At 73.2% G+C, this 55662-nt stretch carries 55 protein-coding genes (1 of these 55 running past the window's edge); 34 read left to right on the top strand and 21 right to left on the bottom strand.

What is annotated here, in order from left to right:
• Positions 1-21: 21 nt before the first annotated feature.
• Positions 22-438, bottom strand: coding sequence for a cupin domain-containing protein (locus tag ACIP4P_RS08270; RefSeq protein WP_400915965.1), 417 nt, complete (start codon positions 436-438; stop codon positions 22-24).
• 44 nt (positions 439-482) lie between these two features.
• Positions 483-1499 carry a zinc-dependent alcohol dehydrogenase family protein gene (locus ACIP4P_RS08275; protein WP_400915967.1) on the bottom strand — a complete coding sequence of 339 codons (1017 nt, stop codon included), beginning with the start codon at positions 1497-1499 and terminating at the stop codon, positions 483-485.
• Positions 1500-1670: 171 nt separating this feature from the next.
• On the opposite strand from ACIP4P_RS08275, the gene ACIP4P_RS08280 reads away from it, so the two are divergent.
• Both ACIP4P_RS08280 and ACIP4P_RS08285 read left to right on the top strand, forming a co-directional pair.
• Complete coding sequence (locus ACIP4P_RS08280; protein WP_400915969.1) at positions 1671-1973, top strand: ArsR/SmtB family transcription factor; 303 nt, start codon at positions 1671-1673, stop codon at positions 1971-1973.
• Positions 1970-2362, top strand: coding sequence for a VOC family protein (locus ACIP4P_RS08285; protein WP_400915971.1), 393 nt, complete (start codon positions 1970-1972; stop codon positions 2360-2362). The genes ACIP4P_RS08280 and ACIP4P_RS08285 overlap by 4 nt, the downstream gene beginning before the upstream one ends.
• Positions 2363-2397: 35 nt before the next feature.
• Here ACIP4P_RS08285 and rph read toward each other — a convergent pair whose 3' ends face one another.
• Positions 2398-5064 carry a rifamycin-inactivating phosphotransferase gene (rph, locus tag ACIP4P_RS08290; protein ID WP_400916407.1) on the bottom strand — a complete coding sequence of 889 codons (2667 nt, stop codon included), beginning with the start codon at positions 5062-5064 and terminating at the stop codon, positions 2398-2400.
• 384 nt (positions 5065-5448) lie between these two features.
• Here rph and ACIP4P_RS08295 point away from each other — a divergent pair, with 384 nt between their 5' ends.
• The gene (locus ACIP4P_RS08295; protein WP_400915973.1) at positions 5449-6168 is read left to right on the top strand and encodes a DUF6193 family natural product biosynthesis protein; all 720 of its coding nucleotides are present in this window, start codon (positions 5449-5451) and stop codon (positions 6166-6168) included.
• A gap of 34 nt (positions 6169-6202) precedes the next feature.
• On the opposite strand, the gene ACIP4P_RS08300 is transcribed toward ACIP4P_RS08295, so the two are convergent.
• Positions 6203-7408, bottom strand: a complete 1206-nt coding sequence (locus tag ACIP4P_RS08300) for a hypothetical protein (RefSeq protein WP_400915974.1) — start codon at positions 7406-7408, stop codon at positions 6203-6205.
• Between the two features lie 344 nt (positions 7409-7752).
• Between ACIP4P_RS08300 and ACIP4P_RS08305 the strand changes: the two genes are divergently transcribed.
• Complete coding sequence (locus tag ACIP4P_RS08305) at positions 7753-8193, top strand: helix-turn-helix transcriptional regulator (protein ID WP_400915976.1); 441 nt, start codon at positions 7753-7755, stop codon at positions 8191-8193.
• Positions 8194-8291: 98 nt separating this feature from the next.
• Here the strand turns inward: ACIP4P_RS08305 and ACIP4P_RS08310 are convergent, their stop codons facing one another.
• The 3 genes from ACIP4P_RS08310 to ACIP4P_RS08320 all read right to left on the bottom strand — a co-directional run bounded on the left by ACIP4P_RS08310 (position 8292) and on the right by ACIP4P_RS08320 (position 9256).
• Entirely contained in the window at positions 8292-8456 is a 165-nt protein-coding gene (locus ACIP4P_RS08310) for a hypothetical protein (RefSeq protein ID WP_400915977.1), read from the bottom strand.
• Positions 8453-8824, bottom strand: coding sequence for a hypothetical protein (locus ACIP4P_RS08315; RefSeq protein ID WP_400915979.1), 372 nt, complete (start codon positions 8822-8824; stop codon positions 8453-8455). The genes ACIP4P_RS08310 and ACIP4P_RS08315 overlap by 4 nt, the downstream gene beginning before the upstream one ends.
• A 246-nt stretch (positions 8825-9070) precedes the next feature.
• Positions 9071-9256, bottom strand: a complete 186-nt coding sequence (locus tag ACIP4P_RS08320) for a SecY-interacting protein Syd (protein ID WP_400915980.1) — start codon at positions 9254-9256, stop codon at positions 9071-9073.
• A 343-nt stretch (positions 9257-9599) separates the two neighbouring features.
• Between ACIP4P_RS08320 and ACIP4P_RS08325 the strand changes: the two genes are divergently transcribed.
• Complete coding sequence (locus ACIP4P_RS08325; RefSeq protein ID WP_400915982.1) at positions 9600-11438, top strand: serine/threonine-protein kinase; 1839 nt, start codon at positions 9600-9602, stop codon at positions 11436-11438.
• A 9-nt stretch (positions 11439-11447) separates the two neighbouring features.
• On the opposite strand, the gene ACIP4P_RS08330 is transcribed toward ACIP4P_RS08325, so the two are convergent.
• From ACIP4P_RS08330 to ACIP4P_RS08340, 3 genes are all read right to left on the bottom strand, one after another.
• Complete coding sequence (locus tag ACIP4P_RS08330) at positions 11448-11669, bottom strand: hypothetical protein (RefSeq protein WP_400915983.1); 222 nt, start codon at positions 11667-11669, stop codon at positions 11448-11450.
• 291 nt (positions 11670-11960) lie between these two features.
• On the bottom strand, positions 11961-12611 hold the full coding sequence (locus tag ACIP4P_RS08335; RefSeq protein WP_400915984.1) for a response regulator: 651 nt from the start codon (positions 12609-12611) through the stop codon (positions 11961-11963).
• Positions 12608-13759, bottom strand: a complete 1152-nt coding sequence (locus ACIP4P_RS08340) for a sensor histidine kinase (RefSeq protein WP_400916409.1) — start codon at positions 13757-13759, stop codon at positions 12608-12610. Before ACIP4P_RS08340 ends, ACIP4P_RS08335 begins: the two co-directional genes overlap by 4 nt.
• A 134-nt stretch (positions 13760-13893) precedes the next feature.
• On the opposite strand from ACIP4P_RS08340, the gene ACIP4P_RS08345 reads away from it, so the two are divergent.
• Positions 13894-14631 (top strand): class I SAM-dependent methyltransferase, encoded by a 738-nt coding sequence (locus ACIP4P_RS08345; RefSeq protein WP_400915986.1) that lies wholly within the window; start codon positions 13894-13896, stop codon positions 14629-14631.
• 193 nt (positions 14632-14824) lie between these two features.
• Positions 14825-15274 carry a DedA family protein gene (locus ACIP4P_RS08350; RefSeq protein ID WP_400915988.1) on the top strand — a complete coding sequence of 150 codons (450 nt, stop codon included), beginning with the start codon at positions 14825-14827 and terminating at the stop codon, positions 15272-15274.
• Between the two features lie 179 nt (positions 15275-15453).
• Here ACIP4P_RS08350 and ACIP4P_RS08355 read toward each other — a convergent pair whose 3' ends face one another.
• Complete coding sequence (locus ACIP4P_RS08355; RefSeq protein WP_400916411.1) at positions 15454-15888, bottom strand: Lrp/AsnC family transcriptional regulator; 435 nt, start codon at positions 15886-15888, stop codon at positions 15454-15456.
• Between the two features lie 195 nt (positions 15889-16083).
• Between ACIP4P_RS08355 and ACIP4P_RS08360 the strand changes: the two genes are divergently transcribed.
• Positions 16084-16728: an AzlC family ABC transporter permease gene (locus tag ACIP4P_RS08360; RefSeq protein ID WP_400915990.1), complete on the top strand. Its 645-nt coding sequence runs from the start codon at positions 16084-16086 to the stop codon at positions 16726-16728.
• Positions 16721-17050: a branched-chain amino acid transporter permease gene (locus ACIP4P_RS08365; protein ID WP_400915992.1), complete on the top strand. Its 330-nt coding sequence runs from the start codon at positions 16721-16723 to the stop codon at positions 17048-17050. Before ACIP4P_RS08360 ends, ACIP4P_RS08365 begins: the two co-directional genes overlap by 8 nt.
• A gap of 269 nt (positions 17051-17319) precedes the next feature.
• Here ACIP4P_RS08365 and ACIP4P_RS08370 read toward each other — a convergent pair whose 3' ends face one another.
• Positions 17320-18279, bottom strand: a complete 960-nt coding sequence (locus ACIP4P_RS08370) for an acyl-ACP desaturase (protein ID WP_400915993.1) — start codon at positions 18277-18279, stop codon at positions 17320-17322.
• A gap of 238 nt (positions 18280-18517) precedes the next feature.
• Between ACIP4P_RS08370 and ACIP4P_RS08375 the strand changes: the two genes are divergently transcribed.
• The 3 genes from ACIP4P_RS08375 (at position 18518) to ACIP4P_RS08385 (ending at position 22277) form a co-directional block, all read left to right on the top strand.
• Entirely contained in the window at positions 18518-19285 is a 768-nt protein-coding gene (locus tag ACIP4P_RS08375) for a flavoprotein (RefSeq protein WP_400915995.1), read from the top strand.
• Positions 19282-20961: a 5-guanidino-2-oxopentanoate decarboxylase gene (locus tag ACIP4P_RS08380; protein ID WP_400915997.1), complete on the top strand. Its 1680-nt coding sequence runs from the start codon at positions 19282-19284 to the stop codon at positions 20959-20961. Before ACIP4P_RS08375 ends, ACIP4P_RS08380 begins: the two co-directional genes overlap by 4 nt.
• A 179-nt stretch (positions 20962-21140) precedes the next feature.
• On the top strand, positions 21141-22277 hold the full coding sequence (locus tag ACIP4P_RS08385) for a Glu/Leu/Phe/Val dehydrogenase dimerization domain-containing protein (RefSeq protein ID WP_400916412.1): 1137 nt from the start codon (positions 21141-21143) through the stop codon (positions 22275-22277).
• 157 nt (positions 22278-22434) lie between these two features.
• Here ACIP4P_RS08385 and ACIP4P_RS08390 read toward each other — a convergent pair whose 3' ends face one another.
• Positions 22435-22725, bottom strand: a complete 291-nt coding sequence (locus tag ACIP4P_RS08390; RefSeq protein WP_350516976.1) for an acyl carrier protein — start codon at positions 22723-22725, stop codon at positions 22435-22437.
• Entirely contained in the window at positions 22722-23420 is a 699-nt protein-coding gene (locus ACIP4P_RS08395; RefSeq protein ID WP_400915999.1) for a LuxR C-terminal-related transcriptional regulator, read from the bottom strand. The genes ACIP4P_RS08390 and ACIP4P_RS08395 overlap by 4 nt, the downstream gene beginning before the upstream one ends.
• A gap of 277 nt (positions 23421-23697) precedes the next feature.
• Here ACIP4P_RS08395 and lanKC point away from each other — a divergent pair, with 277 nt between their 5' ends.
• The 7 genes from lanKC to ACIP4P_RS08430 all read left to right on the top strand — a co-directional run bounded on the left by lanKC (position 23698) and on the right by ACIP4P_RS08430 (position 32342).
• Positions 23698-26325, top strand: coding sequence for a class III lanthionine synthetase LanKC (gene lanKC / locus ACIP4P_RS08400; protein WP_400916001.1), 2628 nt, complete (start codon positions 23698-23700; stop codon positions 26323-26325).
• Positions 26326-26407: 82 nt separating this feature from the next.
• Positions 26408-26500 (top strand): class III lanthipeptide, encoded by a 93-nt coding sequence (locus ACIP4P_RS08405; RefSeq protein WP_197972667.1) that lies wholly within the window; start codon positions 26408-26410, stop codon positions 26498-26500.
• A gap of 214 nt (positions 26501-26714) precedes the next feature.
• Entirely contained in the window at positions 26715-26807 is a 93-nt protein-coding gene (locus ACIP4P_RS08410; protein WP_197972667.1) for a class III lanthipeptide, read from the top strand.
• 202 nt (positions 26808-27009) lie between these two features.
• Positions 27010-28437 (top strand): class I adenylate-forming enzyme family protein, encoded by a 1428-nt coding sequence (locus ACIP4P_RS08415; RefSeq protein WP_400916003.1) that lies wholly within the window; start codon positions 27010-27012, stop codon positions 28435-28437.
• Between the two features lie 99 nt (positions 28438-28536).
• Complete coding sequence (gene fabF / locus ACIP4P_RS08420; RefSeq protein WP_400916005.1) at positions 28537-29799, top strand: beta-ketoacyl-ACP synthase II; 1263 nt, start codon at positions 28537-28539, stop codon at positions 29797-29799.
• Positions 29799-30437, top strand: coding sequence for a GNAT family N-acetyltransferase (locus tag ACIP4P_RS08425; RefSeq protein ID WP_400916007.1), 639 nt, complete (start codon positions 29799-29801; stop codon positions 30435-30437). Before fabF ends, ACIP4P_RS08425 begins: the two co-directional genes overlap by 1 nt.
• Positions 30438-30527: 90 nt before the next feature.
• Complete coding sequence (locus ACIP4P_RS08430; protein ID WP_400916009.1) at positions 30528-32342, top strand: fatty acyl-AMP ligase; 1815 nt, start codon at positions 30528-30530, stop codon at positions 32340-32342.
• A gap of 13 nt (positions 32343-32355) precedes the next feature.
• Here the strand turns inward: ACIP4P_RS08430 and ACIP4P_RS08435 are convergent, their stop codons facing one another.
• Positions 32356-33609 carry an RNA-guided endonuclease InsQ/TnpB family protein gene (locus tag ACIP4P_RS08435; protein WP_400916011.1) on the bottom strand — a complete coding sequence of 418 codons (1254 nt, stop codon included), beginning with the start codon at positions 33607-33609 and terminating at the stop codon, positions 32356-32358.
• Between the two features lie 134 nt (positions 33610-33743).
• Between ACIP4P_RS08435 and ACIP4P_RS08440 the strand changes: the two genes are divergently transcribed.
• From ACIP4P_RS08440 to ACIP4P_RS08490, 11 genes are all read left to right on the top strand, one after another.
• Complete coding sequence (locus ACIP4P_RS08440; protein ID WP_400916013.1) at positions 33744-39458, top strand: SDR family NAD(P)-dependent oxidoreductase; 5715 nt, start codon at positions 33744-33746, stop codon at positions 39456-39458.
• 60 nt (positions 39459-39518) lie between these two features.
• Positions 39519-40004 (top strand): SET domain-containing protein-lysine N-methyltransferase, encoded by a 486-nt coding sequence (locus ACIP4P_RS08445; protein ID WP_400916015.1) that lies wholly within the window; start codon positions 39519-39521, stop codon positions 40002-40004.
• The gene (fabG, locus tag ACIP4P_RS08450) at positions 40004-40720 is read left to right on the top strand and encodes a 3-oxoacyl-ACP reductase FabG (protein WP_400916017.1); all 717 of its coding nucleotides are present in this window, start codon (positions 40004-40006) and stop codon (positions 40718-40720) included. Before ACIP4P_RS08445 ends, fabG begins: the two co-directional genes overlap by 1 nt.
• Before the next feature lie 84 nt (positions 40721-40804).
• On the top strand, positions 40805-41563 hold the full coding sequence (fabI, locus tag ACIP4P_RS08455) for an enoyl-ACP reductase FabI (RefSeq protein ID WP_400916018.1): 759 nt from the start codon (positions 40805-40807) through the stop codon (positions 41561-41563).
• 5 nt (positions 41564-41568) lie between these two features.
• Positions 41569-42021 (top strand): MaoC family dehydratase N-terminal domain-containing protein, encoded by a 453-nt coding sequence (locus ACIP4P_RS08460; RefSeq protein WP_400916020.1) that lies wholly within the window; start codon positions 41569-41571, stop codon positions 42019-42021.
• A gap of 112 nt (positions 42022-42133) precedes the next feature.
• Positions 42134-42658 (top strand): hypothetical protein, encoded by a 525-nt coding sequence (locus tag ACIP4P_RS08465; protein WP_400916022.1) that lies wholly within the window; start codon positions 42134-42136, stop codon positions 42656-42658.
• 283 nt (positions 42659-42941) lie between these two features.
• Positions 42942-43208: a hypothetical protein gene (locus ACIP4P_RS08470; protein WP_400916024.1), complete on the top strand. Its 267-nt coding sequence runs from the start codon at positions 42942-42944 to the stop codon at positions 43206-43208.
• A gap of 8 nt (positions 43209-43216) precedes the next feature.
• The gene (locus ACIP4P_RS08475) at positions 43217-43729 is read left to right on the top strand and encodes a DUF6879 family protein (RefSeq protein WP_400916026.1); all 513 of its coding nucleotides are present in this window, start codon (positions 43217-43219) and stop codon (positions 43727-43729) included.
• Positions 43730-43738: 9 nt separating this feature from the next.
• Positions 43739-44587, top strand: a complete 849-nt coding sequence (locus ACIP4P_RS08480) for a helix-turn-helix domain-containing protein (protein ID WP_400916027.1) — start codon at positions 43739-43741, stop codon at positions 44585-44587.
• Between the two features lie 540 nt (positions 44588-45127).
• Positions 45128-45274: a hypothetical protein gene (locus ACIP4P_RS08485; protein ID WP_350516995.1), complete on the top strand. Its 147-nt coding sequence runs from the start codon at positions 45128-45130 to the stop codon at positions 45272-45274.
• Positions 45271-46449 carry a methyltransferase domain-containing protein gene (locus ACIP4P_RS08490; protein ID WP_400916029.1) on the top strand — a complete coding sequence of 393 codons (1179 nt, stop codon included), beginning with the start codon at positions 45271-45273 and terminating at the stop codon, positions 46447-46449. Before ACIP4P_RS08485 ends, ACIP4P_RS08490 begins: the two co-directional genes overlap by 4 nt.
• Before the next feature lie 49 nt (positions 46450-46498).
• On the opposite strand, the gene ACIP4P_RS08495 is transcribed toward ACIP4P_RS08490, so the two are convergent.
• The 3 genes from ACIP4P_RS08495 to ACIP4P_RS08505 form a co-directional block, all read right to left on the bottom strand.
• A complete protein-coding gene (locus ACIP4P_RS08495; RefSeq protein ID WP_400916030.1) occupies positions 46499-46744 on the bottom strand; it encodes a hypothetical protein in 246 nt (81 codons plus the stop codon).
• Positions 46745-46898: 154 nt separating this feature from the next.
• Complete coding sequence (locus ACIP4P_RS08500; RefSeq protein WP_400916032.1) at positions 46899-48293, bottom strand: DEAD/DEAH box helicase; 1395 nt, start codon at positions 48291-48293, stop codon at positions 46899-46901.
• 222 nt (positions 48294-48515) lie between these two features.
• Positions 48516-48719 carry a cold-shock protein gene (locus tag ACIP4P_RS08505; protein WP_030916923.1) on the bottom strand — a complete coding sequence of 68 codons (204 nt, stop codon included), beginning with the start codon at positions 48717-48719 and terminating at the stop codon, positions 48516-48518.
• Between the two features lie 485 nt (positions 48720-49204).
• Here ACIP4P_RS08505 and ACIP4P_RS08510 point away from each other — a divergent pair, with 485 nt between their 5' ends.
• Positions 49205-49426, top strand: a complete 222-nt coding sequence (locus ACIP4P_RS08510; protein WP_400916033.1) for a hypothetical protein — start codon at positions 49205-49207, stop codon at positions 49424-49426.
• 175 nt (positions 49427-49601) lie between these two features.
• Here the strand turns inward: ACIP4P_RS08510 and ACIP4P_RS08515 are convergent, their stop codons facing one another.
• The gene (locus ACIP4P_RS08515) at positions 49602-51128 is read right to left on the bottom strand and encodes an SMI1/KNR4 family protein (RefSeq protein WP_400916034.1); all 1527 of its coding nucleotides are present in this window, start codon (positions 51126-51128) and stop codon (positions 49602-49604) included.
• Between the two features lie 120 nt (positions 51129-51248).
• On the opposite strand from ACIP4P_RS08515, the gene ACIP4P_RS08520 reads away from it, so the two are divergent.
• The 3 genes from ACIP4P_RS08520 to ACIP4P_RS08530 all read left to right on the top strand — a co-directional run bounded on the left by ACIP4P_RS08520 (position 51249) and on the right by ACIP4P_RS08530 (position 53058).
• On the top strand, positions 51249-52304 hold the full coding sequence (locus ACIP4P_RS08520; protein ID WP_400916035.1) for a HEAT repeat domain-containing protein: 1056 nt from the start codon (positions 51249-51251) through the stop codon (positions 52302-52304).
• Positions 52305-52591: 287 nt separating this feature from the next.
• Positions 52592-52801: a cold-shock protein gene (locus ACIP4P_RS08525; RefSeq protein WP_400916037.1), complete on the top strand. Its 210-nt coding sequence runs from the start codon at positions 52592-52594 to the stop codon at positions 52799-52801.
• Positions 52802-52839: 38 nt separating this feature from the next.
• Positions 52840-53058 (top strand): hypothetical protein, encoded by a 219-nt coding sequence (locus tag ACIP4P_RS08530; protein WP_400916039.1) that lies wholly within the window; start codon positions 52840-52842, stop codon positions 53056-53058.
• Between the two features lie 72 nt (positions 53059-53130).
• On the opposite strand, the gene ACIP4P_RS08535 is transcribed toward ACIP4P_RS08530, so the two are convergent.
• On the bottom strand, positions 53131-55389 hold the full coding sequence (locus ACIP4P_RS08535; protein WP_400916040.1) for a multicopper oxidase family protein: 2259 nt from the start codon (positions 55387-55389) through the stop codon (positions 53131-53133).
• Positions 55390-55581: 192 nt separating this feature from the next.
• A protein-coding gene (locus ACIP4P_RS08540; protein ID WP_400916042.1) for a GrpB family protein crosses the window boundary here: on the bottom strand, positions 55582-55662 show its final stretch. The gene runs 498 nt beyond the window's last position; only the last 81 of its 579 coding nucleotides appear in the window; its start codon lies beyond the right edge, outside the window — the gene reads right to left on this strand; its stop codon occupies positions 55582-55584.

Below are 55662 nucleotides of genomic sequence, written 5' to 3' on the forward strand. Positions count from 1 at the left end.
TGCCCCCGGCTGCCGGACCGGTCACTGCCAGTCGGCGGCGGGTGCGGTGGTGTACTCCTCGTCGGTGACGGGGGTCAGCCAGTGGACGACGTCGTGGTCGGCGTCGCCCTCGTTGATGGCCAGGTGGACCATCAGGCGGTTCGGCGCGGCGCCGTGCCAGTGCTCCTCGTCGGCTTCGAACAGGACGCGGTCGCCGGGGCGGATGACCTCGACGGGGCCGCCTCGGCGCTGGCACAGGCCGACGCCTTCGGTGACGAAGACGGTCTGGCCGAGCGGGTGGCGGTGCCAGTGGGTGCGGGCGCCGGGCATGAAGTGCACCAGGTTGGCGGTGACCCGGGAGGGCGCGAGGGCGGCGGCGACGGCGTCGAGGTAGACGTCGCCGGTGAACCAGTCGGCCGGGCCCTTGCGGGTGTCGATCGAGCTGCGGGTGATCTGCACGGGGTGTCCGTCCTCGGGGTGGGTGCGGGGTCGATGGGGTCAGGTCAGGGCTTGAGCAGGGCCTTGATCGCGCGGCGCTCGTCCATAGCGCGGTAGCCGTCGGCGACCCGCTCCAGGGGCAGGGTGAGGTCGAAGACCTTGCCGGGGTCGATCCGGCCGGTCAGCACGCGGTCGATCAGGTCGGGCAGGTAGCGGCGGACGGGGGCGGGCCCGCCGCGCAGGCCGACGTGGGAGTGGAACAGCTCCTGGCCGTCGATCGCGACCTCGTGGGGCACGCCGACGAAGCCCACGCTGCCGCCGGGCCGGGCCGAGTGCAGGGCCTGCCGCATGGACTGGGCGGTGCCGACGCACTCCAGCACGCTGTCGGCGCCGATGCCGCCGGTCAGCTCCTTGATCCGGGCGACGCCCTCCTCGCCGCGCTCGCCGACGATGTCGGTGGCGCCGAATTCGAGGGCGAGCTTCTGCCGGCTCTCGTGGCGCGACATGGCGATGATCCGCTCCGCGCCCTGTTCCTTCGCGGCGATCACCGCGCACAGGCCGACCGCGCCGTCGCCGACGACCACGGCGGTGGAGCCGGGGCGGACCTGGGCCGCGTCGGCGGCGTACCAGCCGGTGCCCAGCACGTCGGAGACGGTCAGCAGGCCCGGCCAGAACTCCTCGTCCGGCACGCCGTCGGTGGCGACCAGGGTGCCGGCGGCGTTCGGGATCCGTACGTACTCGGCCTGGCAGGTGGACATGAACTCGCGCTCCAGGCAGTTCGACTGCCAGCCGTTGCGGCAGTTGGCGCAGGTGTTGTCCGAGGTCGCGAACGAGCCGACGACGAACTGGCCGGGCCGCAGGCCGGTGACCGCGGAACCGACCTCCTCGACGAAGCCGACGTACTCGTGGCCCATCGGGTGGGCCGCGTCGGTCGCGTCCAGGCCGCGCCAGGGCCACAGGTCGGAGCCGCAGACGCAGGTGACCGCCGTGCGGATGATCGCATCGGTGGGAGCGAGGACCCTCGGGTCGTCCAGGGTCTCGAAGCGCACATCGCCAGGGGCGTGGATCACTGCTCCGCGCATGGGAACGTCCTCACGTCAGATGGTGGAGGGGAAGGGCCCGGACCGGTGCGCCCCGGGTCCTGTCTCCAGGTAACCGCGCCTTCCGGACGGCAGCGAGTCACCGAGCCGGCCGACACCACGCCGAGCCGTGCGGACTTGATAGGCAAGTCATGACTTGCCTATCCTGAAGTCGTGGCCGACGACCTCTTCAAAGCCCTGGCGGACCCCACCCGCCGCACCATCCTCGACGAGCTCGCGCAGAAGTCCGGGCAGACGCTGTTCGAGATCTGCTCGCGGCTGACCATGAAGCATCAGCTCGACCTCTCCCGCCAGGGGGTCTCGCAGCACCTCGCCGTGCTGGAGGCCGCCGGACTCGTCGAGACCCGACGGGAGGGCCGCTACAAGTTCCACGACCTGAACACGGCCCCGCTGCGGCGGATAGTCGACCGCTGGCCCGTGCCCGACCCCTCCAGCACCCAGGAGCAGAGCCCGTGAAGATCCACCTGACCAGCGTCTTCGTCGACGACCAGGCCAAGGCCGAGCACTTCTACACGGAGGTCCTCGGTTTCGTGAAGAAGCACGACGTCCCGCTCGGCGGCGGCGCCCGCTGGCTCACCGTCGTCTCCCCCGAGAACCCCGAGGGCCCCGAACTCCTCCTGGAACCCGCCGGCCATCCGGCCGCCAGGGCCTACCGCGACGCACTCGTCGAGGACGGCATCCCGCTCGCCCAGTTCGCCGTCGCGGACGTACGGGCGGAGCACGAGCGGCTGGGCGGCCTCGGCGTCCACTTCACCCAGGAGCCCCTGGAGCTGGGCCCCGTCACCACCGCGGTCTTCGACGACACCTGCGGCAACCTGATCCAGATCGCCACGCAGCCCCGGTAGGGGGGCCGCCTCGGGCCGGGCCGGGTTGGGCCGGATCAGGAGAGGAGCTCGACGTACCCGTCGGTTCCGTGCACGCGGATCCGCTGCCCGTCCCGGATCAGCCGGGTCGCCTGCTCCACCCCCACCACGGTCGGCAGACCGTACTCCCGGGCGATCACCGCGCCGTGGGTCATCTGACCGCCCACCTCCGTCACCAGGCCCGCGATGCCGACGAACAGCGGCGACCAGCTGGGGTCGGTGAAGGGCGCGACCAGGATGTCGCCCGGTGCGAGATCGGCGTCCGCCAGGTCCCGGACGACCCGGGCCCTGCCCTCCACGGTTCCGGCCGAGACCGGAACGCCGACCAGGGCGCCCGCCGGTACGTCGTCGCGCCGGTACGCCCCGCTGAGGGCCTCACCGTCCGAGGTGAGCACCCGGGGCGGGGTGAGCGCGTGGTACGACCGGAACGCCTCCGCGCGCTCCCGGACGAGCCGCTCGTCCACCCGGTGGGTGCGCACCGCCTCCTGGAGCTCCTGGAAGGTGAGGTAGAAGACGTCCTCCCGCTCCCGGAGCACCCCGCTCCGCACCAGGCGGTCGGCCTCCGCCAGTAGGGCCCGCTTGTAGACGGCGTAGCGGCTGATGATGGCGTACTTCGGGTACTCCCGGTACCCGATGAAGGTCCGGACCCGGTCGATCATCCGCTTGGTCTCGTCGGCCTTCCGGTCCCCGTCCGGCAGCGCCCGCAGGCGCGCCAGCACGTCCCGCTCCTCGTCCCGCGCCCTGCGCAGCCCGTCCTCGAACCGCCGCGCGGCGGCGCCCGGTTCGAAGTTCCTGACGTTGTCGAGGAGCGCGGGCAGCAGGGTGGCGGGGTGCTCGTGCCACCGCGTCCGCGTGATGTCGATCTCGCCGACGCAGCGCATGCCGAACCGGTCGAGGTAGCCCTCGACGGCCTCCCGCACCTCGCTCCCGCCCGCGAGCCCGTCCAGCCCCGCCAGGAAGTCGCCGTCAGGGAAGGCGGCGTCCGGGAGGTTGCCGTCCGGGAGGTCGGCGTCCGGGAGGTTGCCGTCCCCGACCTCCCGCAGGAACGCCACCACCTCCGGCTTCGGGCGGATCACGTCGGCGACGTCGAGCAGCGCCAGGCCCATCTGCGAGGTGATGTTGCCGGGGGCGGACAGCGTGAGCGTGTCGGCCGCGTTCTTCTCGCCCAGCCACTCCAGCAGGTGATCGTTGAGCCACCAGGTGGCCTCCATCCCCGCCATGATCGCCTTGAAGCTCAGCGGGTCGCGGAGGAACCGCTTGTGCTCCTCGAAGGCCTCCAGCAGGAAGTCGAACAGCTCCGGACCGGACTTCGTCCGGATGTCGCGCTCCAGGGCGGCGATGGACTCCCGGCTGCGTTCGACCAGCCCGATGACGAGCTCCGGGTCGGTCTCGATCGGGTCGGACGGGGTGGCGGCCGGCGCCGCCGGAGACGCCCCGGTACCCGGGTCAGGGGCCGCCGGAACGAACCCCTCCCGGCCGAGGACGGTCTCCAGGGCGTCCTTGATCAGCGGATCGCCCCGCTCCATGACCTCCAGCAGGGCGGTGCGCCCCGCGGGCGAGGCCAGCCGCCGGGTGACGTCGACGAACAGCCTCCCGCCGGCCTCGTGCATCGGCACCATGGCCGTCAGCCGCCACATCGAGAGCCCCAGGGGCTTCATGGGGTCGGTCATCATCTGGCCGTGGCCGACGGAGACGTAGACGTGGTTGTCCCGGTCGTCGGCCTCGGGAATCGGGAACAGCGTCGTGATCGGCCGGCTCTGGACGACCTGGAAGTCACCGTCCACCAGGCACCATTCGATGTCCTGCGGGCGCCCGAAGTGCCCCTCGATCCGGCGCCCAAGCCGGACCAGCCGCACCACCTCCGCCTCCGTCACTGCCGGCTGCCCCTGCCGCTGCGGGTCGATCGCCACCTCGTGCGTCCCGCCCGCCGGAAGCGCCAGCACGGCCCGCTGCTTGGCGGCGATCGTGCTGGTGACGACCTCGCCGTCCCGCACCGTGAAGACGTCCGGGTTCACCAGGCCGGAGACCAGGGCCTCGCCGAGGCCGAACCCGGCGTCCACGACGGCGTTCTTCCGGTCGCCCGTGACCGGGTCGGCCGTGAACAGCACACCGGACGCCTGCGGGAACACCATCCGCTGCACCACCACGGCCATCTGGACCGCACGGTGGTCGATCCCGTTGCGCCGCCGGTACGTCACGGCCCGCTCGGTGAACAGCGACGCCCAGCACCGGCTGACGTGCCGCAGGACGGCCTCCGGCCCCACGACGTTCAGATAGCTGTCCTGCTGCCCGGCGAACGAGGCCGTCGGCAGGTCCTCCGCCGTCGCGCTGGACCGGACGGCGACGGCCACCCGCTCACCGAACCCGGCGAGCGCCCCGGTGATCGCCGCCGCGAGCTCGGACGGGACGACGGTCTCCTCGACGGTCCGCCGGATCCGCGCGCTGAGCGTGCGGACCGCCTCCCGGTCGTCCGGGTCCGAACCCGCCAACTCGTCGAGCAAGCCGTCGAGCGACGGTACTTCGGCGACGACCCGCCGGAAGGCGTCCGTCGTCACGCAGAAACCGGCCGGAACCCGGACACCCTCGATCCGCGACAGCGCACCCAGGTGCGCGCCCTTGCCCCCGACCACCGCGACCTGCGACTCGTCCACCTCGTGGAATCCCAGCACGTACCGCCCGGTCATCGCGACACCTCCAGCACGCTCCTCGAACACGGCGTCAACCCTCTCCACCTTCACCATCCCCCGGACCGCCCCGGCCGGACGTCCCGCCCCGCCGGGCCACCCGTCCTGCCCGCATTTCCGCAGGTAGCGGGGCATCGGCCGACCATTCTGCGCCGTGAACCGGGCCTTGCCGCAAGCCCCCCGGTGCGCTATAGATTGGAAATGGAAGGGAGAGGATTCTCCCTTCCATTTCCTTTTGGCACCCGCTTTCGTGCTCGCTTTGGCGCCCGCTTCGGTGCCCGCTTCCTTTTGGTGCCCGCCGACATCGGCCGACCCGGCCGTCCTCCGTTATGGTCGTCCTTCGCCCCGACCACGGGGCGCAGCACGTACAGGACGGACCCTGCCATGACCGACGTGACCGACGTGACCGACGGCCACCCGCCGGACTTCTCCGAGCACCATCCGGAGCTCGCCCGGCACGGGGGTCTCACCGCCGCGCTCCGCGCGACCGCGGCCGACCAGGGCCTCGACCTCGGCGGCGGATCGCCTGCCGCCGGGGCCGACCGGGAGCCGACGGTCGCGTGGTTCGACTCGCCGAGGGGGCGGATGAAGGTCGACCTCCGGGGCGCGGAACCCGGGTTCGACATCGCGTTGTTCAGCGACCGGGGATGGTTCGCGAACTGGGCGAACGGCAGCACCGCCGACATCGCCGAGGCCGCCGGCGTCCTCGTGGCGTGGCAGCACGGCGCGACCCTCGCCGAACTCTCCCGGCGCTTCCCCTTCATGACGTCCAGCAGGCTGAGCCGGGGGTACGACGAGGGCGACCAGGTGGCCGTGATGTGGGAGCTGCAGATCGGCGACCCGGCCTTCGCGCAGTACCGGGAGCTGCTCACCGCCCTGCGAGCCGAGCCGCAGCTCGCGCCGATGTTCCCGTTCTTCTCGATGTGGACACTGCGGCTGGCGAAGGACTCCTACCGCGAGCAGCCGGGCGAACTGCTGATCCGCCGGCGGGACGACGGCTCCTACCTCCTGTGGTCCTCCTCGGAGACCGAGGAGGACCAGCGGGAGTTCCGCCGACTCGACGACGTGGTCGCCGCCGCGGTTGCCCTGCGGACCACGCTCTGAAGCTCACCGCCGGGCCCCGAGCGGCGGGTGGTGGTCAGGGGCGCCAGATCACCGGGACGTGGGTGGAGCTGCCCGGGGCCGGGTAGCCGATCCGGACGCCGACGGTCAGGCCGGAGCCGGTGATGAACTCGGCGTAGGAGTTGGAGGTTTCCGGCAGTGCGTTGAGTTCGGTCAGGCTCCCGTCGGACTCGTAGCGGAGGGCGTAACGGTGCTGGTCGGACGGCACCTTGGTGCCGGTGTAGCCGACGGAGGCGCCGGCGTCGTTGACGGCGACGGCCGTGGTGTAGTCGTAGGCGGAGCCGATCGTGGTGGCGGTGCCGTCCGGGCCCCAACTCGTGGCGGTGTAGTCGATGTCGTCCGCCCCGGCCTGCCGGCCGACGACGGTGCCCGAGGCGTTGATCGCGTTCGCGGTGGAGTGGCGGCCCAGGTCGGTGACGGTGCCGTCGGCGCGCCAGGTCAGGGAGCGCCACTCGCTGTTCTGGGCGCCGGCCGGTGTGGCGTCCCTGGCGACCACGGTGCCGGCGTCGTTGATCTGGACGACCCACGCGCCGGTGTAGGCGTGGGTCGGGTCGAGCGCGACCGGGGTGCCGTCCGCGTGCCACTTCACGGGGTGGGTGGTGCCGTCGGCCGAACGGGACACGCCGGCCGACTCGCCCGAGCTGTTGACCGTGACGGCCTGGCTGCTGACGTCGCCGACCAGCGGGGCGAGCCGGACGACCTTGCCGTCCGGGGTCCAGATCACCCCGTGGGAGGCCAGGGCGTGCTCGGAGGAGCCGACCACGATGCCGGTGCGGCTGGCCGTGTAGATGTAGCCCCAGCCGCCGGCGTCCTCGGGCAGCAGCGGCAGCTGGGTGAGCGTGCCGTCGGGGGCCCAGCGCACCGGGTGGTAGTCCCCGGAGTAGCCGAAGGCGGTGCCGTCGTCGCTGATGGCCGCGGCGCGGCTGTACGTGTCCCCGGGCAGGTGCGGGAGGACGGTGGGGGTGAGGTCCGGGCTCCAGCGGACCGCGGAGCCCTGGTTGGCGCTGTTCGTGGCGGTGCCGACGATCACCCCGCTGTTGTTGACCGCGACGGGGTCGGCCCAGGTGCTGGGGAACGGGAGGGGCAGGTCGACGGCCGTGTTGGGCGCCGGATCGGTGTCGGCCGACGCGGTGCCGGCCGCGCCCAGCGTGAGGGTGCCGACGGCGGCCAGGGCGATGGTGGCGGCGCCTGCGGCGCGCAGGGCTCGGGTGCCGATGCTCATGTGCGTTCCTCGTCTCGTGGACTTCCTCGGAATGGCACTGTGCGGTGCTGCCGGGTCAGGTCTCGCATGGAGAACCGACGTGCGCCACACTGCTCGGCGCACATCAACTTCACTCAGTCTTCACGAAGTTGGGCGCGAGCGCAGCGGAATCCGGGTGGCCGTCCCGCCGCTGCGGCGGAGCGCGCGGCGGACGGGCGGTGGAGCGCCCGGCGGACGGGCGGTGGTACATCGGCCCCTGATCGGGTCGGCACGGGACGGGGGTGCCTCGGCGGAGGCACTCGGGAATTCCTTGAGCTCTTGGTGAACGCTGGATTGACTGGGTGCCGAGCGGGCGAGGCGCCCGCGTGATCGCTGGACAGGTCGTCCAGCTCGGTACGGATCGATCGGACGGCCCCATGGCTCCGCACGTGCTGTCGGCGGGCATCGAATGCCCCTGTGAAGGAAGCCAGTTCGACGTGCTCCTGGCGCCACGCGATCTGTCCGTTCTCACGGCCCGGGAGTCCGACGTCCTCGTCCTCCTGAGCTCGGGGCTGGGCAACCTGCCCATAGCGCTGCGCCTGGGAATCACCGAACGCACCGTCAAGAAGCACGTGACGGGCATCCTCGACAAGCTGGCGGTGCGGTCCCGGCTGGAGGCCGGCCTGGTCGCCCTGCTGTGGCACGACCAGCTCTGCGCCCGGCGGACTCCGCACGAGGGCGTTGCGGGGGCCTTGGCCGGTTCGGACCGATGGAGCCGCTCGGATCGACGTCCAGGTGTCGAGGTCCGTGCTCCGAACCGCCGGTGAGGAAGGGAGGATCCCGGCCGCCGGTACGGGCGGCCGGGATCCTCCCACGGTGGCACGGCGCCGCGTACGGCAGAGGCGGCCCCGGTCCACACGCGGCCTCAGGGGCGGCGGCCGCCGATCCGGTCGAGCGCCCAGGCCATCGGGACGGCGGTGGCGACGGCGACGGCGATCCGGTACCAGGGCGAGGAGGTCATGTGGTCAGCCGCCACCAGGACCCCGCCCCAGAGGGCGAGGACCCCCGCCTTGGCAAGGATCCTGATCACGTGAGCAGCGCCGTCAGGCAGCCCGAGGCCCCGGCCGCCACCGTGTTCACCGTGATCTCCCTGGCCACCTTCTTGTTGACCTTTCCGGCGATCAGGGCGGCGGCGCCGCCGACCCCCATGCGGACCAGGCAGTTCTTCGCCGTCTCCGTCATCGGCTTGGTCTCAAGCGCCGTGCAGTACTTCTCCCGGTCCTTCTCGTTCTTTCCGAAGCGGCAGTTGACGGCGTTGTAGTCCTGCCGCGGGTCCACCAGGACCGGGGTGTCGACCACGTTCACCCCCGCGGTCACCGCCACCGGGGAGGCCGCCACCGGGGCGGTCGGCGCCGCGTGGGCGGCGGCGCCCGCCACGAGGACGCTTCCCGCGATCACTGTCGAAATGAGGCCCGCTGCGATTGTCTTCAATTTCATTTCCCATGAACGACCAGCACGAGAAGCCGAGTTGCTCTCGCTTCGTATTCGAATCTAATGGCGGAGCCCAGGCCGCGAAATGGGACCTTCGTACACCCCTCCCTGGCTTCCCTCTTCTTCGAGGGGGGCGAGAGGGACGTTCTCGGAACCGGTCGTGCCGGTCGTGCCATGGGACGAGGCACTCGGGAGCTGCTACAGGGTCGCGAGCTACAGGGCCGCGAGGAACTCCGCCGGTGACGGTGCGACCGGGGTCGTGCCGGTCTCGGCGAGCGCGCGTTCGAGCTCGGCGAAGTCCGGGGCCGGCTCCATCGGTACGGGTTTCCAGCGGATCGTGCCGTCGGGGGTGGGGTCGCCCGTCTGGCAGGGGGACTGCCACGCGGGGTCGTACTCCACGACGTTCAGGCCGGCCCGGTCCAGCCCGGGCCGGAGGTCGTCGAGAAGCAGGGGGCGGCGAGCCTGGCCCGCGTCTCGTGCTCGGTCAAGGGGACTCCCGTCCATGGGTCTCGTTGCGACGTCGTCCGCCGGACGCTACCGGGCCGGTACGGCAGTGGGCCCGCGAGCTGGGGCGTCGGGCGGCGTGCTTCCAAATCCGTTGGGGAGGACCCCACTTCGCCCTTGTAGGATTGTTGAACAAAACGCTAGCCTCCTCTCCGTGAGCCCGCACGGCGTCCCGGCGGTTCGCTCGAATCAGCTCTTAGATTTGGTAGTTGACGAACAGTTAGGATGTGCTCCGCCCATGTCTGCAGCCGACCCGCAGCCCGCCGCACCACCACCGCCCGCCTTCCAGCCCCTCCAGGCGGAGGACCCGACCGAAGTGGCCGGCTACCGGCTGTACGCACGGCTCGGGGCCGGCGGAATGGGGCGGGTCTACCTCTCTTACACCCCCGGCGGACGCCCGGTGGCGCTCAAGGTAGTCCGCCCCGAGTTCGCCGAGGACCCGGAGTTCCACCGCCGGTTCACCCAGGAGGTGGCCAACGCCCAGCGGATCCACGGCCTCTACACCGCCCAGGTGATCGACGCCGGCACCGAGGCCGACAGCCCCTGGCTGGTCACCGCCTACGTGCCGGGCCCCTCGCTGCAGCAGGTGGTGCGCGAGCACGGCGCGCTGCCGGTGCGCACCGTGCTGCTGCTGATGGGCGGCATCGCCGAGGCGCTGCAGGCGATCCACGGCGTCGACGTGGTGCACCGCGACCTGAAGCCCGCCAACGTGCTGGTCGCCGCCGACGGCCCGCGGGTGATCGACTTCGGCATAGCCCGGGCCGCCGACGCCACCGCGCTGACCGGTACCGGCCTGCGGATCGGCTCGCCCGCGTTCATGTCGCCCGAGCAGGCCCAGGGCGCGGCGGTCACCCCGGCCACCGACGTCTTCGCGCTGGGCGCGCTGGCCGCCTACGTGGCGAGCGGCGTGCAGCCGTTCGGGGAGGGACCGGACACCGCGGTGCTCTACCGGGTGGTGCACGAGCGGCCGGAGCTGGACGCGGTGCCCGCCGAACTGCGCGCGCTGCTGGAACGGTGCCTGGCCAAGTCGCCCGCGGACCGTCCCACACCGGCCGAGATCATCGAGGCCGCCCGCAACCACCCCGAGGTCGGCGGACAGCTGCGGTTCGCCGACGACTGGCTCCCCGCGCCGGTGTCCTCCGAGATCACCCGGCGCTCCGACCTGCCCAGGACGCTGCCGACCCCCACCGTGCTGGCGACGGCACTCGCGCCCGACGCTCCTGGGCCTACGCCGCTGCCGCTGCCGCCGCCGTCGTTCGGTGAGCTGCCCACCACGCGGGTGCAGCCGCCGGAGCGGACGGTTCCGACCGGCGGGGCCGCGTCGGCCGCGTCGGCCACCGCGGCGCCGCAGGCCAGGATCGGAGGCGTCTCCTGGAAGGCCCTGCTGGCCGTCGCCGTGGCCGTGGCGCTCGGCGGCACGCTGGCCGGGGTGGTGCTGACCCGCAACGACAAGTCGACCACCAGCACCAGCACCAGCACCAGCACCAGCACCAGCGCCGGCGCCGGCACGGCCGCCGCCCAGGTCCCGGCCGCCACGAAGCCCCCGGTCGCACCCGCGACGGCTCCCGCGGCCGCGCCCACCGGCGCCTCCACCGGCGCGCCCAGCGCGCCCGCTTCGGTCGCCCCCGGTTCGGCCGCCCCCGCCGCGGCGAGCTACCTCCCGCTGGTGAGCAAGGTCGAACTGAGCATCCCGGCGGCCCTGTTCGCCACCCAGGCCTACCAGGTCGACCTGGTCGGCGGAAAGACGGCCCCGGCCGTCACCACCCCCAAGTGGGCGCTCGCCCTGACGCACGAGAGCCCCACCGGCAGCGCTTCGGCCGACTCCTTCAGCGCGGCCGGCTACGAACTCTCCGACTTCGCCGTGCTGACCGACCCGTCGTCCACCCCGGCCCAGTGCGACGCCGCGATCGACACCCAGCCCGAAGCCCACGTCGGCTTCGCCCAGGTGAACGGCGGCCGGCTGCTCTGCATCCGCAACCGCGGCACCAAGAGCATCGCGATCGCGACCATCGAGACCGCCGACCTCCAGACCGGCGCGGTCAAGCTCGCGCTGAGCACCTGGCAGGTCAGCTCCTGATCGGACCGACTACCGTTCGTCGCGGCGCTGGTGGTGGCGCAGTACGCGGTACGACACCACGGCGACCGCCATGCCCGTGAGCAGGACGGTCGCGTCCAGGAGCTTCAGTCGGAGGTAGTGGCCGGCGTGGTCGCTGTAGGGGCCGTACAGCAGCCAGCGGGTGGCCAGGGCGGTCAGCAGGCCCGCGTCGCCGGCGAGCAGTGCCTCGATCCGGCCCTCGCGTCGTGCCATGGTTCCTCCGTCGCGGCGCTGAAGGGGGGTGCGGTCCGCCCGATGGTCCACCGGGCGGGCCGCAGGGGCGTCGGGCTGAAGGCTCGGTCGGGTCGGGTCGGTCCGGGCCGACAGCAGCTGAGAAGCCACGCAGATAGGCGTCGATAGCCTGGTGAACAGGTGGGCGAAGGAGCAGGTTCCGGGGCGTTCGAGGTTCTGGTCTTCGTCACCGTGCGCTTCGGCGACCGCGAGACGGTCACCGCCTTCGATGAGGTCATCGCCCCAACGTCCTTCAGTACCTGCCCTCTTGAATCAGGTGGGCAGTTCCGCGTCGCGGGCCAGGAGGGCGGCCTGGACGCGGTTGGTGACGCCCAGGGCGGTGAAGATGCGGCTGACGTGGGCTTTGACGGTGCTTTCCCGCATCGCGAGGCGGGTGCCGATGTCAGCGTTGGTCTCGCCCTGGGCGAGCAGGGCCAGAACGTCCAGCTCCCGGGGGGTGAGCTGCTCCAGCAGGGCCCGCGCGGCGGTGGCCTTCGGCTGGTTGCCGGCGTGGTAGCGGTCGATGAGCCGGCGGGCCGCAGCGGGGTGGAGCATGGCGGAGCCGGCTGCCACCAGGTGGACGGCGCGCAGGATCTCGGCGGGATCGGTGTCCTTGAGCAGGAACCCGTCGGCGCCCGCGGCGAGCGCGTTGTAGACGTACTCGTCGAGGTCGAAGGTGGTCAGGGTGATCACCTTCGGCGGGTGGGGAAGGGCCCGTAGCCGGGCGGTCGCGGTGATGCCGTCCAGGCGCGGCATGCGCACGTCGACCAGGGCCACGTCGACGCGGTGGGCGCCGGCCTGCTCGACGGCGTCCAGGCCGTCCACGGCCTGGGCGACCACCTGGATGCCCGGGTCGCCGTCGAGGAGGTCGGTCAGGCCAAGACGGACCAGGGCGTCATCGTCGACGATCATGGCGCGGATCATGTGCGGGTGCCGTTCTGTGCGATGCCGACGGGGTGGGGGAGGCGAGCGGCCAGCCGCCAGGCCCCCGCGCCGGCGGGCCCAGCGTCCAGGTCGCCGCCCAACGCGGTGACCCGCTCGCGCAGACCGACGAGCCCGTATCCGGACTCGACGGCGCCCGGGTCGGAAGTGCCGGGGACGCCGGGGGTGTTGGTGACGTCGATCAGGGTGGCCGGCGGCCGGTAGCCGACCCGTACGGTCACCGCGGCGCCGCCCGCGTGCTTGCGGACGTTGGTCAGTGCTTCCTGGACGATGCGGTACGTGGCCAACCGGTGGGTCGTGGGAGCCTGCTCGGGAACGCCGTCGACGGTCAGTTCCACGTGCTGCCCGGCGGCGCGTGCCTCCTCGGCCAGCTCCCGTACGTCTCGGATCGCGGGCGCGAGCGCCGCGCCCTGCGCCGCGTCCGGGTCGCGCAGGGCGCCGAGGACGTCGCGCAGGTCGGCCAGGGCCTCGGCGGACGTGGTACGCAGCAGCGCCAGGCGTTCGACGACCGGCGCGGGCAGGCCGTCGGCCCTGGTGGCCAGGACTCCGGTGTGCAGGGCGATCAGGCTCAGCCGGTGGGCCAGCACGTCGTGCATCTCCGCGGCGATGCGGGAGCGTTCGGCGGCCCGGGCCGTTTCCTCCCGCAGTTGCGACTCCGTCCGCAGGTGGTCGACCTCGGAGGCCAGCGCCTTCACCAGCCGTCGCCGGTTGCCCTGCCACAGGCCGACCACGAAGCCGAACAGCAGAACGAACAGGGTCGACACCCATCGCCGGTCGGCCCACAGCGACGTGGCCTGGGCGCCGAGCAGGTTGGCGCTCAGCGCCACGACGGCACTGGCCAGGGCGACCCGCATCCGGCGGGCCACGGCCAGGTCGAACAGGGAGACGGCCAGCAGCGGAGCCAACAGCCACCCCCACCACGCCGTCCCCGCCGCGACCACCCACGGCGCGACCGGCCATCGCAGCCGGGGCACCACCAGCGCCACCGCGCACACCAGCGCGGCAGCCGTCACCGGCACCACGTACCGGCCGCCGGAGAGCAGCGCAGCATTCACCGCGGCGCCCGCCGCCAGGAGGGCCACGAACCCCGTACGCCCGACCGCCGCCCACGCCGGGCCCTTCCACCACATCACCTGGCCATGCTAGGCAGTCCACGGCTGTTTCCGGCCAGACGAAAGACCATGGCAACCCCCTACTTTCGTCGGCCAAGCCCGTCGCAGAACGGAGGATCTCAAGGACAGCACCGCTCCGTAGCGTCGAAACCATGAACGACTGGACGAACTCGCACCAGCGCGCCACCGCGCAGCGCCATGCCGAAGGCTGGATGTTCCTCATCGAAGCCGCCCGCGACCTGCGCACCACCGGCGCCGTCGCCCCCAGCGGCAAGGCCCTCGCCCACGCGCTGACCGAGCCCGTCCTCACCCGCTCACCCCGCCCGCTGGCCGTCCTGGAAGCAGGCGCCGGCACCGGTGCCGTCACCCGCCACCTCATCCCCCGCCTTCCCCGCGGCAGCCGCCTCGACATCGTCGAGGCCAATCCCCGCTTCGCGGACCGGCTATGCGTCCTCGCCGCCACCCACCCCCGCACGACGTCCCGGTCCGCGGACATCGCCGTGCACCAGAGCCTCGTCGAAGACCTCGACACCGACCAGCGCTACGACGTGATCGTCTCCGGCCTGCCGCTGACCAACTTCACCCCGGACACCGTGAAACGGATCATGGCCCGCTACATGGAACTGCTCCACCCCGGCGGAACCCTCACCTACTTCGCCTACCTCGGCACCCGACGCGCCCGCACCCTCCTCGCCTCACCGTCCGAAGCACGCCGGCACGCCGCCGTGGACCACGTCATGACCGCCTACCAGCGCCGCTATGCCACCGCCCGCTGGAGCGTATGGGCCAACCTGCCACCCGCCCACGTCTGGCACCTGCAACACCCCCAGTGCCTTCCCGGCCCTGCACCGGCGGTCAGCAGCACCGCTCGGACCAGGGTGAGTCAGTAGATGCACGTCCTGACCGACCTCCTCGCCCACATCCCGGCGCCGGCCGCCTACGGAGTGCTGGCCCTGGCCGTGCTGACCGAGTCGGTCCTCCTGGTCGGCGCCTTCATCCCGACCCTCACCCTCATGCTGACCGCCGGCGCGATGGCCCGCGTCGGCCACATCAGCCTCCCTCTCGTCATCGCCACCGCGGCCGGTGCCGTCATCGCGGGCGACCTCCTCGCCCACCGCACCGGCCTCCTCCTCGGCCAGCGGCTCCGCACCGGCCGCGCGGCCCGGCGCATCCCCGCCCCCCCTCTGGCAACGCGCCGAGGCCCTCACTGCCCGCCACGGCGGCCGAGCCGTCCTGCTGGCCCGCTTCATCCCCGTCGTACGCACCCTCGCCCCCCACTTCGCAGGAGCCACCAGCCTGTCCTACCGCCGCATCGCCCCCTACAGCGCCACCGCCGCCTGCCTGTGGGCCACCGCCGAAGCCGGCCTCGGCTACGGTGCCGCCGCGTCCCTCCGGCGAATCATCACCCTAGGCGGGCCCGCCGTTGCCATCGCCGGCCTGATCACAGCCGGGTGCGCGGCCTTGTGGGTGAAGAAGCGCCACCGCTCCCCGCACCCGCACGACGTCAGCCCCGCCCGGTGCGGACGCGACTGACCGACAGTCGGGACCTCGGCTCCGTCCACGAGAACGGACAGCGTTTGTCCACCGATCCGGGAGGCGGCAGGCGCTGACCTTCGAATCGAAATGTTCATGAGTTGGGACAGCACCAGCGCCCACTTCCCGAGGTGAGGCGCGTTTCCGGGCTCTGGCGGGGCCGTGGGTCTCACGTCGTCCTACTCGTCGTTGGTCTTGATCTTCTTCATGGTCAGGTGGGATTCGAGGCGGAGTACGGCGGGCAGGCCGCTGAGCTTTTCGGTGAGGAAGGCTTCATACGCGGCGTGGTCGGCGACCGCGACGCGGAGGAAGTAGTCGGGGCGCCCGTACATGCGGCGGAACTCGATGACCTCGTCGTAGGAGGCCACGGTGTCCTCGAAGTCCTGGAAGCTCTTACGGTCCTGGGCGTAGATCTCGACGTCGATGAGGACCTCCAGGCCGCGGCCCAAGGCCTGAGGGTTGATGACGGCCCGGTACCCGGTGACGACGCCGGCCTCTTCCAGCCGCTTGACCCGGCGCAGGCAGGGCGGCGGGGTCAGACCGACGCGCTTGGCCAGCTCTACGTTGGTCAATCGCCCGTCCTGGCGCAGGTGAAACAGAATGTCGCGATCAATGGCATCGAGGGTAACTTTATTGCTCACAGGCTGATCATAGAGCGATAAGCGGCAACCAAATGAGGGCCGATTTATCCTAAAATTTCACACATGGACTCAATCCCTGTCGTCGCTGATGACCCGCCTAGGCCCGTTCCCGCCCCTCCGCCCCCGACACGCTCCGAGGCGCGCGCGGCATGGAACGACTCCGCCGGCGTGGGGCTGGGATTCCTACCGCTCGGGCTCGCCTTCGGAGCGCTGGTGACGCAGTCGGGTCTGGACTGGTGGTGGGCGGGGCTGTCCGCGGTGCTCATTTTCGGCGGATCGTTCGAGTTTCTGCTCATCGGCATGGTCACCGCCTCGGCGCCGCTCGCGGCGATCGCAGTCTCCGCACTGCTGGTGAACGTCCGGCACGTCTTCTACACGCTGTCCTTCCCCCTGCACCGAGTGAGCAGCCGTCTCGGCAAGGCGTACAGCACCTACGCCATGTGCGACGAGGCATACGCGCTGACCACCAGCGAGCAGTCCCGTACCTGGTCCAGCCGCCGCATCCTGTGGCTGCAGTTCTTCCTGCACCTGTACTGGGCGGGCAGCTCGATCGCCGGCGCTCTGCTCGGCTCCCTCATCCCCGACAGCGTCACCGGCCTGGACTTCGCCCTGACCGCCCTGTTCACCGTCCTCGCCCTCGACGCCGTCCGAGACCTGCGGGGCGACGTGCCCACCCCCGTCCTGGCCGTGCTCAGCGCCCTGGCCGCCCGACTCCTCTTCCCCGGCCAGATGCTCCTGGCCGCCTTCACCCTGTTCACCGCCGCCCTCCTGGCCCGCCACCTCACCACCTCCAGGAAGCCCCGCCATGCCTGACACCAGCTACACCATCGCCGCCGTCCTCGTCGCCGCCGCCGTCACCTGGGCCCTGCGCGCCCTGCCCTTCGCCGCCCTCACCCCCCTACGCGAAAGCGGCACCGTCCACTACCTCAGCACCCGCATGCCCGTCGGCGTCATGGTGATCCTGGTCGTCTACTGCCTCCACGACCTGCCAGTGACCGAAGCCCGCGCCGCAGTGCCGCTCGCGGCCCTGGCCGTCACCATCGGCCTGCACCTGTGGCGCCGCAACGCACTGCTGAGCATCCTCGGCGGCACGGTTACCCACGTCATCCTCGCCAGCACGGTCTTCGCCCACTGAATCCGCGTGACACCGAGCCTGGCGCTGTCGCTTCTCGTGAACATCGAACACAGCACAACTTCGAAGCCGCCCGAAGTCATGAACAACTGCTGTCCGATCTCGTGAACAAGCCCAGGACCTCCAGCGCCACGCGGAGAACAGGACCACACCGTCTCGGCGCATCCATCCGAGGCTTCCAGCACTGCGCCGCACTCGTCGCGACCGTGACCTTCCGCGCCGAGAGGCTCACGGAGCAGCGGACCGACTTGGACAGTAGGCGCGGTTCCGGGTCAGCCGTCGGCGTGGGCTCGGGTGCGGGCGGCGGTGCGGGCCAGGACGACGGCGCGGTGTTCGTCGAAGCGGGCCGCCTGGACGGCGAGGTCGTCGAGGTGGCGGCCCAGGTGGTCCTGGTGGCGGCGGCCCTCGGGGCCGAGGTCGGAGCGGTACAGGGCGTCGAAGTGGCGCAGTACGGGCTGCAGCACCTCGTCGTGGTGGATCCGCAGGTTGTAGATGTCGCCGACGGCCATCCGGGCCGCCGCACGGGTGAAGCCGGGGATGCCCGCGCCGGGCATGGCGAAGGAGGAGACCACCCGGCTGATCGCCCGCATGGTGCGGTCGGGCTCGGCTTCCAGGGCCGCCGCCAGGACGTTGCGGTAGAACACCATGTGGAGGTTCTCGTCCATGGCGACCCGGGTGAGCAGGCGTTCGCAGACCGGATCGCCGGACACCCGGCCGGTGTTGCGGTGCGAGATCCGGGTGGCGAGCTCCTGGAAGGCGACGTAGGCGATGTTCTCCAGCACGCCGACGTCGTTGGGCGGCGGGGCGGCGGTCATGTGGGCCATCCGGGCCCGTTCGAGGTCCACGGGGTCGATCGCGCGGGATGCCAGCAGGTAGTCCCGGATCACCACCGAGTGCCGCGCCTCCTCGGCGGTCCACTGGCGCACCCAGGTGCCCCAGGCGCCGTCCGCGCCGAAGAGGGTGGCGAACTGGTGGTGGTAGGACGGCAGGTTGTCCTCGGTCAGCAGGTTCACCTTGAGGGCGGTCGCCGCCAGTTCGCCGACCGGTGACTGCTCGCGCGCCCAGGGCTCGCCGCCGAGCTCCCCGGCGAAGTCACGGCCGCGGCTCCACGGGACGTACTCGTGCGGGAACCACTCCCGGGCGGCGGCGAGGTGCCGGTCGAGTTCCTTCTCGACGACCTCCTCCAGGGTCCGGAGGACGTCGGAATCCACGGGCGGGGCAGGGGAGTTCATCGGCGGCTCGTCTCACTCGGGTGGCGTTGCGATCGATTCACCGGGCCGGTTCCGTCGAACGATAGGCAGCGCCGGCCGGGCCGGGCAAACCTCCGGCGCTCCGCCGGGGCGAAATCGTTGGAAGGTTGGCGGGGCGTAGTTCGAAAGGTGACGGCCGGGTCCTTCGTGCGGCGGATCCGTGATCGATGGTCTGCGGGTCGAATGGGACGGCAGGATTCCGGCGTTCCCGAGGAGAGCGATGTCCGCAGTGCCCGAGATGTCCGCAGCGCCCGAGGAAAGCGGCAGGACCGAGGCGGCTCAGGGGACCGGTACGCCCGGCGGGACCGAGGGGACCGGCCGGCCTGCGGCCAAGGCCGGGCCGCCTGCCATCGAACTGCCCCGCTCCCGGCTCCTGTTGGTGGGCTCGGGCGCCTTCGGCGTGACGGCGCTGCCGAGTTGGGCGGTGCTGATGCGGATGTGGTACGGCTGGGACGTCCGGGCCTGTCTGACGTACGCGGCCGCTCAGTTGGTCGCCCCGCAGGCGCTCGCGGCGGCCACCCAGGCGCCCGTGGAGGGGCCGGACTGGGACACCGCCCGCGGGATCGTGCCGCACCAGGAGCTGGCGGAGTGGCCGGACCTGGTGATCGTCGCCCCGGCCACCGCGAACTTCGTCGCCAAGTGCGCCCTCGGGATGCCGGACAGCCTGGCGCTGAGCACGGTGCTGGCCACCCGGGCGCCGGTGGTGCTCGCCCCCAGCATCCCGGCCGGGGCGCTGGAGCGGCCCGCCGTCCGGCGCAACCTGCGGACGCTGGCGGAGGACGGCTTCCATGTGACGCCCATGCAGCCGGGGCTGTCGGCCCACAAGGCGAAGGTCGGGGTGGCGTCGGGGATGCCGGACATCCAGAGCACGCTGCGGTTCGCCGCCTCGGTGCTCCGGCCGGACGCCGCGCCGCAGGAGGCCGGGGCCGACCGTAGCGCCCCGGCCGGTGCCCCGACCGGTGCCCTGGTCGGCGCCGCGCGGGCATGACGGCGGACCCGGCCGTCGTCCGCCCGGCCGTCCGCCGGGCGGCCCCGAGCTGCGCGCGGCTGCTGGTGGACCGGCTGGTGGCGCACGGGGCCGACACGGTGTTCGGCATCCCGGGGACGCACAGCCTGGGCCTGTACGAGGCCCTCGCCGACTCCCCGCTGCGTCATGTGACGACCCGCCACGAGCAGGGCGCGGGGTACGCCGCGGACGGGTACGCGCGGGTCAGCGGCCGCCCGGGCGTGGTGTTCACCACGAGCGGGCCCGGCCTGCTGAACGCCGCCGCCGCGGTCGGGCAGGCGTACTCCGACTCGGTGCCGCTGCTGGTGGTCTCACCGGGCATGCCGCGCGGGCACCGGCCGGGCACGGGTGCGCTGCACGAGGTCAAGGACCAGCGCGGGGTGATGGCGGCACTGTGCGGCTGGAGCCGCCGGGTCGGCTCGGCGGCGGAACTGCTGGACGCGCTGGACGAGGCGTACGCGGGGTTCGGCGCCGCCAGGGGGCGGCCGGTGCATATCGAGGTCCCGGTGGACCTCCTCGACGCACCGGTCGACGGCCCGCCACCGTACCGCCCGTCGCCCGCCGAACCGCCACCGTACGACCCGCCGCCCGCCGGGCTCGCCGCTGCCGCCGCGGTGCTGGCCGCCGCGCGCCGCCCGCTGTTCGTCGCGGGCGGGGGAGCCGTCACCGCCGGGGCCGAACTGGCGGAGCTGGCCGCCCTGGTGGGCGCCGCCGTGGTGACCACCGTCAACGGCAAGGGGGTGTTCCCGGAGGACCACCCGTCGTCGCTGGGCGCCGGACTGCACCTGGCGGCGGTGCACGCCGCGCTCGCCGAGGCCGACGCCGTCCTGGCGGTCGGCACCGAGCTGTCGCCCGCCGACACCTGGGACCGCCCGCTCGCCGTACCCGGCCCGCTGGTCCGGGTGGACCTCGACCCGGGGCAGCTGCACCGCAACGCCGAGGCCGCCCACCCGTTGTGCGGGCCGGCCGGCCCGGTGCTGGCGGCACTGGCGGGGGCCGTGCGGGCCGCGCTGCCCGCCGGGAACCGGCCGCCGGGCCCGCAGCCGGCCCGTTGGCGGGCCGCCGTCCGGGCAGAGGGCGACCGGCTGGCCGCGCCGTGGGCCGGGCTGGTCGGGCGGCTGCGGGCCGCGCTGCCCGCCGAGGCCGTGCTGGTCAACGACAGCGCCCAGGTCTGCTACTACGGCGCCACCACGGCCTTCCGGGTGGCCGGGCCGCGACGCTTCCTCTACCCCACCGGCTTCGGCACGCTCGGCTACGCGCTGCCCGCCGCGATCGGCGCGCGCACGGCCCGTCCGGACACGCCGGTGGTGGCGCTCTGCGGGGACGGCGGGCTGCAGTTCACGCTGAACGAGCTGGCCACCGCCGTCGAACTGCGGCTGCCGCTGCCGGTCGTGGTGGTGGACAACGGCGGCTACGGCGAGATCCGCGCGCAGATGAGCGGGCGCGGCTTCCGCCCGCTGGCCGTGGACGTGCCCGGGCCCGACCCGGTCGCGCTGGCCCGCGCCTTCGGCGCCGCCGGGGTGCACGCGGCGTCCCCGGCCGAGGCCGCCCAGGCGGTGGCGGCCGCACTGCGGGCGGACGGACCGACCGTCGTCGCCATCCGGGAGTCCGACTGTCGGGAGTCCGACTGTCGCGTGTCCGGCTGTCGGGCCGCGTGAGCCGCGACACCCCCTCCGCACGATCGCAGGACCGCCAGCCCGTACGTCCGTCCAAGGGAGTCCTCATGCCGAACCGCCTCGCCCCGGCCGCCCCGCCGACCGTCCCTCACAGTGCCCCCAGTGCCCCGTCAACCGCCGCGCCCGACACGACAATTGACGCCACGCCCGACGGCCCCCACCTGAGCGTCGTGTGGCGCGACGAGCCCACCGGCGCGCGCGGCTACCTGGTGGTCGACCGGCTGCGCCGCGGGGTGGCCAGCGGCGGCCTGCGGATGCGGGCCGGCTGCACCCTGGCCGAAGTGACCGACCTGGCCGCCCTGATGACGCTCAAGGAGGCGCTGGTCCGTTCGCCCGACGACCGCTACCAGCCCTTCGGCGGCGCGAAGGGCGGCATCGACTTCGATCCCCGGGACCCGGCCGCCCAGGATGTCCTGAACCGGTACATCGCGGCGATGCGACCCCTGATCGCCACCCGGTGGGCACTGGGCGAGGACCTGGGGCTGCACCAGTCGGACATCGACGCGGCGGTCACGGCGGCCGGCCTGCGCTCCTCGGTGCAGGCCGCCCTGCCGTTCGTGCCGGACGGCGCCGGCACGGGTCTGCGGCGGCTGGCGGAGGCCTTCGCCGCCGAGGTGGACGGCATCGGACTCGGCGACCTGGTCGGCGGGTTCGGGGTGGCCCAGGCGGTGCTGGCGGTGCTCGCCGACCGGGGCGAGCCGTCCGCCGGGCGGACGGCCTTCGTGCAGGGCTTCGGCTCGATGGGCGGCGCGACGGCCCGCTACCTGGCCCGGGCCGGGATCCGGGTGGTGGGCGTCTGCGACGCGGAGGGCGTGGTGGCCAGTGCGGACGGACTGGACGTGGAGCGGCTGTTGGCGACCCGGACGGCGGACGGCCGGATCGACCGGAGCGCGCTGCGCCCCGGCGACGTCGTCCTGTCGGGGGCGCACTGGCTGGCGGTGGACTGCGACGTGCTGGTCACCGCCGCCGTCTCGTACGCGGTGGACGAGGGCAACGCCGACGCGGTGCGCGCCCGGTACCTGGTCGAGGCGGCGAACGCCTCGGTGACGGCGGCGGCGGAGCGGCGGCTGCTGGCGCGCGGCGTCCTGGTGCTGCCGGACTTCCTGGCCAACTGCGCGGCGAACAGCTGGTGGTGGTGGACCCTCTTCGGGGACGTCGAGCCGACCCCGGCGAGCGCGTTCGGGCGGATCGGGCGCACCATGCGGGAGTTGTGCGGTCAGGTGCTGACCGGGGCCCGGGCCGAGTCGGTGGCGCCCCGGGAGATCGCCCGCCGGATCGCCGAGGCCAACGCCCGGTGACCGCCGGCCGGCCGCCGACGACGGGCGGCGAACCGGCCACCGAACGACCTGCACCTGGGGACGGGCAAGCACGCCCGCAGGCGGGCCGGCTCCGCAACCGCGGAACCGACCCGCCCGCCCGAGCACCCCGGCCCCGGGCCGAGGCCGCGCCCCGACCTCAGGCCGAGGCCGCGCGCTGCTTCTGGACGAAGGCGACCAGTTCGCCGACCGTGAGCAGCTTGATGAAGTCGTCGTCGGGGATCGCCACCTCGAAGTGGTCCTCCAGCGAGACGCCGAACTCGACCATGAGCAGCGAGTCCACGTCGAGGTCGTCCCGGAACCGGGCCTCCGGCGTGATGGCCTCGGCCGGGACCTCGGCGATCTCCACGAGCAGGGCGGCGACCGCGTCGAAGAGGTCCCGGTCGAAGGCGTCGGCGGGCCGGGCGGTGTCGGTGGGCTGGACGGTCATGGTGCGATTCCCATCTGTGTGTGGCGGATCGGATCGGTGCTGCGACCGCGGTGTCCGGCCCGCTGCCCAGGCCGGACGCTACGGGCGCGGAGCGCCGCCTCCACGCGGCTGCGCAGGCCCAACTTGGCCAGGACGCGGCTGACATGGGTCTTCACCGTGTTCTCGGAGACGGTGAGGATGCGGGCGATCTCCAGGTTGGACAGGCCCTGGCCGACGTACACCAGGACCTGGTGCTCGCGTGGTGTGAGCAGTTCGTCGAAGCGGTCCTCGGGTTCGTCCGGGTCCTCGGGCGCGTGCAGGGCCGCGGCGCGCACCAGGGGCCTGATCACGGTCGGGTCCATGAAGCCCAGACCGTCGGCGATCAGCCGGATGGCGTGGAGCAGTTGGCCGGCGTCGGTGTTCATCGGCAGCAGGCCGACGGCACCGGCGTTCATGATGCGCAGGGCCGTCGCGTCCACCGTGCTGGGGGTGAGCCACAGCACGTCGGTGGAGCCGTGTTCGGCGATGTCCCTGGTCACCTCCGGATTGCCGAACTCCGTGCTGCCGCCGCAGACCACGGCGACGTCCGGGCGGAGCAGCCGGGCGAGCTGGACGGCCTGGCAGCCGGAAGCGGCCTCCGCGACGACGGACATGTCGTCGGTTCCGTGCAGGATCTGTACGATGCCGGCCCGGGCGAGTCCTTCCGTGTGTGCCACCAGCAGTTGAATTTTCATTCGCTGAACCCCCGATTCGGATGCCCGGCGTCCGCATGAGCAGACTTCTGGCACCCATCTGCGAGTCATCCCAACATCATCTTCTGGCAAAGTGATCCTCCTTTCGGGCGACCTGGAATGTAAACGAAAGAACTAGCCGAGTTCACTGGCTGGAATGATGCGCATGCCGGTGGTGACCAGCATGCTTGGGACCGCCCCGCCGACCGATAGCCGTCGGCGGGCCGTCAGGACCCAGGTCGTGCACCGTCGGGGAGGTCAAGTGATCGAGCAGCGCCAGCTGTACGGCTGGGCGGACCTGGTGTTCTACGAGACGCCCGGCGCCTGGTCCAGCGCCGAGGACGGCTTCGCGGTGACGGACCGTCCGGCGCCGGCGGGTTGGAGCCGGTCCGGACAGGACGTCTGGGTCTCGCTCAAGCCGGACGGGTCCGAACTTCCCGGCCAGGGCTGGAAGATCCACGTCTCCGCGCTGGCCGGCCACGCCGACCGGATCCTCGACGTGGTGTGGCGCTACTGCACCGAACACCGAATACCGTTCAAATTCCTGCGCGACCGCCAGCTGTTCCGGCTCTACAACTCCAAGTACATGCCCCGGCAGGCCAGCGGAAAGCTGATCACCCTCTACCCGGTCGGGGACGAACAGCTCCGGAACTCCCTGGAAGAGCTCGACGCCCTGCTCGCGGACTGCGAGGGGCCGTACGTCCTCAGCGACCTGCGCTGGGAGTCCGGTCCGCTGCACGTGCGCTACGGCGGCTTCCGCCGCCGCTTCTGCACCGACGCCCAGGGCGACCGGGTGCTCGCGGTCGAGGACCCGGACGGCGTCCTCGTCCCGGACCGGCGCGGCCCCGGGCGCCACGCCCCGTCCTGGGTCGACCTCCCCGACTTCCTCCGGCCGCAGCTGGAGCGCCGACGCGACGGGGCGGGCCTGCCCTACCGGGTGCTGCGCGCCCTGCACTTCTCCAACGGCGGCGGCGTCTACCTCGCCGAGCGGCTCGCCGACGGCCGGCCGGTGGTGCTCAAGGAGGCCCGCCCCGGCGCCGGCCTCGACCTGGCCGGCCAGGACGCCGTCACCCGGCTGCGCCGCGAGCGCCGGGCCCTGGAGCAGCTGGCCGGCGTGCCCGGGGTGCCCGAGCTGTACGACTACGTCGAGGCCGGCGGCCATGAGTTCCTCGCCATGGAGAAGATGCCCGGCGACATCCTCTGGCTCTGGCTGGCCACCTTCCACCCCATGGTGCACTTCGGCACCGGCCGGGCCGAGGAGGCCGAGTACACCGCCAAGGCCGTGGACCTGGCCGACCGGCTCGGGAAACTGCTGGACGCCGTGCACCGACGCGGCGTGGTCTTCGGAGACCTCCACCCCGGCAACATCCTGGTCACCCCGGACGGCCGGCTCTCACTGATCGACTTCGAGGCCGCCTACGCCGCCGACGAGCCCGACGCCCGGCCCACGCTCGGCGCCCAGGGCTTCACCGCGCCCCCCGGCGTGACCGGCACCGCCGTCGACGACCACGCCCTCGCCCTGCTCCGGCTCTGGCTGTTCCTCCCGGTCAACCGGCTGCTGCCGCTCTCCCGGACCAAGCTCGCGGAGACCGTCGACGCGGTGGAACGGCGCTTCGCCGACCTGCCGGAGGGCTTCATCGCCCGGCTGCGCGCCGACACCGCGCCGCCCGCCACCCCGGGGACGGCCCCGATGCCGTCACCGCTGCCCGCGGCGCTGGTCCGACGGCGGGCCGAACTGCTCGACCCGCCGCTGGACGTGGACCTCGACGCGGCGGAACCGGACTGGGACGCCGTCAGCACCTCGCTGGCCCAGGCCGTCCTGCTCAGCGCCACCCCCGAACGCACCGACCGGCTCTTCCCCGGGGACGTCCAGCAGTTCCTGCACGACGGGCTCAACCTGGCCCACGGCGCGGCCGGCGTGCTGTGGGCGCTGGACGCCGCCGGCGCCGGACGCTTCCCCGAGCACGAGCAGTGGCTGCTCGACCGCCTCGCCGAGGCCCCGCCGCTGCGGCGCGGCCTCTACACCGGCCGGTACGGCATCGCGTACGTCCTGGACGGCCTCGGCCACCACGACGAGGCGGCCAAGCTGCTCGCCGACGCCGGGGACGCGCCGGACACCGCCGCGGCCGGCCTCTACGCCGGCACCGCCGGCGAGGGCCTGACCCACCTGCACCTCGCCCGCCGGCACGGCGACGACGGCCACCTGCGGCAGGCCGCCGCGCGCGCCGACCGGATCGAACGGCTGCTGCGCCGACCGGACCACCCGGCCGCCCCGACGGCCGCCCGCGCGGGCCTGATGCACGGCTGGTCCGGCTGCGCACTGTTCCTGCTGCGGATGCACCAGGCGGGCGGCGACCCCCGCCACCTGGAGCTGGCCTTCGAGGCGCTGCGCCGGGACCTGTCCGTGCTGGTCACCCGCTCCAACGGCAGCGTGCAGGTGGCCGACCGGGGCGTGCGCACCCTCGCCTACCTGGAGGTGGGCAGCGGCGGGATCGCGCTGGTCGCGGACGAACTACTGGACGCGCGCCCCGACCCCGCCGTCGAGGAGGTGCTGCCGGCCATCCGGCGGGCCTGCCAGACCGAGTACGTCACCGAACCGCACCTGCTGAACGGCCGCAGCGGCCTGATGGCCACCGCCGCCCGGCTCGCCCACCGCGACCCCGGGACGGAGGCCCGCGAGGCGGTCGAGCGCCACCTGCGCCGCCTCACCTGGCACAAGCTGTCCTACCGGGGCCGGCTGGCCTTCCCCGGCGACCAGTCGTACCGGCTCTCCATGGACTTGGCCACCGGCAACGCCGGGGTGCTGCTCGGGATCCGCGCCGCCGTCGACGGCACCGGGCCGTTCCTGCCCTTCTTCACGCCCCGCCCGGTGGCCGCGCGCCGCAGCTGACCCGCGCCGCGCCCACCCCCCTGGACGTGGCCGTGCCCGACCGGGCCCGGCCCCCGCGCGACACCACGAGAGGAGGTGCGACATGACCGAGTCCGTTCTCGACCTCCAGGAGCTGGAGACCTCCGAGGAGGAGACCGCCCTGATGGCGGCCAGCGCTTCCAGCTGGAACTGCTGACACCGGCCGCCGCGCACCGCGGCGCGGTCGAAGGCCCCCGACATCCCGGAGGGAGGTGCGACATGACCGAATCGGTTCTGGACCTCCAGGAGCTGGAGACCTCCGAGGAGGAGACCGCCCTGATGGCGGCCAGCGTCTCCAGCTGGAGCTGCTGAGACCGTCCGGCCGCAGGCCGGGCCGGCGACCCCCGAGTACCGGGAAGGAGGTGTACGACATGACCGAGTCCGTTCTGGACCTCCAGGAGCTGGAGACCTCCGAGGAGGAGACCGCCCTGATGGCGGCCAGCGCGTCCAGCTGGAACTGCTGAGACGCCGTCCGGTGAGGAAACAGCGGTATGGCGTGAGCCGACTGCAATTCGGCTCACGCCATACCCGTCCACGCTACCGCGCACGGGCGGGCCCGTCCGGACCCTCCCCGTCCGGACCGTCCCCCGACGGGACCGTTCCTGCCGCCGGGGCCCGCCCGCCGTCGCCCCGTACCGGCCCACCCACCAGGAGAGCGACCGCCCCATGTCCATGAGGATCGCCGACCCCCTCGGGTCCGCCGAGGCCGTCGACGCCGAGGCCCGCGCCGCGGCCGTGGCCCGCGCACTGCGCGGACACGGCGTCCGCGCCGGCGACCGCGTCCTGGTCAAGGCCGGCAACTCCGCGCTCTACCCGGCGCTGCTGTTCGCCCTGATCCACCTGGACGCCTCGGTCGTCCTGCTCGACGCCGAGCACACCGGGGCGGCCACCGCCCGGATCGCCGAACTCGCCGGGATCCGCTGGGCCGTCCTGGACCGCCCGGACGAGGCCCCGCCCGGCGTCACCGCGCTGTCCACGGCGGAGCTGTCGGCGGTCGAGCTGTCCGGGCCGGCGCCGCTGTCCGCGGTCGAGCTGTCCGACCGGGCGTGGCGGCAGCGCCGCGACGCGCTCGTCCTGTGGTCCTCCGGCTCCACCGGCGAGCCGAAGGGCATCGTCAAGTCCGGCCGGGCCGTCCTGGAGAACCTGGAGCGCACCCGACGGATGATGGGCTACGGCCCCGGGGACGTCCTCCTCCCGCTGCTGCCCTTCTCCCACCAGTACGGCATGTCGCTGCTGCTGCTCGCCCGGATGGCCGGCGCCACGCTGCTGACCGTCCCCTACACCCGGCTCGACCGCGCGCTGCCGCTGGCCGCCGCCCACGGGGCCACCGTCGTGGACGCCACCCCGGCCACCTACCTGAGCATGCTCAACCTGGACGAGCGCCGGCCCGGCCTGCTCGCCGCCCTGGACCGGGTCCGGCTCTGGTGCACCGGCGGCGCGCCGATGGACGGCGGCCTCGGCCGGCGCTTCGCGGCCGCCACCGGGGCGCCGCTGCTGGACGGCTACGGCAGCACCGAGGCCGGCAACGTCGCGTTCGCCACCCCGGACAACCCGGTCGCCTGCGGCCGGGTGCTGGACGGCGTCCAGGTGCTGGTCACGGACGAGACGGGAGCCCCGCTGCCGCCCGGCGAGACCGGCGAACTGCGGCTGCTGACCCCCGATCTGATGGCGGGCTACCTGACCGGTCCGGACACCCTCGCGCCGCCCGCCGCCGGACCGTACCGGACCGGCGACCTGGGCCGGCTGGACGCCGCCGGCAACCTGACCGTGCTGGGCCGGCGCTTCGCCGTCCACCGGCTCGGCCACACCCTCTACCCGGAGGCGCTGGAGCACCGGGCCGCCGCCTGCGGACGGCCGGTCAAGATCATCCCGCTGGCGGACGCCCGGCGCGGCCACGAACTGGTCTTCGTGGTCGCCGACCCGGGCGGCGGGGAGGCCCGGCACTGGCGGGAGCGGATCTGCGCCCACCTCGCCCCCTTCGAACAGCCCAACCACGTCCTGGTGGTGGACCGCTTCCCGGTCACCCGCCGGGGCAAGACGGACGTCCCCGCGCTCACCGCCCGGGTCGTGCGCACCCTCGCCCACCGGCCGTAGCCGCCGGGCCGCCGTCGCTCTTCGGACCCCGCCGTCCGGAGCGGACCCCGCGGTCCGGAGCGCACCGCACCGGATCGTACGAACGAAATGGAAGGCCCCATGTCCAGCACCGCTGAACACCCGCCGCGCCGACGCGTCGTCATCACCGGCGCCGGCGCCCTCACGGCGACCGGCGCCACGGTGGACGCGTACTGGTCCGCCCTGGTCGAGGGGCGCAGCGGCGTCGGCCCGATCACCGCCTTCGACGCCTCCGACCTGCCCACCCGGATCGCCGCCGAGGTCACCGGCTTCGAGCCGACCCGCTTCATGACCGGCATCGAGGCGCGCCGGATGGACCGTTTCGCCCAGTTCGCCGTCGTCGCGGCGGCCGAGGCCGTCGCGCAGTCCGGGCTCACCGCCGAGGCCGGCGGCGGGGAGCGGATCGGCGTCCTGGTCGGCTCCGGCTACGGTGCCAACATCGCCGGCATCGAGGCCCTGGAACGGCTCCGGGTGCGCGGTCCGCGCGGCGTGCCCACCTCCTACGCGATCGGCGGCTCCCCGGACAACCCGTCCGCCGAGATCGCCATGCGGTACGGCTTCGAGGGCCCGAGCGGGGCGATCATCACCGCCTGCGCCACCGGCACCACCTGCGTCGGCGAGGCCGTGGACCTGATCCGGGCCGGCCGGGTGGACGCCGTGGTCGCCGGCGGCACCGACGACCCGATCACCCGGCTCGACGTCGCCGCCATGTCCAACGTCCGCGCGCTGTCCCGCCGCAACGACGAACCGGCCCGCGCCAGCCGCCCGTTCGACCGGGGCCGGGACGGCTTCGTGCTCGGCGCGGGCGCCGGTGTCCTGGTCGTCGAGGATGCCGAGCACGCGATCCGGCGCGGCGCCCCCGTCCTCGGCGAGATCCTCGGCTACGGCGCCACCACCGACGCCTACCACTCCTCCGCCCCGCACCCGGAGGGCCGGGGCGCCCAGCGGGCCCTGCGGCTCGCCCTGGCCGACGCCGCCCTCACCCCCGGGGACATCGACTACGTCAACGCGCACGGCACCAGCACCGCGCTCAACGACTCCACCGAGATCGCCGCGCTGCGCGCCGTCCTCGGCGACCACGCCCCCCGGATCCCGATCAGCTCGCAGAAGTCGATGATCGGCCACCTGATCGGCGCCGCCGGAGCGGTCGAACTCATCTCCACCCTGCGGACCCTGGCCACCGGGATCGTCCCGCCGACGCTCAACTGCGAGGACCCGGAGGACCCGGAGCTCGACTTCGTGCCCCACGAGGCCCGGCGGCACGAGGTGCGCACCGCGCTCACCAACTCCTTCGGCTTCGGCGGCCACAACGCGGTCCTCGCGGTCCGCCGTTGGGAGCCGTGATGCGCGGCGACCTGGTGGCCCTGGAGACCTGCACCGACGAGGACTTCCAGCTGATCGTGGACTGGACCGGGAGCCGGGTCGGCACCTACTCCTCCGGATCCCCGCAGTTCCTCTCCGCCGAACTGCTGCGCGACGCCGTCCGGCAGGGCGCCATGCACTACCTGATGGTCGCCACCCACGACGGCACCCGGGTCGGCGCCGTCAACTGGGGGCCGCTCGCCTACGAGGGCAGCTACACCATCGGCTCGGCGATCGGCGTGACCGGGCTGTGGAGCCAGGGGTACGGCGTCGAGGCGAACGTGCTGCTGCTCAACTACCTGTTCCACGCCAAGAACGCGCACCGGGTCCAGCTCACCCTGGGCCTGCACAACCGGCAGATGGTGCAGATCATCACCCACGGCGGGTTCACCGTCGAAGGGGTGCTGCGCGACTACTTCTTCCTCGACGGCCGGCACTGGGACGCGGTGGTCTGCTCGCTGCTGCGCGACGAGTTCTACGCGCTCGCCCGCACGTCCGAACTCGGCCTGGCCGCCGACGTCGTGCCCGCCGGGGAGAAGGCCGAGGCCCGGCGGCTCTTCCTGGAACACCTGGACCGCACCGGCGCCGGCTACCTGCGCGACGTCCACGAGCGCCGCTGACCGGCCGCCACCGCCCGCGCGCCGGCCCGCCCGCGCGTCACCGCCGCGCCCGGGCGGGCCCCGGCCCCGTACGAAAGAGGCACCACCACCATGTCCGAGACCGCGGCCACGGCCGCCGCTCGCCGCGACCTGCCGAACGCCGCCCGCCGCGACCTGCCGAACGCTGTCCGGCACTGGGCCGCCACCCGGGGCACGGCACCGGCACTGACCTTCGTCGACCACGGGACCGACCGCCGGGGCGTCGCCACCACCCTCGACTACGCCGGACTGGACCGCCGGGCCGCCGCCGTCGCCGCCGCGCTGGCCGCGCACTGCCGCCCCGGGGACCGGGTCGCGCTGTGCGCGCCGCACGGCCTCGACTACCTGGTCGGCTTCCTCGGCTGCCTGTACGCCCGCGCCGTCGCCGTCCCGCTGTACGCCCCGGAGCCGTACCGTGGCAACGACCGGCTGGAGGCCGTGCTGCGCGACAGCGCCCCGGCCTGCGTGCTGACCACCCGGGACGCCGCACCGGCCGTCACCGCCCTGACCCGGGCCGTCCGGGGCGCCGGGACGGTCGTCCTCGGCGTCGACGAACTACCTTCGGTGGACGGCGAGTTGACGGCTCCCGGCCCGGACGACCTGGCCGAGCCCGACGACACGGCCTACCTCCAGTACACCTCCGGCTCCACCCGGGCCCCGCGCGGGGTGCTGGTCAGCAACGCCAACCTGGTCGCCGCCGCCCGGCAGAGCGCCGAACAGTCCGGGCTCACCGAACGGGACGTCGTCGTCTCCTGGCTGCCCTACTTCCACGACATGGGCCTGATCACCGGCGTCGCCATGCCGCTCGTCACCGGCGCCCACGCCGTCCACCTGACGCCGCTGGCCTTCGTCCAACAGCCCCTGCGATGGCTGCGGTTGATCAGCGACCACCGGGGCACCTGGACCGCCGCCCCCAACTTCGCCCTCGACCTGTGCGTGCGCCGGACCACCCCCGAGCAGCGGGCCGGGCTGCGCCTGGACAGCCTCCACACCCTGTGCAACGGCAGCGAGCAGGTCCACTCCGAGAGCGTCCGCGCCTTCGCCGAGGCCTTCGCCCCCAGCGGCTTCGCGGCCTCCGGCCACGCCCCCGGCTACGGGCTCGCCGAGGCCACCCTCGGTGTCACCTCCGCCGTCGGCGGCGCCACCGTCCTGCCGTTCGACCGGCCCGCGCTGGTCGACGGCACGGCCCGGCCCTGCCCACCGGACGCCCCCGACGCCTGGTGGCTGGTCGGCTGCGGCACCCCGCTGCCCGGCGTGGACGTCCGCATCGCCGACCCCGCCGACGGACGCGAGCTGGCCGACGACCGGGTCGGCGAGATCTGGGTGAGCGGCCCCAACGTCGCCCACGGCTACTGGCAGCGCCCCGAGGAGACCCGCCGCACCTTCGGCGCCGTCCTCACCGGCCCCGACGGCCGCCGCAGCGCACCCCGTTGGCTGCGCACCGGCGACCTCGGCTTCCGGTACGGCGGCGAACTGTACGTCACCGGACGGATCAAGGACCTGGTGATCGTGGACGGCCGCAACCACTACCCCGCCGACATCGAGGCCACCGCCAGGGCCGCACTCGACGCCCTGCCCGCCCCGGCCCCGGTGGTCTCCGCCGTCGCCGCCTTCCCGGTGATCGACGGCGGCGGCGAACACCTCGCGGTGGCCGTCGAACTGCGCCGCCCGCCGGAGCACCCGGTCACGGTCACCCGCGACCAGGCGGTGCGCGCCGTGCGCCGGGCCGTCGGCGAGCAGCACGGCGTCGAGCCCCGGGAGGTGGTCTTCCTACGGGCCGGGACCATGCCCCGGACCAGCAGCGGCAAGGTCCGCCGGCACGCCTGCGCGGAGGGCCACCGGCTGGGAACCCTGGACCACCTGGAGACGGACCGGTGGACGTCTTGACATCCTCCCTTGGCTAAGGCCGGGGGATTCCTCCCGCGCCTGCGGCACGGACGTCCGTGGTCCGCAGGTCGCCGAGGTGGGTTCCCCGTTCAACGGACCGTGCCTGGCGTGGGATCGCCACGTCTGGTCTGACCGGCCCTCCAGGGGCGTTTAGCCTGTCCGCCTGCCCGGCGGCCAGGATGTTTCGAGCAGCATTGAGGTCACGGTCATGGAGAACGCCGCACCCACCACAGGCCCATTCCCTTACCTGCAGGGGTTTGGGGCCGTCGCGGTGTCCGCACGCCGAGCAGAGCTGGGACGACGGGAACGCGCGGTGCATGATACCGACCGTGCGTCCGTGCCGGGCGGCTTTCTCTTCGAGCAGTCGCCGGAAGGTGGACCATCCGGCGTCGTAGACGGATTTGGCAAGTGGGCCCCTTGCGAGGCCGCGTACGTTCAGATCCTCCAGGTAAACGGCTTGGTTCTCGCCGATAAGCCTGGTGGTCTGCTTGTGCAGCCAGTCCCTACGGGTGTCGGCCACCTTGGCGTGCGCCTTGGCGACCTTCCTGCGGGCCTTGGCCTGGTTCCTACTGCCCTTGGCCTTGCGGGAGAGTTCCCGCTGCGCGGCCTTGAGCCTTTTCTCCGCCTTACGGAGGAAGCGCGGGTTGTCGATCACACTGCCGTCGGAGAGAACGGCGTAGGCGGTCAGGCCGAGATCGATGCCGATCTCGGCGGGCACTACGGGCAGGTGCTCGGGTTCCACGTCCACGACGAAGCTGGCGTGGTACCGCCCGGCCGGGTCGAGCACGATCGTCACCGACGACGGATCAGCCGGGGGCACGCGGGACCACTTCACCCGAACGTCGCCGATCTTTGCCAGGTTCAGCTTCCCGTTGCCACGAATGCGGAATCCGTTGCGGGTGAACCGCACGCTCTGTCGGTTGTCCTTGCGCGACTTGAAGCGGGGCAGACCGACCGGCCGACCAGCGCGCTTGCCCGACACCGAGTCGAAGAAGTTGCGGTACGCCGTGTCCAGGTCCCGAAGGGACTGGATCAGCGGGTCCACCCCGACCGACGCCAGCCATGCGCGTTCGGCTGTCTTCTTCGCCGCCGTGATCACCAGCTTTTGAAGATCCGTGCTCCTGGGGTACGGCTGCCCGGCCCTCCGCGCTTCCTTCCGCATCGCGAGAGCGTCGTTGTACACCACCCGCGCACACCCGAACGTCCGTGCCAGCAAAGTGCGCTGACCCGCCGTCGGATAGAGGCGATAGGAGTACCTGAGGTGCATAGGGCCAACCTACCGAAGGCCACCGACAACGCCCCCCGCCCAAACCCCCAAAGATCAATCCGCCGCTTCGCGGCTCCGGTCCAAAGACCCATTCCTCCCCGGCTCAAAGGCCGGAGCATCCTGGGAGAACAAAGGTGAACGGACAGCCAGGTACGGGTACGGTCCCGGACGAGGCGACGGTGCGCGACTGGCTGGTCGACTGGCTCGCGGACCGCCTCGGCCTCGCCGCGGCGGACGTCCCGACCGACCAGCCGCTGGCCGGACTCGGCCTCACCTCGCGCGGGGTGGTGGAACTCTCCGGCGCCCTGGAGGAGCTGCTCGACCGGGCGCTCTCGCCCGCCCTGCTCTACGAGGCACCGACGGTCGAGGCGCTCGCCCGCCGGCTCACCCGCCCGGACGGGCCGGCGGCCGCCGGGGCTCCGGTCTCCGTGGCGTTCCCGGCCCCCACCGCCGCCGAACCCGTCGCCGTGATCGGCCTCGGGCTGCGCCTGCCCGGCGGCGCCGCCGACCCGGACGGCTTCTGGGAGCTGCTCGCCCACGGCCGCGACGCCATCGGCGAGGCCCCGCCCGGCCGTTGGGAACTCCTCGGCGCCCTCGACCCGGCCGCCCGCGCCGTCCTGGACCGCACCCCCTCCCGGGGCGGCTACCTCACCGACGACCCGGCCGCCTTCGACCCCGCCTTCTTCGGCATGTCCGACCGCGAGGCCGCCGCCACCGACCCGCAGCAGCGCCTCATGCTCGAAGTGGCCTGGCAGGCCCTGGAACACGCCGGCATCCCGCCGCGCTCGCTCGCCCGCACCCGCACCGGCGTGTTCGTCGGCGCCTCCGTCTCCGACTACGGCGCCGCCCAGATGGCCGAGCTGTCCGGCATCGACGCCTGGACCGGCGCCGGCTCGGCCCTCGCCGTCATCGCCAACCGGGTCTCCTACACGCTGGGCCTGCGCGGCCCCAGCCTGGTCGTGGACACCGCCTGCTCCTCCTCGCTGGTCGCCGTCCACCAGGCCGTCCAGAGCCTGCGCTCCGGCGAGAGCGAACTCGCCCTGGCCGGCGGCGTCAACCTGCTGCTCTCACCGTCCGTCACGGTCAACTTCGAAGAGGCCGGCGTGATGGCCGCCGACGGCCGCTGCAAGACCTTCGCCGCCGACGCCGACGGCTACGGCCGGGCCGAGGGCTGCGGCGTCGTCGTCCTCAAGACCCTCTCCGCCGCCCGCCGCGACGGCGACCGGGTGCTCGCCGTGCTGCGCGGCAGCGCCGTCAACCAGGACGGCGCCTCCAACGGACTGCTCGCCCCCAACCCGGAGGCCCAGCAGGAGCTGCTGCGCACCGCCCTGGCCGCCGCCGACCTCACCGGGCCGGACGTCGACTACGTCGAGGCCCACGGCACCGGCACCGCCCTCGGCGACCCGGTCGAGGCCTCCGCGCTCGCCGCCGTCCTGCTCGACGGGCGCGACCGCGACCTGCTCATCGGCTCCGTCAAGACCAACCTCGGGCACCTGGAGGCGGCCGCCGGCGTGACCGGCCTGATCAAGGTCGTGCTCGCCCTCGGCCGGGACACCCTGCCCGCCAGCCTCCACTTCGACCGCCCCAACCCGCTGATCCCCTTCGACCGGCTGCCGCTGCGGGTGGTCACCGCCGCCACCCCCTGGCCGCGCACCGACCGGCCCCGCCGGGCCGGGGTGAGCAGCTTCGGCTTCGGCGGCACCAACGCCCATGTCATCGTCGAGGAGTCGCCCGACCCGGTCCCGCCGTCCGCCCCCGCCGGACCGGAGGCGCCCGAGGGCGCCGGCGTCCACCTGGTGCCGGTCTCGGCCGGCTCGCCGGAGGCGCTGGCCGAGCGGCTGCGCCGACTGACGGACTGGCTGGCCGGCCCCGGCGCCGACGTCCCGCTGCCGGACCTCGCGCACACCCTCGCCGTGCGGCGCCCGCACGAGCCGCAGCGGCTCGCCGTGCCCGCCCGCGACGCCCGCGAACTGCGGCGGGCCCTCGCCGACCACCTGGCCGGCGCCGCCGTACCGGGCCTCGCCGTAGCCGGCCCGGCGGTGTCAGGCCCCGCGGTGTCAGGCCCCGCCGTATCCGGCTCCGCTCAGGGGCGGGCCGGCGCACCCGCCGGGCCCGTCTGGCTGTTCTCCGGCCAGGGCTCCCAGTGGGCCGGGATGGGCCGCGCCCTGTACGACACCGCGCCCGCCTTCCGCCGGGCCGTCGAGGAGCTGGAACCGCTGGTCGCCGCCGAGTCCGGGTTCTCGCTGCACGCGGTGCTGCGGGCCGACACCGTGCCCGCCGAGGTCTCCGTCGTCCAGCCGCTGATCTTCGCCGTGCAACTCGGCCTCGCCGCGCTCTGGCGCGCCCACGGGGTGCGCCCGGCCGCCGTCGTCGGCCACTCGATGGGCGAGGTCGCGGCCGCCGTGGTGGCCGGTGCGCTCGGCGTCGAGGACGCCGTCCGGGTCGTCTGCCGGCGCTCGCGGCTGCTGCTGAAGGTCGCCGGGCGGGGCGCCATGGCGGTGGTCGAGAGCCCCGCCGAGGAGGTCGCGGCCCGACTGGCCCGGACCGTCCCCGACGGCTCGGTGACCGTCGCCGTCGTCCCCGGCGACCACTCCACCGTCGTGGCCGGCGACCCGGCCGGGATCGACGCCCTCCGGGACGCCTACGCCGCCGACGGCATCGACACCCGCCCGGTCCAGGTGGACGTCGCCTCCCACTCGCCGCAGATGGACGAACTGCTGCCGCTGCTCCGCGCCGAACTCGACGGCCTGACACCCCGCCGGCCCGAGCTGCCGTTCTTCTCCACCGTCGCCGGACGGCTCGGCACCGAACCCGCCTGCGACGCCGCGTACTGGTGCGACAACCTGCGGGCCCCGGTGCACTTCGCCGCCGCCGTCCGCGCGGCCCGGCAGGCCGGGTACGGCGTGTTCGTCGAGCTCAGCGGGCACCCGGTGCTGACCCGCGACACCGCCGCCACGCTGGACGGCGAGGACGGGGTGCTGGTCACCGGGACGCTGCTGCGCGACCGCGACCCGTACCGCAGCTTCCTCGGCGCGCTCGGCCGGCTGTACTGCCACGGACTCGCCCCCGACTGGCCGCGGTTCACCCCCGGCGGGCCGCCCACCGACCCGCCGGGCATGGCCTGGCGGCGGACCCGGCACTGGACCACCGTCCGGGCCGCGCTCCCCGTCCCGGCCCCGGCCCCGGCTCCCGTCGCGGAGCTCCCGGCCGCCGCTCCCGAGGGCCCGCTCGGACCGGTCATCACCCCCGCCGCCTGGCCCGGCACCCGGCTCTGGCAGCCCGCACCGGACCGGCCCGCACTCCGGCCGCTGCGCGAACACCTGCTGCACGGCGCCGAGTTGGTGCCACTGGCTGGCTACGCCTGGCTCGCGCTGACCGCCGCCCGGGAAGCCGGGCTGGCGGCCCCCGAGGTCCGCGACCTCACCGTGCACCAGCCGCTCGTCCTCGACGGCGCGGTCCGCGCCCTCCAACTCACCCTCCGCCCGGCGGAGGACGGCACCGCGCCCGCCGCCTTCGACGTCCACTCCCAGGACGCCGAAGGGCACTGGCACCGCCACGCCTCCGCCCGGGTGCACGAGGACCCGTACGCCCTGGACGCGTACGCCCCGGACCCGGACGCGGTGGACCCGGACGCGGTGGATCGAGGCGAACCGCTGGACGCCGCCGCCCACTACACCGCCCTGGCCGCCGCCGGACTGGTGCACGGCCCCGCGCTCCGCGCGCTGGGCGCGCTGCGCCCCCGGCCGGGCGCCGTCCTGGCCGACGCACTGCCGGGGCTCCCGGCCGACGGGGTCGCCGCCCTCGACGCCGCGTTCCAGGCGCTGCCCGCCGCGCTCCCGTCCGGCGGCACGGGAGGCACCGGCGGGTGGACGGTGGTCGGCCTCGACGGCCTGGCCGTCGGCCCGGACCGCGTGCCCGGGCCGCTGACCGTCCGGGCGCGGGTCACCGGAGACCCGGACGGACCGGCGCTGCTCGCCGAACTCGACTGGTACCGGGGCGGTTCGGCCGTCGCCAGGGCGCGCGGGGTGCGGGTGCGCCGGGTGGACGCCGGGCCGGTGCGGGTGCCCGCCGGGTGGCTGCACACCGTGGAGTGGCGGCCGGCGCCGCTGACGGCGGACGCCCCGGCCGGCCGGGCGGACGGCACGCCCGAGGGGCCGGTGCTGCTGGTCGGCGGCGGCGCGGTCGCCGACGCCCTCGCCGCCCTGCTCCGCGACCGGGGGACCGACTGCCGGACCACCGACTGCCGGACCACCGACGGGCGGATCGCCGACGGACAGAGCACGGATGGACAGCTCACCGACGCCCTGACCGACGACGTCCGGCACGTCGTCCACCTGCCCGCGCCCGGCGGACCGGCCCCGGACGCGGCCGTGCGGCTGACCGCCGACGCCGCCCGGCTGGTCCGCGCGGTGGCCGGGGCGGGCCGGGCCCGACTGTGGATCGTCACCACCCACGCCCAGCAGCCCGGCTCCGACACCCCCCTGGACCCGGCGCACGCCGCGCTCTGGGGGCTCGGCCGCAGCGCCGCACTGGAGCACCCCGACGCCTGGGGCGGCCTGGTCGACCTGGCCGCGCCCGCCGGCCCCGAGGACGCGGCGCGGGCCGCCCGCGCCCTCGCCGCCGAACTGGCCGCCGCCCCCGGCACGGGCACCCAGAGCGCCCACCGCGCCGGGACCAGGTACGCCCCACGGCTCACCGCCCGCCCGGACGCCGCGCGCGGCGCCGCCGTCAGCCTCGACCCGGACGGCAGCCACCTGGTCGTCGGAGCCACCGGCCGAACCGGGCCCGCCGTGCTCGACCGGCTCGCCGCGCTCGGCGCCCGGCACCTGGTGCTGGTCTCCCGCCGGGGCGCCGCCGGCGCGGCGGGCCCGGTCGTGGCGACCGTCGAACGGCTGCGGGCCGTGGGCGTCACCGTGCACGAGGTGGCCGCCGACGTCACCGACGAGGCCGTCATGCGCGCTCTGTTCGCGCGCTTCGGCACCGGACTCCCGCCGCTGCGCGGCGTGGTCCAGGCCGCCTTCGCCGAGGACGTCGCCCCGATCGCCGAGCTCACCCCGGAGCGGGTGGCGGCGGTGTTGCGGCCGAAGGTCCACGGCACCGACGTCCTGCACCGGCTGACGGCCGACCACCCGGTGGAGCACTTCGTCTGCTTCTCCTCGACCACCGGCCTGCTGGGCTCCCAGGGGCTGGCCCACTACGCCGCCGCGAGCTGCTGGCTGGACGCGCTGGTCCAGGAACGCCGCCGCACCGGCCGGCCCGCCCTGGCGGTGGCCTGGGGACCGTGGCGGGACGGACTGGACGCCGCCCTCCACCCGCCGATCACCGCCACCGGCATGCGGCTGATGACGGGCGCGACGGCCGCCGCCGCCCTGGACCGCGCGCTCGCCGGGGGCCGGGCCCAGCTGGTCGTCGCCGACGCCGACTGGTCCGCCGTGGCCGCCGCCTACGGCCTGCGCACGCCCGTCCCGCTGCTGGCCGACCACCTCGCCCCGGACCCGGACCCGGACCCTCGCCCAGGCCTGAGCCCCCACCCGGCCGCCCCCGCCGAGCAGGACGTCCTCACGCTGCTCGAAGCGGCCCCGACTGCCCAGCGGCGCCGGGAGGTCGTCGTCGGCCACGTCCAGGCCGCCGTGGCCCGGGCGTTGGCCATCGACCCGCCGCAGGCCCTCGACCCGGACGCGGACTACCACGCCTTCGGCCTGGACTCGCTGATGAGCATGACCGTCCTGCGCCGCCTCAAGGTGCTGGCCCCGGGCCTGAAACCGTCCGCCGTCAGCCTCCACCGCACGGTCGCCGAGCTGGCCGACGCGGTGCTGCGGCACCGCGACTCCACCGCCACCGACGGCTGACGGCCACGCCACCCGCACCACCACCCGAGTCTTCCAGCACAGCACAGAAGGGAACCACCGTTGTCCGAGAACGCCTTCCTCGTGGTCCAGGACCGTCCCTACGGCGCCGGCGTCGTCGCCGCCCGCGCGCTCGCCGAGGGCGAGGTCATCGCCGACCTCCGGCACTGCGTGACCGCCGACACCCCGTCGATCCACACCATCGACGTCGGCGACCGGCACATCGACGGGCCGCAGGTCCGCTACCTCAACCACTCCTGCGCGCCGAACGTGTACGTGGACGCGGAGCGGCTGGAGGCGCGGGCCCTGCGGCCGGTCGCGGTGGGGGAGGAGCTGGCCTTCTTCTACCCGTCGACCGAGTGGGACATGGTCGGCCCCTTCGACTGCCTCTGCGGGGCCGCCGACTGCCTGGGCACCATCGCGGGTGCCCGCGCCGCCGCCCCGGAGGCGCTGCGCCGCCACGCGCTGAACCGGCACGTCGCCGAGCGCCTCGCCGACCACGTCGCCGAGCGCGTCGAGGCGCAGCAGGCGACGGTCGGGGCCGCCTGATGGACCGCCCCCCGGCCCGCTCCTGCCTGGTCGTCGGCGGCAACCGGGGCATCGGCCGCGCCATCGCCGAGGAACTGCTGGCGGACGGCGAGCGGGTCGCCGTCACCCACCGCGCGGGAGACGCCCCCGAGGGCGCCCTCGCCGTGCACTGCGACGTGACCGACTCCGCCGGGGTCGACGCCGCGTTCCGGACGGTGGAGGCCGCGCACGGCCCGGTGGAGGTGCTCGTGGTCAACGCGGGCATCGTCCAGGACCGGCTGCTCGCCACGATGTCCGAACGCTCCTTCGCCGAGGTGCTGGACACCAACCTCACCGGCGCCTACCGGGTGGTGAAGCGGGCCACCCGGGGCATGCTGCGCCTGGGCCGGGGGCGGATCGTGCTGATGTCCTCGGTGGTCGCCCTGCAGGGCTCCACCGGGCAGGCCAACTACGCCGCGTCGAAGGCGGGCCTGATCGGGTTCGGGCGCAGCCTCGCCCGGGAGTTGGGGCCCCGGAACGTCACCGTGAACATCGTGGCGCCGGGACTGGTCGACACCGACATGACGCACGGGCTGTCGCGGGAGCTGCGGGAGCAGTACGTCCGGCAGATCCCGCTCGGCCGGACGGCGGCGCCGGTCGAGGTCGCCCGGGTGGTCCGCTTCCTGGTCTCGCCGGACGCCGGCTACGTCACCGGCGCGCTCGTCCCGGTGGACGGCGGCTCCTCGATGGGCCACTGACGACCGAATCCCGCCGACCCCTCCTACGCCAACCCCCTTACCTCCCGAGAACCTTGTACACCCCATGCACCGAGCGGAGAACCGATGGGCATCCTCGACGGCCGGCGCCTGCTGATCACCGGCGTCCTCACCCCGGCCTCGATCGCCTTCCACGTCGCGCGCGTCGCCCAGGAGGAAGGCGGCCGGGTGGTCCTCACCGCGCACGGCCGGCCGAGCCTGGTCCGGCGGGTCGCCCAGCGGCTGCCCGAGCCGCCGCCGGTGGTCGAACTGGACGTCACCGACGCCGGACAGCTCGACTCGCTGGCCGAGCGGGTCGGCGCGCACCTGGACGGCCTGGACGGCGTGCTGCACTCGATCGGGTACGCGCCGCCGTCGGCGCTGGGCGGCAACTTCCTGAGCACGCCGTGGGACGACGTCGCGACCGCCGTCCACGTCTCGACCTACTCGCTCAAGGCGCTGACCACGGCGGCCCTGCCGATGATGGGCCCGGGCGGCTCGGTGGTCGGGCTGGACTTCGACGCGTCGCGGGCCTGGTCGGGCTACGACTGGATGGGCGTGGCCAAGGCCGGTCTGGAGTCCTGCGCCCGGTACCTGGCCCAGGAGTTGGGGCCGCGCGGGATCCGGGTCAACCTGGTGGCGGCCGGGCCGCTGGCGACCACCGCCGCGCGCGGCGTGCCGGGCTTCGACGGGCACGGCTGGGACGAGGCCGCCCCGCTCGGCTGGGACGCGGCGGACGCCGCGCCGACCGCGCGGGCCTGCGCCGTCCTGCTGTCGGACTGGCTGTCGGCCACCACGGGCGAGATCGTCCACGTGGACGGCGGCGCCCACGCGGTCGGCCGCTGACCGCCGTGGTGCTCAACCGGGCCTATCTGAACCGGGCGTTCGCGGCCCCGGAGCCGTTCCTGGTGACCCGCGCGGCGGTCCGTTCCTTTGCCGCGGCCATCGGCGACCCGAACCCGCTCTACCGCGACCCGGCCGCCGCCCGGGCCGCCGGTCACCCGGACCTGCCGGCGCCGCCGACCTTCGCCGCGCTGGTCGCGGGGGAGGCGTACTGGCAGCTGCTGGCGGACCCGGAGTTCGGCCTCGCTCCGGAGGGCGCGGTCCACGTGGCGCAGTGGTTCGGCTTCGAGCGGGCGTTGCGGGCCGGCGACGAACTGACCGCCGAGGCCGTCCCGGAACTGATGGACCGTCAGGGTGGCCGGGAGCGCGTGGTGTTCCTGACCACGATCGACGACCCGACCGGCGCCCGGGTGGCCATCGTCCGGACCACGCTGATCGGTCCGGCCCCCGAACCGGACTGACCGGCCCCCGCCGGTCGTCGGGTGCCGGGCCGCACCCCCGCCGGGGACAATGGGTGTTCGAACCGTCACACGAAAGGACCGTGCCATCCTCACGCTCATCCTCGCCTGCGACGTGCTCTTCTGGGTCCTGCTGGTGGCCGGCCTGGCGGCCCGCTACGCGGCGGGTATGCCCCGGCTCGGCGGGCTGCTGCTGTTCTGCGTCCCGCTGATCGACGTGGTGCTGCTGGCGACCACCGTGCTGAGCATCCGCGACGGCGCCGAACCGACGGTCTGGCACGGCCTGTCGGCGGCCTACCTCGGCATCACGGTGGTCTACGGACACCGGACGATCCGCTGGGCCGACGCCAAGTTCGCCCGCCGCTACGCCGAGAACCCGCCGCCCCCGCCGCCGAAGCTCTACGGCCGCGCCGCCATCGCGGACGCCTGGCTGGGCTGGCTGCGCTTCCTACTGGCCTACGGGATCAGCGTCGGCCTGATCTTCGGCCTGGTGGCCCTGGTCGGCGGCCTCGACCGAGGAGCCCCCCTGCTGGTCTGGCTCAACCCCCTCACCAAGGTCCTGGTCTACAGCCTGATCTGGCCGATCCTCACCACCCTCTGGCCCGGCCGCGCCCCGACCCACCCCGCCGACCCCCGCTGACCGCCCCGGCGGCTTGCCCGGGATGTTGCACTTGATCCGACCGTCGCAGGAATCCGCCAACGCGCCCTGGAACCGGAGCGCCAGGCCGCCCGCAGCCGCTGTCGAGCGGCATGGCGCACGGGGACTCCTCTTGCCCACACGACTACTTGCGCACTCGCTGGACTCGCTGCCGCCGAGTTGTCGGGTCGTCAGCAGCGGAAACGCCTGACAGGCCGGTTGTGTACGCGCCAGGATGAGGCCATCGGTTGTGCACCTACGCGGAACCGGAGCCCCAGGGAGCACTGTGCAGCCTCTAGAGTTCATCGGGATCATCTCCAACACGCCAGAGGTTGACTCGCCGACGATTTGGCGTGACCCGGAGAACGGCGACCTGCTCATCCAGTCCTACAAGGCCAGCGATGAGGACTTGAGTCGTTGCAAGGAGGTTGGTTCGATCCCTGGGCACTCGACGGACGTGCCTGACCACGAGACCGTGATCCGCCTCCCGGAAGAAATGATCAAGTTCATCGTGGACCTCGCCGCGAGGTTGGCCACCCAAGAGGACGAGTAAGGAGCAGCGTGTCCAACCCGATCGCCACGGCCATGGCAGAGGCCAGGTTCTCTGCCGTGCACCTGGAGATGCGCGATAGCTACACGCCCAACGATCCGCAGTTCCAGCGCTATCGGGAGGGTCTTCGCTACAGCCCGGACGACCGGCCGGAGTGGTTCCAGAACTGGACCAACGTCGCCGGAGAGCTGATTGGCCGTGGGGTGGTCATGCGTCGGGCTCGGATCGTCTCCGAGCCGGTCACGGAGTACATCCGCTACGAACACCATGTGACGTTCCTGAACGTGGCCATTGGCGAGCAGGTTCGCTGGCTTCCGCGCCGCCTGGCGGCAGACATCGCTCTGCCGGGAACCGACCTGTGGATGTTCGATGACTCCAAGATCATGTTCACCTTCTTCTCGGGGGACGGGGATGTGGTGGACCGTGAGTGGACCACCGAACCTGCCGTCGTTCGGCTCGTGAAGAACGCCTTCGAGGCCGTGTGGCACAGGGCGACTCCGCACGAGAGCCACGTGCTCAAGTAGCCGAATCAGATGCGTACCTCTCGCTCGTCGAGCGTTCAGCAGGCCCGGAAAGCCCTAGCCGAGCGGCTGAAGGAGATCCGCAAGGACTCCGGACTCACCGGGCCTGCTCTCGCCTTCGCCTGCGGTTGGAGCAAGTCGAAGTGCTCCCGCATCGAAAACGCGATCACCGCACCGTCCGAGCAGGACGTCAAGGATTGGTGCAAGGCCTGCGGAGCGGACGACCAGGCTGCGGACCTAGTGGCTTCCCTCCGCTCGGTAGAGACCATGTTCACCGAGTGGCGACGCATGGAGCGGAGCGGGCTCAAGCGCGCCCAACAGATGGTTCTGCCGCTGTACGAGCGAACCACGCGGTTCCGGGCGTACACACCTGGAATCCTGCACGGTCTCCTCCAGACCCGGGACTACACCCGCTCGGTACTCCAGGCCACCCAGCGCCGTCGTGTTGCCGTGGACGACGTGGAAGAGGCCGTGCAGGTGCGCATGGAGCGGCAGGAGATCCTGAGAGACCACGGAAGAACCTTCGCCTTCATCATCGAAGAGGCGTGCCTGCACCACGGCCTCGGCGGCGCTGAGGTAGCCGCCGGCCAGCTTGCCCACCTGGTCACTGTTGCGTCCCTGGCGAACGTGAGCCTGGGAATCGTCCCGAGGGGCTATCAGCGTCACTCGATGCACGTCGAGGCGTTCTCGCTCTACGACTCGTCCCAGGTCAACGTCGAACTCGTCTCCGGGTACCTCCAGATCACACAGCCCTCCGAGGTGTCCATGTACGTCAGCCGGTTCGCGGAACTCTCCGCAGATGCCGTACACGGCGTCGCCGCTCGCGCCCTGATCGCAGAGGCGCTTGACTCGCTCGGGTGACTGCTGTGCAACCGCGTGCAACTTCCTGGCACCGTCTGTAGCCGACTCCCTACGGTCTATCACGCACCCCGCCGCCACGGCGAAGGAGGACAGACCGATGGCGAGACGCAACTCCAAGCGTGAGTACCGCGAGGTCGCGACCGGCCCCTCGAAGTCCGAACGACAGCGGCCCCCAGCCGGGTGGAACCCGTTGGACGACTATCGGGCGGCCCAGGCCGCAGAGCGAGCCCCGAGCGCGGGAACGCTCCTTCCAGATTGCCGCCGTGCGCTCCCTCTGCTCCTGCGCCGTGTGCGCGGCCGGAAGGAGGACGGCGTGAACAACGTGATCGAGGGCGACCCGGTCCGGCGCGACCCCGACGACTGAACCCGAACACCATGTCCCGCGCCTGGGCGGGACATCCCCGGACCGTGGTCAAGCACGCCCGGGGAGCCACGCGCCGTACGCCGCAAGGGTGTTCGGCGCGCCGTCCGGAACTCCACCGGACAAGCTGTTCCGGCGGGCGGCCGCCCGCCGGCCGCGACCAGCACGGAGGTGCAGAGATGGGCAAGCGCGGAAGCGGAAGCGGCGACGGCAAGGGCGGCAAGCAGCAGGACGACAGCAACAAGGGCTCCGGGCACGGCGGGGGCGGCTCGGACGAGGGCGGCAACACCTCCGACGGCCAGAACCCGGCGGGCGGCGGTCGGTGACCGGCGAGACGCACAAGGAGGCGGGCCCCCAGGGGTTCGCCTCCGCGCTGGTGGCCAGCGGCGCGCTCTCCTCGGACTGGCTCCCCTCCTTCAAGGCCGTGCCCCGCGAACTGTTCGTCCCGGACCGCATCTGGCCGGGCATCGCGGACGGCACCCGCCAGAACCCCGCCGTCTACCGGTCCAAGGACCCCAGGGCCTGGCGGCGGGCCGTCTACTCGGACATCCCGCTGACCACGCAGTGGGACGACGGCGACCACGAGGGCGACGGCCTCGGCACGACCCCCAGCTCGTCCAACTCCATGCCGACCATGGTCGCCTCCATGCTCCGCGACCTGGACGTGAGGCCGGGTGACCGGGTGCTGGAGATCGGCACGGGCACCGGATGGAACGCGGGCCTGCTCGCCCATCGCCTCGGGAAGCCGAACGTCGTGTCCGTCGAATACGACCCGGACGTAGCCCGCGGTGCCCGGGAGAACCTGGAACGGGCGGGCCTCGCCCCGACCGTGGTCGAGGGCGACGGCCAGAGGGGCTGGCCTCAGGGCGCCCCCTACGACCGGATCATCGCCACCTGCTCACTGCTGGAGATCCCTGCGGCCTGGCTGGAGCAGTCGGCCCCCGGCGCGGTGATCATCGCCCCGTTCGGCACCGAGTACGGCGGCGAGCAGATCGTCCGCCTCACCGTGAACGACGACGGCACCAGCGCGACCGGCCGCTTCACCGGCGGCTCCGCGTTCATGCGGCTGCGCCAACAGCGCACCGAGCGGCCGGTGTTCGACGAGTACCTGCACGGCGTGCCGTGGCCGGCCGACGGCGTCAGGACCATGACCACGCTGTCCCCGTGGGACACCGGGAAGTGGTTCCAGCAGTTCGTCATCGGGCTTGCCGTGCCGGGCGCGTTCTGGCGGGCGGAACGCTACGACAACGACGCCTACACGCTGTGGCTCCACAGCCGCGACAAGAAGTCGTGGGCGTCCGCCGACTACGAGCGCGACCGCACCGAATACGAGGTCTACCAGTCCGGCCCCCGCAACCTGTGGGACGAGGTGGAGGCCGCCTACCGCTGGTGGGACGACCACGGCCGCCCCGGCTTCAACCGCTTCGGCCTCACCGTCACCCCCGAGCGCCACACCGCCTGGCTCGACACCCCCGACAACCCCGTCCCCACCAGGGACTGACCCGCCCCGTCCCGGCCGACCTGGGGAAGAACGGCCGGGACGGGCCCCTTCACGGAGTGCACGTGACCGAACCGCCGGTCCCGCGCGAAGTCAGAGTGAGCATCGTCCCGGCCGCCGTCTCGGCCCGGGAGACGGCCTGGGCGAACTCCTTCTCGACCGACGACCGCGGGACGTGCGGTTCGATCCGACCGATGGCGTAGACGTACGACGCCGCGACCGCCGGGGGAGGCCCACCGCAGGCCGAACAGCGGCCCGGATCAGGGGAGTTGCCGGCCACCGGAGTCGGAGTCGGCATCGGCGTCGACGTGGCGCTCTCGACTCCGGTCGGGAGCGGCTGGTTCTGTACGGTCTGATCCGTTCCGCACCGCCTGCCGGGCGACCCCGGCCGGGCGCAGGGCCGCGCCGGGCCGGGAGCAGGGCGCCGTCGGTTCCCGACGCCGTGCGCGGTCCTACGACGGCTGTCCGTTGCCCGACCGGGGCGAGCTGCCGCGCGAGCCGTCGGCGGTCAGCCGGGCGCGGCCGGTGGGGGCGGGGCGGCCGGGACGGTTCCGACCGGTGGACCGGTTGTGGCGGGGCCGTTCGACGACGGGGTCGGGGATCGTGACGGGCACGCCGGTGGGGACCCGGGCGCCGGTGATCCGGGTGAGTTCCCCGTCGCCGGCCCGGACCCTGGTGGTGACGGGGGTGATGCCGGCCGCGGTCATCATCCGGTCCATCCCGCGGCGCTGGCCGGGGAGGACCAGGGTGACGACGGTGCCGGACTCGCCGGCCCGGGCGGTGCGTCCGCCGCGGTGCAGGTAGTCCTTGTGGTCGGCGGGCGGGTCCAGGTTGACGACCAGGTCGAGGCCGTCGACGTGGATGCCGCGGGCGGCGACGTCGGTCGCGACGAGCGCGGCCACCTGCCCGGTGCGGAACTGCTCCAGGGTGCGGGTGCGCTGCGGTTGGGACTTGCCCCCGTGCAGGGCCGCGGCCTTCACGCCGCTCGCGAGCAGGTTCTCGACCAGGCGGTCGGCGCCCTGCTTGGTGTCGATGAACATGATCACCCGGCCGTCACGGGAGGCGATGTGGGCGATCGTGGCGTTCTTGTCGGAGTTCTGCACGTGCAGCACGTGGTGCTCCATGGTGCTGACCGCCCCCGCGGAGGGGTCCACCGAGTGGGTGACCGGGTCCTTCAGGAAGCGCCGCACCAGGCTGTCGACGTTGCGGTCCAGGGTGGCCGAGAACAGCATCGTCTGGCCGCCCTCGGCGACCTGTTCGAGGAGGGCGGTGACCTCCGGCAGGAAGCCCAGGTCGGTCATCTGGTCGGCCTCGTCGAGGACGGTGACGGCGACCCGGTCCAGCCGGCAGAGCCTGCGCTCGATCAGGTCCCCCAGCCGCCCGGGCGTGGCCACCACGATCTCCGCGCCGCGGTTCAGTACCTGCGCTTGGCGGCGGACCGGCACCCCTCCGACCACGGTGGCCATCCGCAGTCGCATCGCGTGGACGTACGGGGTGAGGGCTTCGGTGACCTGCTGCGCCAGCTCACGGGTGGGGACCAGGATCAGCGCGACCGGAGACCGCGGCGCGGCCTCCTGCCCGGCGATGCCGGCCAGCACGGCGAGGCCGAACGCGAGCGTCTTGCCGGAGCCGGTGCGGCCCCGTCCCAGCACGTCGCGGCCAGCCAGTGAGTTCGGCAGCGTCGCGGCCTGGATCGGGAAGGGGGCGGTGACGCCCCGCCGCGTCAGGACCCGCAGCAGTTCCTCCGGCATGTCCAGCTCGTTGAAGGACTCGACGGGGGGCAGCCCCGGCACGGTGCACGTCGGCACCGCGAACTCCCGATGCGGAGGACGGCTGGAACGGTTCATGCGGAGGCCCTCCTCGGGACGGCAGGTGACGTACGTCGGCGCTCACCGGGAGAGCGGGAGCGGAGAACCCTGAACCGTGGACCGCCAGGGCGTGGCGCCGTGCGTTACAGCCTGTCGGCACGTGGTGACGCATAGACGCAAAGACGCAAAGAGGCCCGCACCGGGCATCAAGTGCGCGGTGCGGGCCCCCTCGTTGCCACGTGGTTGCCGTGGCAATGGGAACTACAGCGGGCGAATGTTCTCGGCCTGCGGGCCCTTCTGGCCCTGCGTGACGTCGAACTCGACCTTCTGGCCCTCGAGCAGCTCGCGGAAACCGCTGGCGTTGATGTTCGAGTAGTGGGCGAAGACGTCCGGGCCGCCACCCTCCTGCTCGATGAAGCCGAAGCCCTTTTCCGCGTTGAACCACTTCACGGTGCCATTAGCCATGTAAAAAATCTCCTTCAAGGGACCTTCCGACACTCGCACGATACGAGTACCGAGTCACCGCGATGAGTGCCCGCCCGGAAAAGATCCGGAAAACAAAAATGCGCCTGCAGAAATCAGCAGGCGCACACAAAGTTCATGGGAACCACTACTGCAACTAGCTCGACTGTAGCAGCTCCAGGCTCGCTGCGGGGGGACATTTCCACCCCGGTTTCGGCGGAGGTCGCCGCCGGCGCCGGCGGGCCGGTCCTGGCCGGTGCGGTCCGGTACGCCAATGATCTTTCCGGACCGGGTAGTTGGTCCGGCGGCTCGCGGCCGCCCGGTGCGCCCCCCTGGCAAGGTGGCCGACCCGTGGTGGTCCTCCGGGCCCACGCTCCCGGGGGGAGTCCGGGGGAGTGCCGTCCGACACGTCCGGCATTTCGGGCATCCCTGATCCCGGGCCGTCCGAAATGGTTGTCCCCGGCGTTCCACGGCGCATACTGGCGTGGATGAGAAAACCTGAAGCAGTCCGCCGGCACCTGCCCACCAGTCCCTTCAAGGCCAAGGTCGAAGCGCCGCGCAAGCACTTCGCCCTCGGCGACCGCGTCACCCACGACGCCTACGGCCTCGGCCGGGTCATCGGCGTCGAAGGCGAAGCCGCAGTACTGGTCGACTTCGGGTCGCGCCAGGAACGCATCACCGAGCCGTACTCCGGGATGTTCAACCTCTGACCCGACCGCCGCAGGCCCCCGCCGAGGTTCCGTCCGGCCGGGGCCCCACGCGGCTGCCTGCCCGGCGCCGGCTGACCGGCGCCGACCTCGTCGAGCACGATCTCGCCGAGCCGCTTCTCCTGCCGCATCGGTCGCCGGACCTCGCCCTCGAAACCCACGCCGCCGGCTTTCTGCTTCATCCGGAGAGGCGGTAGGCGGTGGAGGTGTCGACGCCGAGGGCGGTGAGCAGGTCGAGGGCGGCGGTGAGGGACGGGGCTCCGGCGATGCGAGCGGCGGCGAGGTGGGCGGGGAGACGATCGGCGGCGATCAGGGCTGCCCACTGGGTGGCGGAGAGGGCCAGGTAGCGCAGGCCGGGTAGGTCGGCCAGCAACGCCAAGTCCGGGGTGGTACAGCGGGACAGGTCCAGGGAGCGCAGCGCGGGCAGGGTGCGCAGCGGGGCGAGGTCGGTCGGTGTCTCGGAGGCGACGGCGAGCGAGGCGAGCTGCGGGTGGCCGGTGAGCGGGGTGAGGTCGGCCTCGGCGGCGAGGCCGACGGTCAGGTCCTCGACGGGGAGCGCGGCCACGGGGGACAGGTCGGTGGTGGTGCAGCGGTTGAGGTGCAGGCGCCGCAACCGTGTGGTGGCGGAGAGCGGGGCGAGGTCGACGGGTGACCGGGCGTCGTTGAGGTGGATCGCCTGGAGGCCCGGCGCGAGCTGCTCGTCCAGCGCGGAGACCACCAACTTGCGCGCCCCGTCCCCGGCTTGCTGCGGGGTGTGCGGATCGGGCTGCCCCAGGAGCTGGCCGAGCCAGGCGGTGACGGAGGAGGCGACGTAGCGCGGGCCCGTGGTGAAGTCCCGGCCGACCTCGATCACCTGGCCTGGGCGGCCTTCTGCGGCCGGTGCGAGGTCCACGGCGAAGTAGTTGCCGTCGAACCAGGTGGCGAACGGGAGCCAGCCCGGATGCCCCGAGCTACGGCGCACCGTGTTCGGCGGGTCGGCGTCGAAGACCACCTGGCGCCAGCCGAGGCCCCAGCCGAACCAGGTCGGGACGCCGATGTACTCGTCGTGTGCGGCCAGCGCCCTGTCGAGCGACAGCCAGCAGTACCCGTCCAGTGCCTCGCTGCCGCCGTCCCCGTCGGCCTCCAGGTACAGCGCGCGCAGGTCCGCGGGGAGTGCCCGCCTGAGGCGACGCTCCGCGGTGGCGAGCTGTTCCTCGGTGACGGGCGCCGGCAACTGCCGTTCCGAGCTGGGGAGTTCGGCGTCCTGTCGGAGTACGGCCCGCAGTCGCTCGACCGCCTCCGCCGGGTCCCCGGCCCGGCGCGGATCGGACGGTTCCGCGCCGTCGACGGCGCCCGGCTCGGACGGCCGGAAGTCGGGGTCGAGAGTCAGTGTCCAGCCGTCCTCGCGGTGGCCCTCGGGCTTCAGCGCGTCCCGGAACACCACCAGCTCGAAGGCGCCGGACGGGCGGCAGGTCAACTCCAGGGCGATGGACTCCCAGCCGTGGCTGTCCCGGAACCGGGACGCCAGCGAGGCGAGGCTCTCGAACGGCGACGGCACGCTGAAGTGGGAGCCCGGACGGCTCGGCACCACGTAACCGCTGCCGTACACGCCAGTGCCCCTCCGGCCCCCGTGCGCCCGCAGCACGCACTCCGCCCAGCCCTCCGGCGCCCGCGCGACGATCTCCGCGGTGATCTGCCGCGCCGCCTGTTCCACCGCCAGGTCCATGTCCGCCCCCTCGTCCGTGCTGTTCGGACGATCATGTCAGCAGGCTGTGACAGTGCGATCGGCAGTCGGCCGGCGCCGAATTCCCATGCGCATTCGGGGTGCGTACACCAGAATGCCCGGATGGAAACGGGCACGGTGGCGGAACTCGTCGGGCAGGCACTGGCAGCGGCGTGCGTCGCCGTCGAGACGGATGACTGGGACGAGTACGGAACGCTGCTGCGGCGGGCGGCCGCCGACGGGGCGGCGTCGCTGCCGCTCGGCCTGGAGCTGATCGGGTCGGATGATCCGATCGAGCGCGAGACGGGCTGTGATCTGCTGGGCCGTACGAGCGATCAGAACGAGGCGGTCCGCGCCCGGGCGGCGACCGGGCTGGTCGCCCTCGCGGAACGGGAGACCGAAGGCCGCGTGCTGTGGTCCCTTGCGCGCGCGATCGAGAGGACGTACGACCCACGCGCCGTCCCCGTCCTCGTTGCTCTCGCCGGGCATCCCGACGCCGAGGTCCGCCAGCAGGTGGCCGGCTCGTTCGCGGGGGTCGTCACCGGCCTGCCGGACGGACCGGACATCCGCGCACTCATCACGCTGACCCGTGACGCGGACCCGGACGTCCGCAACTGGGCGACGTTCACCCTGGGCTTCCAGGTCGAGGCCGACAGCCCCGCGATCCGGGCCGCGCTCTGGGAGCGGACGGCCGACGAGAACGCCGATGCCCGTGCGGAAGGAATCCACGGACTGGCCCGGCGACACGATCCGCGCGCCGTCCCGCTGCTGGCGGAGCTGCTCGACAACCCCGAGGGCGCACACGTCCTCACGTTCAGGGCGGCGCAGATCATGGGTGTCCCCGAGCTGCTGCCGGCCTTGCTGGAGTATCAGCCCGACGGTGCCGGGGTCACCGCTGCCGTGCACGCCTGCGACCCGGTGTGGCGGGCCCAGCTGGACGCCTTCGCCTGGGAGTTGGTGTCCGCGCTCGATCTGCTCCGCCCCGACCTGGACGCCGGCCTCTCCATGGAACGCTTCGACTGGGGCCTGTCCCTCGGCCTCGGTGCCGGCTCCGGGGCGTCGGGGTACGACGTCGAGGCGCTGCTCGCACGGGCAGGTGGCGATCCCGCACGCGCCGCCGAACTGGTTGCAGCCGACCTGGCGATGACCGGGCCCGAAGCCGGTGCGGGCGGGAGGTGACCAGCCGGGGGCGGCCCTTGACCTCGATGCGCCCGCCGGGGCCGTAGTACTGCCCCGCCGAGCACGGCGGGGCGCGAGAAGTCCTCGCACGTCTCGCGCGCTCGGACGGTGACGAAGCAGGCCCCGACCGGAAGCGGCGGTTTCGAGGGGCCTCCGCCCGGCTCCGTGAGCCCCGGCGACGCGCGCGGAGGGGAGGTCGGCATTACGGTGGGACCGGCAGTCGCCTTTCGGCGACGTATCCGCTGGTCGATCAGTGGGACGCCGCCCTCACCCCCTCAGGAGGGGCCGTGGCTACAGGCAAGGTCAAGTGGTTCAACGCCGAGAAGGGGTTCGGTTTCATCGAGCAGGACGACGGCGGCGCCGACGTCTTCGTCCACTTCTCGGCGATCGCGGCGGGCCCGGGCTCGTTCCGCTCCCTGGAGGAGAACCAGCCGGTGGAGTACGACGTCACCCAGGGCCAGAAGGGCCTGCAGGCGGAGAACGTCAGGCCGCTCTGAGCATCCCGTTCCGTTCACCGATCGGCTGGGAGGACACGATGGCTCACAGGCATACGCTGAGCGTGCTCGACTGGCACGACGACGGGTCCTCCACCTCGTCCGTCTGGGTGGTCAGTGCCGACGAGCGCGAATCCGTCCGGGATTTCCTGGGCCGCAACCCGGACGTCGAGGGCGTCGTCACCCCGGAGCAGGCGGACGAGGCGAAGACGATCACCCGGTCCTGGTTGACCTGCACCAACGGGGACTCCCCGGCCTGACCGGCCGCGACGGGCGGGGCGGAGTGTCCGCCCCGCCCTGGGCACGGTCTCGGGCGTAAGGGCCCCGGTGGGTCAGGGCGTCGGCGCGTACGGGCGCATCATCTCGTTGTCCTCGTGATCGATGATGTGGCAGTGCCAGACGTAGCCGGGCCCTTCGGTGGGGTCGAAGGGGAAGTGGTTCTCCCCGGCGGCGACGTCCGCCACCCGGACCGTGCTGGGTGCCCAGCGGGCGATCAGCCTGGTCACCTGTCCCGGGTTGGTGTTGACGGTGTCCTTCCAGCCGGCCTCGTTCGGGTCCGGCGGCAGGATCGGGCCGGTCAGGAAGGGGCTGAAGGCGGGGTTGCCGCCGAGCGCGCCGTCGGCGTTCGGGGCGAGGTAGTCGCGGGGCGGCCCGTAGCCGGGGATGATCGTGCCGGGCGGGTAGTCGACCTTGCCGATGGTGCCGTCGCAGAGCTGTCCATCGTAGGTGCCCCCGGGGAACTCCGCGGCCCAGGCGTTGAGATAGTCGTCGACCTTGATGCACTGCCGGTTGAGGACCTGGAAGCTGACCAGGTGGAGGTGCATGGGGTGGGCGAAGTCGGAGGTGTTGAGGATCTCCCAGATTTCGGTGGCGCCGACGCGCGGCTGTTCGGTCAGCCACAGTCCCTGGTTGTACCGGTCGAGCCGGGAGCCTTCGATCGGTGTGCTGGTGCCGCCGCGCAGGCCGGTCCACATGCTGTTGTTGACCAGCGCGATGATGGTGCCGCAGAGGTTGTCGGGCGGCTGTACCGCGCACGGGACGGTGTCCTGCTCGTTGACCACGAGTTGGCGGTTGGCGTCCACGTGCACCCCGGGGGCGACCTGGCCGGTGCCGGGGTCGGCGAGCCGCACGATCGGCTCCGGACGCCCGGGCCCGCCGCGCAACGGCACACCGGACGCCGGGTCGTACGTGGTGTCGCGGCCGGAGAGCGGGAGGGTCACGTCGATGCGCAGGACCTGACCGTCCACGGACGGGTCCGGCTGCGGGCCGAGCGGGAACGAGTGGGCCGCCGTGTTGGTCAGGATCAGTGAGCTGCCGGCGAGCCCGGAGAAGTCGATGATCACATCGGCACGTTCCGCCGGTGCCAGGGTGAGCCGGCGCGGATTCGGTTGCCCGGGGGTGTTGAGCTCCACGGGGGCGTCGAGCAGCGCGGTGTCGGTGCCGATCTGCCAGAACGCGACCGCGGAGGGCGCGTCGGCCCGGTCCGCGTTCGGCGCCTCGGTGAGGCTCATCGACAGGTACCGCGCGTTGCACCCGTTGAGGAAGCGGAAGCGGTAGCGCCGCGGTTCGACGGTGAGCACCGGCCAGGTACGGCCGTTGACCACCATCGCGTCACCCAGGTAGGTGGAGATCCAGAACGGGTGCGCCTGCGGGTTCTGCGGCGGGATGACCAGCGCGGCTGCCGGATTCGAGCCGTCGGGGAAGAGCAGCTGCCCATGGGTGTCGAACTGCCGGTCCTGGATGGCGAGTTCGATCTCGTACGGGTCGGCCGGGAGCCCCAGCGGATTGTCCGGGCGGCCGGTGTCGTACCGGTCGCGCACCAGGTAGAAGGCGGCGAGCCCGGCGAACACATTGAGCCTGGTCACGCCGAGGGCGTGGTCGTGGAACCAGAGGGTGCCCGCCGGTTGGGCGTTCGGATACTCGTACACGGCCTCGTTCGGCGCCGCCGGGGCGCTCGTGGCGTACCCGGAGCCGCGCTGGCCGGCCGAGGTGAACCAGCCCTGCGGTCCGCCGTCGACCGTGGACGGCACCTCGCCGCCGTGCAGGTGCGCGACGGCCGGGATCGGACCGCGGTACGGGTCGAAGGAGCCCATCCGGTCCAGCGGATCGGCCCAGTGCAGGGTCTGGTCGACCGTCAACAGCGGAGCCACCCGTGATCCGCCGTCGACCCCCGGCAGGTTGTTGACGTAGCGGACGGTGGTGGGGCGGCCCTCCCAGGCCTCGACGGTGCAGCCCGGCCAACTCGCCGGCCGGTCCGCGACCTGGTACCCCCACACCCAGGTGCCGTCGCGGTACGTGTCCGGGTACACCGTGGGCGGCAGCACGTGCTGGGGGAACTCGACGAAGGCGGTCGTCATCGAGGACGCGCCGACCCGCTGTCCGCCGAACGTCGGCAGCGGCGTCAGGTACTTGGGGATCTGCGCGCCCGGCAGCGGAGTCTGCTGCTGAAGGACCGACGCCGCGGCCCGTTGCGGGTGGAACAGCCCGTTGAGGGTGCTGATGGACGTGGCGCCGAGGCATCCCGCGAGCAGTAGTCGCCGACGGCTCAGCCGGGCCGGCTCGAACAGGGCGCCGCTTTCCTTCTCCGACATGGCAGGCCTTTCTGAAGGCGATCCGTCATGCGTCCGCCGATCGATGCCCCCCAGTAGGCTCATTTTGACTACGGAGAGAATATGGGCGATCGCTTTCTGTCGGAGATCGCCGCGCTGCGCACGGAACTTTTCGGTTTCCACATGCCGTGCAGCTGCACAACGGCGGCACGCACATCAGATGATCTGCCTGGCTCAAGCCGCTTCGGGACCGCGCCAACCGGTACCGGCGGCCCACCGTTCGGCCGCAGCCATCAACACCTCCGTAGCGGGGGC

The sequence above is a fragment of the Kitasatospora sp. NPDC089509 genome (genome assembly GCF_044749365.1).
Taxonomy (GTDB): Bacteria; Actinomycetota; Actinomycetes; order Streptomycetales; family Streptomycetaceae; genus Kitasatospora.

Excerpts from the sequence above, each read along its gene's own strand:
- ACIP4P_RS08485 (WP_350516995.1), top strand. The coding sequence starts at position 45,128 with ATGGGCAAGCGCGGAAGCGGAAGCGGCGACGGCAAGGGCGGCAAGCAG.
- ACIP4P_RS08405 (WP_197972667.1), top strand. The coding sequence starts at position 26,408 with ATGACCGAGTCCGTTCTCGACCTCCAGGAGCTGGAGACCTCCGAGGAG.
- fabF (WP_400916005.1), top strand. The coding sequence starts at position 28,537 with ATGTCCAGCACCGCTGAACACCCGCCGCGCCGACGCGTCGTCATCACC.
- ACIP4P_RS08425 (WP_400916007.1), top strand. The coding sequence starts at position 29,799 with ATGCGCGGCGACCTGGTGGCCCTGGAGACCTGCACCGACGAGGACTTC.
- ACIP4P_RS08340 (WP_400916409.1), bottom strand. The coding sequence starts at position 13,759 with ATGTGGTGGAAGGGCCCGGCGTGGGCGGCGGTCGGGCGTACGGGGTTC.
- ACIP4P_RS08330 (WP_400915983.1), bottom strand. The coding sequence starts at position 11,669 with ATGGCACGACGCGAGGGCCGGATCGAGGCACTGCTCGCCGGCGACGCG.
- ACIP4P_RS08530 (WP_400916039.1), top strand. The coding sequence starts at position 52,840 with ATGGCTCACAGGCATACGCTGAGCGTGCTCGACTGGCACGACGACGGG.
- ACIP4P_RS08535 (WP_400916040.1), bottom strand. The coding sequence starts at position 55,389 with ATGTCGGAGAAGGAAAGCGGCGCCCTGTTCGAGCCGGCCCGGCTGAGC.
- ACIP4P_RS08500 (WP_400916032.1), bottom strand. The coding sequence starts at position 48,293 with ATGAACCGTTCCAGCCGTCCTCCGCATCGGGAGTTCGCGGTGCCGACG.
- ACIP4P_RS08480 (WP_400916027.1), top strand. The coding sequence starts at position 43,739 with ATGCGTACCTCTCGCTCGTCGAGCGTTCAGCAGGCCCGGAAAGCCCTA.
- rph (WP_400916407.1), bottom strand. The coding sequence starts at position 5,064 with ATGACCGGGCGGTACGTGCTGGGATTCCACGAGGTGGACGAGTCGCAG.
- ACIP4P_RS08375 (WP_400915995.1), top strand. The coding sequence starts at position 18,518 with ATGTCCGCAGTGCCCGAGATGTCCGCAGCGCCCGAGGAAAGCGGCAGG.
- ACIP4P_RS08370 (WP_400915993.1), bottom strand. The coding sequence starts at position 18,279 with ATGAACTCCCCTGCCCCGCCCGTGGATTCCGACGTCCTCCGGACCCTG.
- ACIP4P_RS08410 (WP_197972667.1), top strand. The coding sequence starts at position 26,715 with ATGACCGAGTCCGTTCTGGACCTCCAGGAGCTGGAGACCTCCGAGGAG.
- ACIP4P_RS08430 (WP_400916009.1), top strand. The coding sequence starts at position 30,528 with ATGTCCGAGACCGCGGCCACGGCCGCCGCTCGCCGCGACCTGCCGAAC.
- ACIP4P_RS08300 (WP_400915974.1), bottom strand. The coding sequence starts at position 7,408 with ATGAGCATCGGCACCCGAGCCCTGCGCGCCGCAGGCGCCGCCACCATC.
- ACIP4P_RS08295 (WP_400915973.1), top strand. The coding sequence starts at position 5,449 with ATGACCGACGTGACCGACGTGACCGACGGCCACCCGCCGGACTTCTCC.
- ACIP4P_RS08325 (WP_400915982.1), top strand. The coding sequence starts at position 9,600 with ATGTCTGCAGCCGACCCGCAGCCCGCCGCACCACCACCGCCCGCCTTC.
- ACIP4P_RS08505 (WP_030916923.1), bottom strand. The coding sequence starts at position 48,719 with ATGGCTAATGGCACCGTGAAGTGGTTCAACGCGGAAAAGGGCTTCGGC.
- ACIP4P_RS08435 (WP_400916011.1), bottom strand. The coding sequence starts at position 33,609 with ATGCACCTCAGGTACTCCTATCGCCTCTATCCGACGGCGGGTCAGCGC.
- ACIP4P_RS08520 (WP_400916035.1), top strand. The coding sequence starts at position 51,249 with ATGGAAACGGGCACGGTGGCGGAACTCGTCGGGCAGGCACTGGCAGCG.
- ACIP4P_RS08415 (WP_400916003.1), top strand. The coding sequence starts at position 27,010 with ATGTCCATGAGGATCGCCGACCCCCTCGGGTCCGCCGAGGCCGTCGAC.
- ACIP4P_RS08495 (WP_400916030.1), bottom strand. The coding sequence starts at position 46,744 with ATGCCGACTCCGACTCCGGTGGCCGGCAACTCCCCTGATCCGGGCCGC.
- fabG (WP_400916017.1), top strand. The coding sequence starts at position 40,004 with ATGGACCGCCCCCCGGCCCGCTCCTGCCTGGTCGTCGGCGGCAACCGG.
- ACIP4P_RS08515 (WP_400916034.1), bottom strand. The coding sequence starts at position 51,128 with ATGGACCTGGCGGTGGAACAGGCGGCGCGGCAGATCACCGCGGAGATC.
- ACIP4P_RS08365 (WP_400915992.1), top strand. The coding sequence starts at position 16,721 with ATGCCTGACACCAGCTACACCATCGCCGCCGTCCTCGTCGCCGCCGCC.
- ACIP4P_RS08275 (WP_400915967.1), bottom strand. The coding sequence starts at position 1,499 with ATGCGCGGAGCAGTGATCCACGCCCCTGGCGATGTGCGCTTCGAGACC.
- fabI (WP_400916018.1), top strand. The coding sequence starts at position 40,805 with ATGGGCATCCTCGACGGCCGGCGCCTGCTGATCACCGGCGTCCTCACC.
- ACIP4P_RS08335 (WP_400915984.1), bottom strand. The coding sequence starts at position 12,611 with ATGATCCGCGCCATGATCGTCGACGATGACGCCCTGGTCCGTCTTGGC.
- ACIP4P_RS08380 (WP_400915997.1), top strand. The coding sequence starts at position 19,282 with ATGACGGCGGACCCGGCCGTCGTCCGCCCGGCCGTCCGCCGGGCGGCC.
- ACIP4P_RS08510 (WP_400916033.1), top strand. The coding sequence starts at position 49,205 with ATGAGAAAACCTGAAGCAGTCCGCCGGCACCTGCCCACCAGTCCCTTC.
- ACIP4P_RS08345 (WP_400915986.1), top strand. The coding sequence starts at position 13,894 with ATGAACGACTGGACGAACTCGCACCAGCGCGCCACCGCGCAGCGCCAT.
- ACIP4P_RS08390 (WP_350516976.1), bottom strand. The coding sequence starts at position 22,725 with ATGACCGTCCAGCCCACCGACACCGCCCGGCCCGCCGACGCCTTCGAC.